Origin of the sequence: Hymenobacter segetis (assembly GCF_038448715.1) — a bacterium.
Classification (GTDB): domain Bacteria; phylum Bacteroidota; class Bacteroidia; order Cytophagales; family Hymenobacteraceae; genus Hymenobacter; species Hymenobacter segetis.
This window is the reverse complement of record NZ_JBCEVZ010000015.1, coordinates 1-57,671: the sequence shown is the minus strand read 5'-3', so window position 1 is coordinate 57,671 and position 57,671 is coordinate 1. Positions and strand designations below refer to the sequence as shown.

Sequence of the window (57,671 nt, the reverse complement as noted above, 5' to 3'; positions counted from 1 at the left end):
TGTTTCAATTTCCACGCCGCCATCCGCGAAACGGTGGTGCCGCTGATTGACGACTTCGACCTGGAGCGCCGCCAGGACCTGAACCTGCCCGCCCTGCGCCCCTGGGACCTCGACGTGGACCCCAGCGGCCAGCCGCCACTGCGCCCCTTCGGCACCGGCGAGGAGCTATTGGAAAAAACCATCACCGTCTTCGAAACCCTCGACAGCTACCTCGGCAACTGCCTGCGCACCATGCGCCAGATGGGCCACCTCGACCTGGAAAGCCGCAAGGGCAAAGCCCCCGGCGGCTACAATTACCCGCTGGACGAAACCGGCGTGCCCTTCATCTTCATGAATGCCACGAGCAGCCTGCGCGACGTGGTGACCATGCTGCACGAAGGCGGCCACGCCGTGCACAGCTTCCTCACGCGCGGCCTGCCGTTGGGTGCCGACAAGCACCCGCCGTCTGAAGTGGCCGAGCTGGCCTCGATGAGCATGGAGCTGATGAGCATGGACCAGTGGCACGTTTTCTTCCCCAACCCGGAAGACCTGCGCCGCGCCAAGAAAACACACTTGGAAAGCGTCCTAGAAACCTTCCCGTGGGTGGCTACCATCGACAAGTTTCAGCATTGGGTGTACGAACACCCCACGCACACCGAAACCGAGCGCCACCAGCGCTGGGTCGAGATTTTCGATGAATTCAACCAGCGCACCGTGGACTGGAACGGCCTCGAAAAATTTAAGCCCTACCTCTGGCAGAAGCAGTTGCACCTCTACGAAGTGCCGTTCTACTACATCGAGTACGCCATGGCGCAGCTTGGGGCCATTGCCGTGTGGCGCAACTTTCGTCAGAACCCTACCGAGGGCCTGGCCGCCTACAAGCGTGCCTTGGCGCTGGGCTACACCGCGCCCATTGGCCAGATTTACGCTGCTGCTGGCATTCGATTCGATTTCAGCACCGAGTACCTGCGTACTCTCGCCGACTTCGTGCGCGAGGAAATGGCCGCGCTGTAAGCAAATTAGCATTCCGTTTAGACACAGAAAAGGCCGGCAATTATGCCGGCCTTTTCTGTTGTGGAGCCACAAGCGGCGCCTATGAATTGCCGCCGGGAGGAGGAGTAGTGGTAGTAGGAGCCGTCGAGCCGCATTTGCCTTTGGGGCGTGGGTCGCGGTCTTTGCAGCCTCCGCACGAAGCCAGGACGAGACTGGTGAGGAGCATAACCGGCAGCAGCCGGCGGAAAAAAGTAGCGGTGTGCATATGTGCGGGGCGTTTGGTGAATGACGTTGAGTAGCTGAGGCTTAAAGATAAGCAATTGCTGCTTTAATACCGAGACTACCCCGCGCAAAATGCCGAGCCCGATTTACTTGTCCCCAATCGTGAAAAATGACAGCGGCTGGAGCGTAGCGTACTTGCCGCCGAGTGATTCCAGTTCGGCGCGGTGCAGCTTCAGGTAGTCGTTGTACTGGTGCACGGCGCGGTCGTACTGCACCCGGAACGCCACTACGCCGGCATCGAGCTGCTGAATGCCCTCCACAAAATTGCGGGCATTTTCGGTGGGGGCGTTGCCGTTGGGGGCGGCCACGGGGTACACGGCTTTCAGCAGCGAGTCCTGGGCCATGTCGTACTGGTCAATCAGGTCCGAGCTGGCCATGGTTTGCTGGGTGTAGCGGCGGGCTTTGAGGCGGGTATTGGCGCGGTCCAGGCCTTGCAGTTGGGTAGCATCAATGCCGGGCCGGCCCTTCAACTCGCGCAGCAGCAGGCGGGTGATGCCGATTTTCTGGTCGTCGCTCTCCGTCATGTTGCGCCATTTGATGTCGACGGAATCGCGCAGCACGTCGAACTGCGCTTTGGCCGCCGCCGCCGAAGCCGGGTTGAAAGCGGCCGTCTTGGCACCGTCGCGCTTGCAGGAAGCCGCGCAGCCCGAGAAAATCAACAGCGAAAGCACGGCGGTTTTGACCGGAGAAGAAAGGAAAGTGCGCATAGATTCAAGAAGTAGCCAGAAGGAAAAAGTCCCGGCATAGCAAAGCTACGGGGCCAGGTGAAAAAAAATGCGCGAACCGGCCGGGCACGTATAGTCCCGGCTCAAGCTGGGCAATATGGGCTGCAACGCCCGAATAAGGCGATTCGGTATGTGCGCCGCACCCATCGGCCCGACCAGGAGCATTATCTATAGAAAAAGGGATTTTCAGGTACGCATAAACGTAATGAACCTAGCCGCGAAAAGCGCGTATCTTTGCCGTTGCACTGACAATACACATTTCAAAAATTATGAAAAAGAACTACTTGATGCTCTCGGCAGCGCTGCTGCTGGCCGGAGCCGCCCATGCTCAAGGCACCGAGCTGTTTTTCTCGGAATACAACGAGGGAGCCCACCAGTCGGGCGTAAACTACGGCGGAACGGCCAACTCAAGCGGCAATGAGCGTGCCCTCGAAATTTACAACCCTACCAATAATACCGTCAACCTGAACCCGTATTCGGTACGGCGCTACTCCAACGGCAACACCCCCATCTTTCAGGAGGAGCGGGTATTCCGTAGCAACGCGGCCCACGTAGCTGTCGGCAACAACAGCATGAGCGCCCGCACGACTTTCGTGATTGCCTGCGGGCAGGCAACGTTGCCGGCCATCGTGAACGCGGCCAACCAGTTTTGCTCTGATTATGCGCTGGCTCCGGCCGCCAACAACACGGTGATTGTGGGCGGCGGCCCCATCTACTTCAGCGGCGACGATGCCATGGCCCTGGTACGCTACCCCAGCGGCACGGCCGGCGTGGGCAATGGCGTGATTGTGGACCTGATTGGCGTGATTGGCGAAGGCCCCGTGTTGCAAACCACCTGCGCAGCGGGCGGCAACTGGAGCGGCACCAACCCCCTCGACGGTACCGGCACCAACGCAATTTTTGTGGCCTCGGCCAACCAGTCCATCATTCGCCGGGCTACGGTATCGCACGGCACTACGGTGAACCCATCTCCGCAAAACGTGCCCGGTTCGTGCCCGCCCGTGCGGGCTGTCGGTGGCTACAACATTGCCGACGAGTGGTACATGTACTCCACGGCCTTCAACGGCCCCATTGTGCCGCCCGCAACTACCCCCAGCAGCAACCCGGCCGGCCAGCTTTACAACCAGCTCGGCAACCACAACGACTACACGGGGCCTTTCGGCACCTACCAGGCCGTGCTGAGCACGCTGGGCAAGTTCGATAGCAACATCAGCGTGTACCCCAACCCGGCCCACGGCAAGGCCACGGTTGAAATCAAAGATGCCAAAGTGGGCAGCGTTATCGTCCTGAACAACCTCGGCCAGAGCATTAGTGCCCAAGCCAAAGGCCAGGGCCAGGAGAAGCTCGAGCTCAACATCTCGGCTCTGAAGCCCGGCCTGTACTTCGTACAGATTCTGAGCGCCGACGGCCAGACCAAAATCTACAAAGAGCTGACTGTTGAATAAGCAGCCGGTTGGTTGAAATCGAAAAAGGAGGGAAGCAATTCCCTCCTTTTTTTGTGGGCGTACTTTTGTGCCTTAGCGGTTAGTTGGCCGTTGTTTGTTGTCAGTTGTCATACTGTTCATCAAGCAGGGATGTGCTGACAACTGACAACGAATAACTGACAACTCAAACCATGTCTGAACTCACGCCCCTCTCCGCCATTGGCGAATTTGCTCTCATCCGCCGCTTGCAGGCCAACATCACCGCGCGCCAGCCCGGCACCGTGCTCGGCATTGGCGACGATGCGGCCATCATCCGGCCCACGGCCGGCACTGATATCGTGATGACCACCGATTTGCTGGTCGAAGGCATTCATTTCGACCTCTCATTCTGCCCGTTGCGGCACCTGGGCTACAAGGCCGTGGCCGTGAACGTGTCGGACGTGGCCGCCATGAATGCCCTGCCCACGCAGCTGGTGGTAGCCCTTTCGGCCGGCCCGCGCTTCACCGTGGAGGCCATTGAGGAGCTGTATGCCGGCATGCGCCTGGCCTGCGAGGCCTACAACGTGGACCTGGTGGGCGGCGACACCACCGCCAGCCGCGGCGGCCTCACGCTGGCCATCACCGTGCTGGGCGAAGTACCAACCGGCGAGGCTGTGCGCCGCAGCGGCGGCAAGCCCACCGACCTGCTCTGCGTGACCGGCGACCTGGGCGGCGCTTTCCTGGGCCTGCAAGTGCTGGAGCGCGAAAAGCAAGCCTACCTGGCCGACCCCGAAACCCAGCCTGAGCTGGCCAACTACGAGTACATCGTGCAACGCCAGCTGCGCCCCGAAGCCCGCCTCGACATCGTGCACGAACTGCGCGAGCGCGGCATCCGGCCCACCAGCATGATTGATGTTTCCGATGGACTGGCTTCGGAGGTGCTGCACCTGTGCGCGGCCAGCGGCACGGGGGCGCGGGTGTTCACCGAATTTATCCCCCTGGCTAACCCCACGCTGGAAGCGGCGGCCGAGTTCAACCTCGACCCGCTCACCTGCGCCCTCAACGGCGGCGAGGACTACGAGCTGCTGTTCACGGTGCCCGTCACGGACCACGAAAAAATCAAGAATCACCCCGACATCACCATCATCGGCCATCTCACCGATAAGGCCGACGGGGCCAACCTGGTGACCAAGGCGGGCCAGGCCATACCCCTCCAGGCGCAGGGCTGGACGAGCTTTTAGCCCGTTTTCTATATAGGATTCCAACCTTCTTTAAGCGCTGCCGTTAGGGAGGGGGAATCAGCCGGTGGCGGGAATGGCACGCTAATTGTCTTCCTATCCATTATCCGGGCGGATTTCTTTTCTCCTTTATTCTTTAAGCCATGAAAAAGCTTCCTTATCTCTTCGCTTTGCTGGTGCTGTTGAGCACGTCTTTTAGCACTCGTTCGGCCCAAGCCCAAATCCTCAAAAACTGGAGCCCGCAGGCGAAGGGCACCGCAATCGGCGGCCTGGGTGGTGCCGCTGCCGGGGCGCTCATCAACAAGCGCAACCGCGTGGTGGGTGGCGTGGTAGGCGGTGTGGCCGGTGGGGCCATCGGCTACGGCGTGGGCAAGCACATTGATAACAAGAATAAGCAGCGCGCCGCCGCTGCCGCTGAGCGCCGTGCCGTAGCTGCCCGCGAAGCCGAGTATCGCCGCGAGCTGGCCCTGGCCCGCAACCGCCAGACCACGACTACCCGCACCACCCAAACTGCGCTGGTGCCAGCCAATAGCTTGACGGCTTCCAACGCCATGGTGGGTAACGCTATTGTGCCCGCCACCTCGAACGCCGCCTACTTGCCCAACGAGGCGTATGGCGATGCTTCGCACCCCTACGGCACCTCGGAGTACCGTCGTAAGAGCTGGTAATGTCCGTTCTTGCTTAACCTTGCAACCCCTGGGCGTCCGCGCCCGGGGGTTGACTTTTTTAGCGTAATGCCACGGTGGGCGATGCGGCCCACCACTATTTCTTTCACCAACCCTCTGGATGTATGAAATCCCTTGTTTGTAGCCTGTTCTTGGCTGCCGCCGCCCTCACTTCCTCGTGCTCGAAAGCGCCGGCTGATTCGGCCAACGTGCAGAACCTGAACCGCGACTTTATCAACGCCTGGAACAGCCGCGACTCCGGCAAAATCACCGGCATGATGGCCGACGACATCACCTTCGTGCAGGGCAACGCCCACTGGAAGGGCAAGGACGAAGTGGGCCAGAAGTGGGTGAGCGCCACGCTGCCGACCATTGCCAACCTGAAAACCAGCGTGAGCAGCAGCAACACCGACGACAACAGCGCCTACGAAGCCGGCACATTCTCGGTGGATGTGCAGCCGGCTGGCCCTGGCCAGCCCGCCGGTTTTGGCGAGGGAAACTACATTTTCTACTGGAAAAAAGCGGCTGATAATACCTGGAAGTTGAGCTACGCGCAGCTAGAGGATTTGCCAGTGCAGCGCCGGAATTAATTCATTGCGCCATCGTGCCGGTTTAGCCCCAGCGGGGCGACATATCGGTAGAAACAGAAGGCGCTAAAGTTTCAAAAGCCCCAGCGGGGTGACATTCGTTGAACGAGTGTCGCCCCGCTGGGGCTTTGGTGTTCCCGATTATCTGGTATTGCTACCGATATGTCGCCCCTCCGGGGCTTTGAATTAATCTTCGGGGTAGGGGACGAATACGAAATTCGTGAACTCCTCATCGAGCACGAAGAGGCAGCAGAATTCGTCGGCGTCCTTGTAGGTGGCTTTGAAGGCTTCGATGCCGCCTTCGTCGATGATGCCTTGCTGCACGAAGAGCTCGAGGTAGCTGGCGAAGACGTGCCACTCCAGATTCAGCTCGTCGGCGTTGACGAGGAGGCCGCCGAGGGGCACTTCCTGCTTGGCAAAGACGAAAATGGGGTATTGGCTGAAGTCGCCCTTGCGAATCTGGGAAGAGGCTTCGGCAAGGGTGTCGCACACCTTCACAAAATCCTTGGTGATGGTGCCGAGGTATTTGCCATTGAGTTCGGGGTCGTTGAAATAGTCCATTTATTTAATTATTGAAATCGTCTGTCATCCTGAGCGCAGCGAAGGACCTTATCACAGCCGCGCCGGTTTCAGGTTTGAATAAACTGCCATTCAGGATTATCAATAGCAATTAACGCGTCTTTTTTAGCCCGCGTCCAGCCCTTCAATTCCTTTTCGCGGGCAATGGCGGCATTGACATCCGGGTATTCTTCGATGTGAACCAGATTGTAGCAGAAGTAGCGACCAGCGAAGGTTTCGGCGGAACCGCGGTTGGCGTAGTGCTGGGCGAGGCGGTCCGCGATGTTATTGGTTATGCCGATGTACAACACCTTTTTGGCGGGGTTAGTGGTGATGTACACGTAGTAGGGCATGGCAGGGTTATTTTAATCGTTTGTCATCCTGAGCGCAGCGAAGGACCTTATCACGGCCGCACGGTTTGAAATTACTGCAAACTGTTCGTGCGTGATAAGGTCCTTCGCTGCGCTCAGGATGACAGACGTTACTTCAACTCCAGCGCCACTACATTTTCCACATGGTGAGTATGCGGGAACATATCCACCGGCTGCACGCGCGTTACTTTATACGCGGCATCTAGTAGTTCCAAATCGCGGGCTTGGGTGGCGGGGTTGCAGCTGATGTAGACAATGCGGGGGGCGCGCAGCTCCAGGAGGCGGGCCACCACGTCGGGGTGCATGCCGGCGCGGGGCGGGTCGGTGATGAGGACGTCGGGGCGGCCGTGGTGGGCGGTGAAGTCGGCGGTGAGGATGTCCTTCATGTCGCCGGCGTAGAACTCGGTGTTGGTGATGTTGTTGATTTCGGCGTTGACGTGGGCGTCGGCCACGGCCTGCTCCACGTACTCGACGCCGATGACTTTGCGGGCTTGGTGGGCCACGAAGCTGGCGATGGTGCCGGCCCCGGTGTAGAGGTCATACACGAGCTCATCGCCCTTGAGGTCGGCGAAGTCGCGGGCTACTTTGTAGAGCTGATGGGCGCCTTCAGAGTTGGTTTGGTAGAAGGACTTGGGGCCGATGCGGAAGCGCAGGCCTTCCATTTCTTCCTCGATGTAGGGCTTGCCTTTGTAGGTCACCACTTCGAGGTCGTGGAAGGTTTCGTTGCCCTTGCTGTTGAGGACGTAGTTGAGGGAAGTGATGCCGGGGAACTTGGCGTAGAGGGCATCCAGCAGGGGCTCGATGGACTCGTGGGGGCGGTAGCACTGCAGAATCACCATGATTTCGCCGGTGCTTTGGGCGGTGCGGATGATGAGGTTGCGCAGGTTGCCGGTCTGGCGCACCATGTTGCCGAATTCGAGGCCGTGCTCGCGGCCGTAGTCGCGAATGAAGAGGCGGATTTCGTTGCTGGGCTCGGCCTGGAGGTGGCAGTGCTGCACGTCGATAATCTTATCGAAGCGGGCGGGGGTATGGAAGCCCAGCACGTTGCGGTCGAAGGTCTGGGTGTCGTCGTTGATTTGCTCGGTGGTGAGCCAGCCGTTGTCCGAGAAGGTGTATTCGAGCTTGTTGCGGTAATAGGTTCGCTGGGGCGAGGAGAGGATGAACGGAATCTCGGGCAGGGCCACTTTGCCGATGCGGGTGAGCTGGTCGACCACCTGCTGCTGCTTGAAGTGCAGCTGGGTGTCGTAGCCGATGTGCTGCCACTTGCAGCCGCCGCAGGTGCCGAAGTGCTGGCAAAACGGCGCGACGCGCAGCTCGGAATACTGGTGGAACTTCACCGGCACGGCTTCCAGGAAGCTCTTCTTGGCTTTGGTGATGTACAAATCCACGACATCGCCGGGGGCGACTTGGGACACGAAAATGACGAGGTTCTCGACGCGAACGAGGCATTTGCCTTCGGCGACCATGTCCTGGATGGTGACGTTGCGGAGTAACTCGGGGGCTATTTTTTTGGCTCGGCTCATAAGAAGACAAAACTACTGCCCGGGCCACGGATTCGCGCGGATTTATCGGATTTCACGGATTTTGTGGGCGGTAGTTGGGGCATGGCTCGCAAGTGGCAGCAAGCATCTTGCGGGTATTAGGGGATAAATAGAAAAGGCCTCCCGATTTCGGGAGGCCTTTTCGGTGGAAAGATGTCGGCTACAAAATCCGTGGAATTCGAAAAATCTGAGCGAATCCGTGGTCTATTTAATCACCTCGAACCAGTTCTTCACGCTCGTGCCGTTGGGCAGGGTGAGGATGTAGAAGTAGTTGCCGGCGGGCGTGCTGTCGTCGCCACCCCAGTTGTTCTGGTAGTTGGTGGTTTTGTACACCTCGCGGCCCCAGCGGTTGAAGATGGTGAAGGTGTTGCCGGGGTAGAGCGAGATGTTGTCGATGACGAGCACATCGTTGAGGCCGTCGCGGTTCGGGGTGATGACGTTGTAGGTCTTCACGGCGTTGGCGAAGCTCACGCTGGTTTCGTTCGAGTTGGAGAGCAGCGGGGTGGCGTCGGTGCTGACGGCCACCACCCGGAAGTTCTGGCTAAAGCCCAGGCCGGTGGCGGTGGCGTTCGGGTCGTTGTTGGTGGCGGTGTATTGCAGCGTGCCCGCGTTCACCGTGGCAATGAGCACTGGCGCACCGGCATCGGAGCGGCGGTAGATGCGGTACTCCTTCACCGTGAAGCCCACGAAGGCATTCCAGGTGAGGGCCGTGCTGCCCTGGTTGCGGCCGCCAGCCGTGGCGGTAGCGGTGGCCTGCAGGCGGATGGTCTGGGCGATGCCGGTTGTGTTAGTCGTGCCGCAACCGTTGGTGAGGCCGAGCTGGTACTCGTAGGAATTGGCGTTGGCATCCACCGCACTGTTGTCGGTGAAGGTGGTAGCCGAAGCCGCTACCTGACCTACTACCGCGAAGGTGCTGGAACCCGCTACGCGGCGCGTGATTTGCACCTGATTGGGGGTGTTGCCACTGTTGGGCACGCTCAGGCTGATGATGACGCGGTTGTTGCTGGTAATGTCCACCGAGGCGTTGGTCAGCACCACCGTCGGGCTATCGAAGAGGATGGTGCGGGTGGTAGCCGGGCCGGTGCAGGAAGCCGGAGCGGCGCTAATTTCAGCAGCGCTCACCGTGTACGGCCCGGTGGCGTTGAAGCGCACCGTAATCTGGCTGCCGGTGCCGCCCGCCGTGATGGTGCCGCCTACGACGGTCCACTGGTAGCTGGCGCCGGCCGTGGGGTTGGCAATGGCGTACGGCTGGGTCTGGGCCACGTTACACACGAAGCCCGAGCCCGAAATGGTAGGGGCCGTGGGCGTGGGAGCCACCGTGAACGGCGTGGAATACAGTGGGCCAACGCAGCCGGCCACCGTGGTTTCCTGCACCGTGAGGGTGTAGGTGCCGGGGATGGGTAGGGTGTTCAACACGCGGGTGTTGCCGGTGCCGGCCAGAGTGGTGGTGCCCAGCTGGAACACATAAGTCGAGCCGGTGAAGCCGCCGGGCAGGCCGAAGGTCACCGGGCCATTGGTCTGGCACACGCGCACCGGGGCGGTGATGGCCAGGGTGGGGCGGGGCGAAGGATTGATGAGCACCTTCAGTGTATCGGAAGTGCCCAGGCAGCGCACGCCGCTGGCGGGGTTGCTGGTTTCCGTCACCACTATTTTGCCGATGGTGGGCACCGCCACGGGCGTCCAGTTCACGGTCACCGTATTCTGGAAGGTGCTCACCTGCGTGCCGCCCACGATGGTCCAGGCGTAGCTGGAGCCGTTGGCGTACGCGCCGCTCACGTAGCGGTAGGGGCCATCGGCCTGGCACACGCCCCGAATTGGGGGCTGTCCCACGCCAATGTCGCCAGGGCCGGTGGGCCGTACCGTCTGCAGACGTGGGTTGATAACGATGGGCAGCGTAGTGGTATCGGAGGAACAGCCCTGGGTATTCAGGCTGAATACTTTCAGGTAGCCGCCGGTGCTGGCCACGCCCCAGTCCACGGTGATGGCCGGGGTGCCCTGGCCGGCCGTGATAGTGCCGCCGTTAATCTGCCAGGTGAAGGGCGTGCCGGGCGGGAAAGCCGTGCCCGTGCCCGTGGGCACCGAGTAGGCAATGCCCGTGACGGTGGGGCACACCGAAGCCGGCCCCACAATAGTCGCCGCCGCCGGACGCGGGTTGATGGTGATGACCACGTCATCGGTGCTCACGCAGCCGTTGGCGGTGGTGGCCGTCACGGTGTAGGTGCGGGTGATGGGCGCGGTCGTGGTGTTCGAGGCCGCGAAGACAGGCCGGGCGACGGTGGTGCTGCTCAGGCCCGTGGCCGGAGCCCAGCTATAGGTATAGCCGGTGCGGGCCGGGGTGCCCAGGGTAATGGTTTTGAGGTCGCAAACGGCTACGTCGGGGCCGGCATCGGCCACGGCGGCGGGGTTCACGGTCACGGTCACGGTGCTGGTGGCGGTGCAGCCGTTGGCGGTGGTGGCGGTCAGGGTGAAGGTGATGGGGTTCGGGGTGGTCGTGGTGTTGGCCAGCGTGAACGTGGGGTTGGCCACGGTGGCGCTGCTCAGGCCGGTGGTGGGGCTCCAGCTATAGGTGGTGCCCGCAATGGGGGCCGCGCCCAGGGTAATGGTTGCGCCCGAGCAAATGGCCTGGCTGGTGCCCGCCACGGCCACAGCGGCCGGGTTGATGGTTACCACGACCGTATTGGTGGCGGTGCAGCCGTTGACGGTAGTGGCCGTCAGCGTGTAGGTCTGGGTGATGGGGGTGCCGGTCAGGTTGGGCAGCGTCACGGTCGGGTTCAGCACCGAGGCGCTGCTGAGGCCGGTGGCCGGGCTCCAGGCGTAGGTGGTACCGGCCACGGCCGTGCCGTTGCCGATGGCCACGGGCACGTTGGAGCAGGTAGCGCGGGCTGGGCCGGCATCGGCCACGGCGGCGGGGTTGATGGTCACGGCCACGGTGCTGGTGGCGGTGCAGCCCTGGGCCGTGGTGGCGGTCAGGGTGTAGGTTGCCACGATGGGCGCGGCCGTCAGGTTGGGCAGCGTCAGGGTGGGGGTGAGGGCGGTGGCGCTGCTCAAGCCCGTGGCGGGCGTCCAGGCGTAGGTGGTGCCGGTCACGGCCGTGCCGGTACCGATAACCACGCCCACGTTGGAGCAGGTAGCCTTAGCCGGTCCAGCCTGGGCCACGGCGGCCTGGTTCACGGTCACGGCCACGGTGCTGGTGGCGGTGCAGCCCTGGGCCGTGGTGGCCGTCAGGGTATAAGTGGTGGTGATGGGCGCGCCGGTGGTGTTGGTCAGCGTGATGGTCGGGGTCAGCGCGGTGGCGCTGCTCAGGCCGGTGGTGGGGCTCCAGGCGTAGGTGGTTCCAGTCACGGCGGTGCCGGTGCCCAGCGTGCGGGTTTCGCCCGAGCAGAACGTGACAGCCGGTCCGGCCTGGGCCACGGCGGCCTGGTTCACGGTCACGGCCACGGTGCTGGTGGCGGTGCAGCCCTGGGCCGTGGTGGCCGTCAGGGTATAAGTGGTGGTGATGGGCGCGCCGGTGGTGTTGGTCAGCGTGATGGTCGGGGTCAGCGCGGTGGCGCTGCTCAGGCCGGTGGTGGGGCTCCAGGCGTAGGTGGTTCCAGTCACGGCGGTGCCGGTGCCCAGCGTGCGGGTTTCGCCCGAGCAGAACGTGACAGCCGGTCCGGCCTGGGCCACGGCGGCCTGGTTCACGGTCACGGCCACGGTGCTGGTGGCGGTGCAGCCGTTAGCGGTGGTAGCGGTCAGGGTGTAAGTCGTGGTGATAGGGGCACCGGTCGTGTTGGTCAACGTCACCGTTGGGCTAAGTGCGGTTGGGTCGCTCAGGCCGGTGGCGGGGCTCCAGGCGTAGGTGGTACCGGTTACGGCGGTGCCGGTGCCCAGCGTGCGGGTTTCGCCCGAGCAGAAGGCTACGGCCGGTCCGGCCTGGGCCACGGCAGCCGGGAAGACGGTTACGACGACCGTGCCGGTGCTCACGCAGCCGTTGGCGGTGGTAGCCGTCAGGGTGTAGGTCTGGGTGATGTTAGCACCGGTCAGATTGGGCAGGGTCACCGTCGGGTTCAGCACCGAAGCGCTGCTCAGGCCGGTAGCCGGGCTCCAGGCATACGTGGTACCAGCTACGGCCGTGCCATTGCCAATGGCCACGGGCACGTTGGAACAGGTGCTGCGGGCCGGACCGGCATCAGCCACGGCGGCGGGGTTGATGGTCACGGCCACGGTGCTGGTGGCCGAGCAGCCGTTGGCCGTGGTGGCCGTCAGCGTGTAGGTCGTGGTGATGGGCGCGCCGGTGGTGTTGGTGCCGGTCACGGTTGGGTTGAGGATGTTCGGGTTGCTGAGGCCGGTGGTGGGCGTATAGCTATAAGTGGTGCCAGCTACGGGCGTCACCGCACCGCCCAGCGGGGCCGAAACCGTACCCGAGCAGAAGCTGATAGGCGGGCTGGGCGTAATCACGGCGGCGGGGTTGATGGTAACAATGACCGACGAAGTGGCGGTGCAGCCGGCGGCGTTGGTGGCCGTCACGGTGTAGGTCTGGGTGATGGGTGCGCCGGTGGTGTTAGGCAGCATCACCGTCGGCTGGGCGGCCGTAGCGCTGCTGAGGCCGGTAGCGGGGCTCCAGCTATAGGTGTAGCCAGCCAGCGCCGGGGTGCCAATGGCCGCCGAAGCCACGCCCGAGCAGGTGTTGCGGGCCGGGCCGGCATCGGCCACGGCGGCGGGGCTCACCGTCACCACCACCGATGAGGTGCTGGAGCAGTTCGGGCCGGAAGACACGGTGAGCGTGTAGGTCTGGGTGATGGGCGCGCTGGTGGTATTGGGCAGCGTCACGGTGGGCTGGGCCACGGTGGCACTGCTCAGGCCGGTGGCCGGGCTCCAGGCGTAGGTGAGCCCAGTGATGGCCGCCACGCCCAGCGGCGTGGAGGCCACGTTGGGGCAGATGGTGCGGTCGGGGCCGGCATTGGCGGTGGGCGGGGCCGTCACGGTCACCGTCACGGTGGTCGTGGTGGTGCAGGTGCCGTCGGTGCCGGTCACGGTATAGGTGGTGGTAGCGGTGGGCGTTACCGTAATGCTGGTGCCGGTCAGGTTGATGCCGCCGCCGGTCCAGGCATAGGTCAGGCCCGTTTGGCCGGTCACCGTCAGCGTAGTCGACGTGCCCTGGCAGAGGCTGGGCGCGAGGGCCGTGGCCGTGATGGCCGGCAAGGGCCGGATGTCCACGGTTTTAACCACCGAATCAGAAAGGCAGCCGTAGGTCGAAACGCCCTTCAGCGACAGCCGGCCGGTGGTGTTGGCGCTGGCCCAGGTCACCTGCACCGTGTTGGTGCCCTGGCCGCTGGTGATGGTGCCTCCGTAGATGCGCCAGCGGTAAGAAGCTGGCACCGGGCCGGCGGCCGTGTAGGAGCGCACCGTGGCCGGGTCGCACACCGTGCTCGGGCCATTGATAACGTTGGGGCCGGCGGCGCGGGTCACCGTCACCCGGAAAATATCCGAAGCCAGCTTGCCGCCGCAGCCGTTGTCCTTCACGGTCACGCCCAGGTCGTAGGGCGTGGTGCGCGACTGGCCGCAGGTGGAGTTATAAACAAAGGTGCCCGATACCGAGCCGGTGCCGGAGGCCGTGGCCGTACCGGTCAGGTTGCCGGCCTGCACTACGCCCGTGCTGCCGTTGAAGGTGGTGTTGAACGGCCCGCTGCCATCGAGTAGGGCACTGTTCACGGTGAGCACCAGCGGGTGGTTGCCGCTGGCCTGGGTGGCCGTAATCGGGATGCTCAGCGACTGGCCTTCTTCAATAGTGTAGTTACGGGGCGTGAGCGCCGGGGCCGGTAGCAGCGGCGGCGTAGTAGGCGGGCATACCGAAACGACGAGCTGTAAGTCTCGTCGGGTAGTCCCAATCAGCACTTCCACACCGTTGATGGAGCGGTATTCTGCCACGTCCACCGCCACTACGTAGAGGCCGGTGGACGTGGCCCCGTACTTGGCAATACCCGTACTGGCGTTAATCTTGGCAAAGTTACCCGCGCCCGTCCCAAACGGGTTGGCCGCGCTGTAAGCCGGATAGTAAGGCACCGACTGGGGCAGGGGTGGGAAAGTGGGCGGGTTGGTGGTGCCGGCCAGGAAGCCGTAGGGCGTGCCAAAGGAGTACACTAGGCGGTCGCCGTCGGGGTCGAAAGCGTTGTTGAGCGAGATGGTGGTATCGTTCTGGCACACGATGGCCACGGCCGTGTCCGAAAATACGGGCGAGCGGTTGTAAATCAGCGGTGGGGCCATGCTCACGTAGAGCGTCAGGGGCACGTTGCCGCCCGTGCCCCCGCTGGGGTTGTTGATGTTGGTGAGGGTGTTGTTGCGGGCGCTCACCGAATACACAGCGTAGTAGCCATCGAAGGAAACCGGCAGGTTCACTACCTGCACGTATTTGCACAGGTAGAATGGCTGACTGGGTCCGCTCACCGTGCAGCCCGCAGGTACGGACGGGGAAATCGGTGGCGGCAGGTTGTTGTTACTCGCCGTGGGCGACGTGCGGGCGAAGTTGTAAGAGCCAATGCGCAACGTGGTGGCCTTGTTGAAGATGTCAATGGTTGCATTCGCCGGCGGAGCCGCAATGCCGGTGGGGTTGGTATAATACAGGCCGTTGCTGTACACCGTAAGGGTGATTTCGTAGCGGAACGGGGTAGCCGTCGGGCCAGTCGCGTCGAGGTAGCGGTAGCTCATCTCGCCACCCAAAAGGTGCGAGGCCTGCGCCGGGCGCGCGCCCACCACCAGCAGCGCCAGTAGTAGCATCGACCCAAAAAAACGCCGTAGTAAGGTTGTAGGCATACAATAAAATGAAGGGTAGGAAAACTGAAAAACTGCCCCAGCCGTCAAAAGGCGGCCGGGGCGGTTAGGGGTTGAGCTCGGGCCTCATCGCCCGAAGAAATGGTTTTGCTATTCGCGCACCAGGCGGCGCAGGGCGGTCTGGCCCTGCGCGTCGCGCAGGCGCAGCACGTACACGCCGGCCGGCAGGGCGCTCAGGTCCAGCTGGGCATCGGCGGCCGGGCCCAGGCGCAGGGCCGTGCGCAGCACCGTAGCGCCCAGCAGGTTCTGCACCTCGGTGGTGTAGAGGCCGGCGGCGCTGGCATCGGGCAGGCGCAGGCTCACCCGCCCATCCAGGGTAGGGTTGGGGAAGAGGCTGAGCGTGGGCAGGGCCTGGGCCTCGCGGGTGGCCAGGGGCAGGATGCGCAGCTGGTAGTCTTCCACCTCGGCGTTGAGGACGTTGGTGGCGCAGGCGCTGGGCGTGCCGCCGGTGGCATTGGCAACCACTATCACCCGCATGCGGGGATTGCTGCCGGCCGTGCCGGCGGGCACCGTGAAGGGAGCCGTGAACGAGTTGGCCGTGGCCGTGCCGTTCACCACCAACTCGGAGGCGTCAAACGTGCCGTTCATGTTCCAGTCTACCCAGGCCGAGGTGCGGTGGTTGGCGGCCAGGTTCGTGGCCACGGTCAGGCTGAGCGAGTTGCCCACGTTGGCCGACAGCGACAGGCTGGTGTAGTTGGCGTAGCCGCCCGTGGCCACGCTGGTGCTGTTGGTGAAGGCCGGCGTGGCATTGGCAATGCTCACGGTGCTGATGTAGAAAGGGCTGGGCTGCTGCTGCCCCGTGGGGCCGGTGCCGCCCGTGCCATTCGAAGCGCAGAAGATGAGGCAGGGCACCTGGATGGTCACCGCGTTCAGGCGCGTCACGCTGGCCGTGCCGTTGGTATTGGTGGCCGTGAGCGTGACGTTGTAGGTGCCCGAGGCGGTGTAGGTGTGCGTGGGGTTTTGCAGGGTGCTGGTGGTGCCGTCGCCAAACGCCCACAGCCACGAAGTGGGCAGGTTGGTGGTGAGGTCGGTGAACACGATGGGGTTCACGCAGCCGCCGGCCACGTAGTTGGTGCTGAAGTTGATGGTGGGCGGCAGCGTGTTGGGCCGGGCAATGACGGTATAGTCTTCCACCTGGCCGCTCACCGGGCTCACGCAGGGGCCGGCCGTGTTGCCAATGGCATCGGCAATGATGCGCAGGCGCAGGGGCTGGTTGAGCGTGGTGCCGGTGGGCAGGGTGAGGGTGGTGGTGGCCCCGGGGGTAGGCGTGTTCAGGCCCGTATAAAGCAGTTCGGAAGCGGCAAACACGCCGTTGTTATTCAAATCCAGGTATACCCGGATGTCGTGCGCGTTCACGCCGCCCGTGTTGATAATCATCTGGTTGCTCACGCCCGCAATTAGTTCGGTGCGCTGCGGGCAGGTGAAATCCTGGTAGCCGGCGCTGCCGTCGGCCGAGGTGTTATCAATGGTGCCCAGCCGGAAGCGAGTGATGCCGTAGTTGGCGAAGTAGTTGGTCGTCTGGGGCGAGCAGCTGGCGGCCAGCGGCACCGTGGTGTTATAGATGATGCTGGTAGCGGCGCTGGTGTTGTTGCCGGCCGCGTTGGTGGCGCGCAGCGTCACGGCGTAGGTACCGGCCGTGGCGTAGGTATGCGAGGGGTTTTGCAGGGTGCTGGTGCCACCGTCGCCAAAGGTCCAGAGCCAGGACGTGGGCAGGTTCTGGCTGGCATCGGTGAACTGCACGGTGCCGGAGCAGGTGGTGGTGCCGTTGGTGGTGAAAGCCGCCACCGGCGCGCTCACGTTCGACGAGAGCCGCACGCTGTAGTCTTCCACCTGCGAGTATTGGGGCGTGGAGCACGGCGCGGGCACGGTGGTGGCCAGCGCGTAGTCCGACGATACCCGCATGCGCAGGTTGGTGCTGAGCACGGCCGAGGCCGGCGGCGTGAACGTGCCCGTGTGCAGGATGCTGTTGGGCGCATCAAACACCAGCTCGTTGTTGCCGGTGAAGGCCCCGTCGTTGTTGTAGTCAATCCAGACCTTCACGCTCTCGTTCACGTTCGGGCCGGTGCGCACGCTGATGGCGTAGGGCTGGCCCACGGTCAGGGCCGCGTTGTAGGTGCAGCTATAGTCGCGGTAGCCGTCGATGTAGTTGCCGGTGGTGTTGTTGATGAGGTTGTTCCCAATATTAACGTTGAGAATGCCCATGCCGTAGAGGTTGGCCTGCCCGTTGGTGGCGGTGCCCGGCGTGCACGTGGCCGCAATGGGGCAGCTCTGGGCGACGGCCTCTGAGCTTAAGCCCAGTCCCAGCAAAACAGCAATAAAACCCGGCGTGAACCGGAACCAGGAACGTAGGTGTGGATGCATACGGTACTTTGAAAGAAAGCAATTGAATTCAACGGATAAATGTAAGCAGAAAGCGGGGATGGCCCCGTTGCAATCGTCCATTATCCACTCTGAGTCGGCCACCCCGCACGCGGGTTCGCCAAACGCCCGCCGCCGCGCGGCCAGCAAGTAGCTGACCAGAACCCGCAACGGAGGTTTAATCAGGCGGCGCAAAAATCGCACCAGCCAGCCGTAAGTTTGCCGGTAGTATTCGCCCATCTTTCTCCCCGGCCCGGCTGGGGCACTATTTTTAGTTTATGCCAACTCCCACTGTTCTCATCACCGGCGGCACGTCGGGCATTGGCCGGGCTTGTGCGCTGGCCTTCGGCCGGGCCGGCTACCAGGTGGCCATCACCGGGCGCGACGAACTTAAACTGACCGATACCGCCGCCGCCCTGGCCGCCGCCGGCGTGGCCCACCTCACCATCCGGGCCGATGTGGGCGACGAAGCCGCTGCCGAGCGCGCCGTGGCCGAAACCGTGGCCCGCTTCGGCGGCCTCGACGTGCTGCTCAACAACGCCGGCATCAGCATGCGCGCCCGCTTTCAGGATGCCGACCTTGAAGTCATCAAGCGGTTGATGCAGACCAACTTCTTCGGTACCGTGTTCACCACCAAGTTTGCGCTGCCGCATCTGTTGAAAAGCAAGGGCAGCATCGTGGGCATCAGCAGCATTGCTGGCTATCGGGGGCTGCCGGGGCGCACGGGCTACTCGGCCTCCAAGTTTGCCATGAACGGCTTCCTCGAAGCCCTGCGCACGGAGCTGCTCGACCAGGGCGTGAACGTGCTCACGGCCGCGCCCGGCTTCACGGCCTCCAATATCCGCAACACGGCCCTAGCGGCCGATGGCTCCTCGCAGGGCGAGTCGCCGCGCGACGAAGGCGCCATGATGAGCAGCGAAGCCGTGGCCGACGAGATTCTGAAAGCCGTGCAGCAGCGCAAGCGCACGCTGGTGCTCACGGGCCAGGGCAAACTGGTGGTTTTCCTCAATAAGTGGCTGCCCGGGTTGAGCGATAAGCTCGTGCTGAACCACTTTCGGAAGGAAGAAAAAGGCGTGGACGTGGGGTGAGTTGAGAACCAAATAGCCACCTGTCATCCTGAGCGCAGCGAAGGACCTTACCACGGCAGAACAACGAGTTCAAAAGTGATAAGGTCCTTCGCTGCGCTCAGGATGACAGGTGGCTATTTGGTTCTCAACTCATTTACAGCGACGCTTTCTGCGCCAGCTTCACCGCCTCGTACATATCCACTACGCCGCCGGTCACGGACAGGGTCGAGAAATCGACCTGCTTATCGCTGCCGGGCGTCTGGACTTTGGTGTGGTGCACCTGGGCCGACTGCATGATGATGCGCTTCAAATCGGTAGCGGTGAGCTTGGGGAAGTACGATTTCAGCACCGCCGCTACGCCGGCCGTCACGGGCGAGGCCATGCTGGTGCCGCTTTCGTTGCCGTAGGTGCTGCCGGGCAAGGTGCTGTAGATGCCCACGCCGGGCGCGAATACGTCCACGCCCTTCTTGCTGTAGTTCGAGAAATCGGCGGTCAGGTTCACGTTGTCCTTCGGGCCGGACGCGCCTACGGTGAGCAGGTTCGGGATGGTGGTGTTGTTGATGTAGAATGAAGCCGGGTAGTTGTCGGCCACGTCGAGGTTGTGGTTTTCGTTGCCGGCGGCGTGTACCAGCAGCACGCCTTTCTGGGCGGCATACTTGTAGGCGGCTTCCACGGCGGGGCGTTGGGGCGAAAATTCCTTGCCGAAGCTCATGTTGATAATCTGCGCGCCGTTGTCCACGGCGTAGCGAATAGCATTGGCGATGTCCTTGTCGCGCTCGTCGCCGTCGGGCACGGCGCGCACCATCATGATGCGCACGGGGTCCGGGGCGAGGCCCTGGATGCCGAGGTTATTGGTCCGCACCGCCGCGATGATGCCCGAGACGTGGGTGCCGTGCATGGGGTCGGGGCCGTGGAGGTCGTTGTTGCCGTAGAAGCGCTGGCTCACATCCTCGGGGTTGTCCTTGATGATGTCGGCCCGGGGGTTGAAGTTCAGGTTCAGTGAATTATCCAGCATGCTGCGCTCCTGCTTCACGCCTTCGTTCAACTCTTTTAGCAACGCGTCGGCGTCGCCGGCCCCGGTCTGGCGCATCATGTCGAGCATGCCGGCCACGGCGCGTTTCAGGTTGGGGTCGTCGGGGTTGGCGTTTTTGAGGGCCGTGGTGTCGAGCTTCTCGGTGCCGAGGGCCTGCTTCATGTTGGTCACCATCTGGGTGAGGGGGCCGCTCATTTCCTCCACCTGCTTGCTGCGCTCGGTTTCCTCCTTGAGGCGACCCGAATAGGCTTTTTCGGCCTTCTGATACAGCACATAGGCGGCTTTATCGGCCGGCTTCACGGTCTTAGCCGTGATGCCTTTGAAGCGCTTGCGGCCGGCGGCCACGATGCGCGTCATCTCTAGGGTTTCGGCGTTCACGTTGCGGCCGTCGGGCGCACCGAGGAAATTCCAGCCGTGCACGTCGTCGATGTAGCCGTTCTTGTCGTCGTCGATGCCATTGCCGGGGATTTCGCCCCGGTTCACCCACAGCACGGGCTTGAGGTCGACGTGGGCCGTATCGATACCCGAATCAATCACGGCCACAATGACCGGGGTCGGAATCAGGTTTTTCAGAATCTCATTGTAGGCGCGGTTGGCCCCCACGCCGGGCACGTTGTCGAGCTGCGGGTCTTTGAGGTACCATTGGGCGGCGCTCATATCGCCGGCCGCCGGGGTGGCGGGGGCGGGGGAGAGGGCATTCACCGATTGGGCCTGGGCCAGAACCGGCAGGGCCAGCAAGGCCAGCGAAAGCGACCAGCGGCGGAAAGGATGAATCGTCATAAACAAAGGTTGGGGCCGCGATGGGCGGCCGGTGTAGGGGATAAACCGATTTTCACACAAATGAAGTTCAGCCGGGGCAAAGACGGGCCCGGGTGGCCCCGCGTTGCGTCGGCTAGGCGGCCGGCGGCCCCACTACCACCAGCAGCAGGGCATCTTCGGCGGCAGGGGTGAGGCGCCAGTAGCGGTAGAGGCCGCGCTCTTCCGGGGTAGCAAGGCCGAACTCGCCCAGCCGCACGGCCACGCGGGCAGCGGCCCGGATGGGCAGGCCCGCCGCTTCGGCCAGCTGCATGGTGTGCCGCTCAGGGTGCTGCATCAGGGCCAGCAGCATGAGGCTCTGGCGCAGGCGGCCCCGCTTGTTGCGCACCTGGTGGCGCTGCAACAGCCATTCCTCGATGCGGGCCTGCACGGCGGCGGGCTCCTGGCTCAGGGGCGGCGGTGGGGGCGGGTTATCGCGCTCAAACACGCGGCGGGCAAAGGCGGCAGGCAGGCTATCGGGCATCTTCATGGGGCTTGCAAACCAGCCAAATCCAACAGCTGGCTGATTTAAGGTAATAGGAGGCAAATTTATTTCATCTTCTATCCAAAATTTTGCATCTCATGTCCGAACCTTTGCGTCCTCTGTCCAAAAATTTGCATTCCCTGTCCGAACCTTTGCATCCCCTGGCTAAACCCACGATGGCGCGGGCCTGCGGCCCGTGCCGACTATTAGCGGGCCTCCAGGCCCGCCGGCATCCGCGCCGTATGGGCAGCCGTAGCGCAGCCATCCAGGCATCACCCAACGATTGCAGGCCGGAGGCCTGCGAATAATCGGCCCGGGCCGCAGGCCCGCGCGATCGGCGGGCATCGGCTGGTAACTTCACGGCCTCAATCTGGTTTCCTGCGCATGATTCGTTCCTTACGCCCGTTGCTCGCGGCGCTGCTGCTGCCCCTCACGGCCCTGGCCCAAACGCCGAAGTCCTACACTTCCTCCGAAATATTGCTGGGGCTGAAGAAGCTCAACGTCCTCGGCTCGGTGATGTACCTGGCCGCCCACCCCGACGACGAAAACACCCGCCTCATCGCCTATATGGCCAACGAGCGCCTGCTCGAAACCAGCTACCTGAGCTGCACCCGCGGCGACGGCGGCCAGAACCTCATCGGCCCCGAGCTGCGCGAAGGCCTCGGCGTGATTCGCACGCAGGAGCTGCTGGCGGCCCGGCGGCTCGACGGCGGCCGGCAGTTCTTTACCCGCGCCAACGACTTCGGCTTCTCCAAAACCTCCGACGAAACCTTTCGCATCTGGGACAAGGAGCAGGTGCTCGCCGACATGGTGTGGGTCATCCGCCAGCGCCGGCCCGATGTGCTCATCACCCGCTTCCCGCCCGATGCCCGCGCCGGCCACGGCCACCACCAGGCCAGCGCCATCCTCGCCGCCGAAGCCTTCGACGCCGCCGGCGACCCCAAGCGCTTCCCCGAACAGCTCCAGTACGTGCAAGCCTGGCAGCCCAAGCGCCTGCTCTGGAACACCGGCAGCTTCTTCGTGAAGCCCGGCGAAAACATGGACGGCTACCTCCGGCTCGACGCCGGCGGCTACAACCCCCTGCTGGGCCAGAGCTACGGCGAAATCGCGGCCCGCAGCCGCAGCAACCACCGCAGCCAGGGCTTCGGCTCGGCCGCCCAGCGGGGCGAGGCGCTGGAGTATTTCCAGCCCGTGAAAGGCTCCACAGCCTCCAAAGACCTGTTCGAAGGCGTGGACCAGACCTGGAATCGGGTGCCCGGCGGCGCGGCCGTGGGCAAGCTCATCGAGGAGGTCATTCGCAAGTATGACGCGAGCAACCCCAGCGCCAGCGTGGCGGGGCTGCTAAAATCGAATGAGTTGATAATGCAGCTTCTCTCAGCGAAGCAAGCTCCTTATAAGATACCATATGTTGGGGCAGGAAGGGAGCAGAGATTAATTCTAGTTGAGAAGTCGCGCGAGGTGCAAAAGCTGATTGCTGCTTGCCTCGGCCTTAGCCTAACCGCGACTGCTAGTGAACCTTCGGTGGTAGCAGGTCAAAAAATGACTGTTGCCATCGCAATACTGAACCGCTCGCCGAAAGAAATTACCCTCAAACGGGTAACTGGTTTTCTGACAATGTTTGATACTGTGATGCAGAAGCCACTTCTTACTGGGAAAGCAGTAAGCTTTAACGCAGCACTTACAATTGATAAAAAAGTGGGTACCTCCCAGCCATATTGGTTGAGGCTACCGAGCAGCGTGGGTATGTATCAGGTGCCAGATTCTATTCTTGTTGCAGAAATGACTAGCAAGATTACTGACTTTATGGGTTCTACAAATGGCGAGCCACTCAAACCAGGTAAAGGATTTACCAAGAATTTTATTAAACCGACTAGGCAAGAAGTAATAGGGATGCCGGAGAATGAGCCTAACGCTTCGGTTATCGCAAACATGGAAGTGGATGGCCAGCCATATTCACTTACTGTCCCCGTCCAATACAAGCACACCGACCCCGTGCTGGGCGAATTATACCAGCCGCTGGCCGTGGTGCCGCCCGTGCTGGTGAACCTGCCGCCCGCCCGTTCCTACGTCTTCGCCGATGCCCAGCCCAAGACCGTGCCCGTCACGCTGCGGGCCGGGCGCGCCGGGGTGAGCGGCAGCCTGGCCCTGGCCCTGCCCGCCGGCTGGAAGTGCGAGCCCGCCACCGTCCCCTTCGCCCTCGCCGCCAAAGACGAGGAGCTGACCGTGAACTTCCAGGTGCAGCCCCTGGCCGGCGCCGCGCCCGGCCGCGCCGAGCTGCGCGCCACCGCCACCGTGGCCGGCCAGGCCTACGCCCGCGGCATCCAGAAGATTGAGTACCCGCACATCCCCACGCAGTTCCTCTTCCCCGAAGCCGTGGCCCCGCTGGTGAAGCTCGACCTGAAGCGGCGCGGCCAAAACGTGGCCTACCTCATGGGCGCCGGCGACGAAGTGCCCGACGCCCTGCGCCAAATCGGCTACAACGTGACCCTGCTCGAACCCAAGGACCTCAGCGCCGCCCGCCTCAAAGAATTCGACGCCCTGGTCGTGGGCATCCGCGCCTACAACACGGTAGATGCCCTGAAAACCAAGCAGCCCGAAATCCTCAAATACATCGAGCAGGGCGGCAACGTAGTGGTGCAATACGTAGTGAACCGCGGCACCGTGATGCCCGAAATCGGTCCCTACCCAATGACGCTTTCCTCCGACCGCGTGACCGTGGAAGATGCCCCCGTGACCCTCACGAAGCACCAGCTACTGGCCGCCCCGAATAAGATTACGGCGGAAGATTTCAAAGGCTGGGTGCAGGAGCAAGGCCTCTACTACCCCTCGAAATGGGACCCGAAATACCAGACCGTCATTTCCAGCAGTGACCCTGGCGAAGCGCCGAAAGAGAGTGCGATTCTGGTCACGGACTATGGCAAGGGGCACTACATCTACACGGGCCTTTCGCTGTTTCGGGAGCTGCCGGCGGGCGTACCGGGGGCGTATCGGATTATTACGAACATGATTTCCTACGGGAAGGAAGTGGCGCAGTAGTGGGCTGTAGCGTGGACTCTGCGAGTCCGCGCGGACTCGCAGAGTCCACGCTACATTGTCCGTCATGCCGAGCGCAGCCGAGGCATCTTGCGTGTGGTAGTAACTCAATCGATTGGTTTACTTCGCCACGCGAGATGCCTCGGCTGCGCTCGGCATGACGTTCTTTTGTGTTCTGATTACCATTTTCAGGCTTACCGGCCTATTGTAAATACCCGTGCTAACAGTAGAAAAAATCGGCGGCACCTCGATGACCGCCTTCGCCGACGTCCTCGACAACATCATCTTCCACGGCCGCGAGGGCGCGAAGCTGTACAACCGCGTGTTCGTGGTATCAGCCTACGCCAACGTCACCAACTGGCTGCTCGAAAATAAGAAAACCGGCGCGCCCGGCGTGTATCACCACATCACCCAGGGCCAGGAGTTCAGCCAGCCGCTGCAGGACGTGGCCACCCAGCTCAAGGAGCTAAACAAGCAATACGAGCCGCTGGGGCTGGATTTGGCCGTGGCCGATGCGTTCATTCAGCAGCGCATCGACCAGGCCCAGACCTACCTCGAAAGCCTCGTGAACGTGCTGGCCTCCGGCTACGTGAATAGCGTGAACATCCTGCAGGCCGCCCGCGAAATCCTGGCCTCGATAGGGGAGGCCCACTCCGCCTTCAACTCCGTGAACATCCTGCAAAACCGGGGCGTGCACGCCACCCTGGTCGACCTCAGCGGATTCGACGACGCCCAGCCGCTGACCATTGACGAGCGCATCCGGCAGGCCTTTACCGACATTGATTTTCCGCGCACCATCTGCATTGCCACCGGCTACACCAAGGGCACCGAGGGCATCATGCGGGAGTTCGACCGGGGCTATTCGGAAGTCACCTTCAGTAAGATTGCCGTGGCCGTGCGGCCCCAGGAGGCCATTATTCACAAGGAATACCACCTCAGCTCGGCCGACCCCAACCTGGTGGGCGTGGACCAGTGCCACCCCATCGGCTTCACCAACTACGACGTGGCCGACCAGCTTGCCGACGTGGGCATGGAGGCCATCCACCCCAAAGCCTCGAAGCCGCTGGAGATAAACGCCATCGACCTGCGCATCAAAAACACCTTCGAGCCCGAGCACCCCGGCACGCTCATCACCCGCGACTACATCTCGCCCACCAAGCGCATCGAAGTCATCACCGGCACCGAAAAAGTCACCATTATCGACATCCACGACCCCCTGATGGTAGGTGCCGCCGGCTTCGATTTGAACCTGATGCAGGTATTCTTCGACCTCGGGGTGAGCTACATTTTCAAGGCCACCAGCGCCAACAGCATCTCGCTCCTAATCTGGGAAAAGGACCTCAAGCCCCAGCTCGTGGCCGCCCTCGAAGCCAAGTACGAGAACGTGACCGTGCAGCCAGCCGCCCTAGTCTGCCTCATCGGCTCCAACATCGACGAGCCCGGCCTGCTGGCCCGCGCCGCTGGTGCCCTAGCCGATGCGGGCATCAATATTCGCAGCGCGGGCTTCGCGCTGCGCAAGGTAAATATCCAGTTCATCGTAGGCCGCGAGGATTACAAAACGGCCATCATCGCCCTGAATCAGGCGCTGGGGTAGCCGTGTAGCGTGGACTCTGCGAGTCCGCGCCCAGGCGAACGACTTACTGACCAACGACACGCGGACTCGCAGAGTCCACGCTACTTTCGCTCTATGACGCTCCGCCAGTTCCTCGTTTTTACGGCCCTCACGCTGCCGGCCTGCGCCCTACTCATTCTGTTTTTCGACCAGCCGCTGGCCCGGTTCATCCACGGGCATTTTGGCGGAGCCGCGCCGTTCTTCGCCACCCTCACCGCCACCGCCGATAAGGTTCACGATGCACTGATGGTCCATTTGCTGGGTCTGCCCATCATTTTCCTGGCGTTGGGGCTGGCCTTCGCCATCGGCCGCTACGCCCTCAAAAAAAAGGCCGCTACCATCTTCCTCATCATACTGCTCACCCACGAATTCAGCATGGTGCTGGCCAATGTGCTGAAAGGCACGGTGCACCGCCTGCGGCCGGAGGTGCTGTTCGGCACAGGCTACGAGGGCACGGGCCTCTGGGCCACCGGCCCTCACAACGACTCATTTCCATCTACCCACACTGCCACTTATTTCAGCCTGTTCTGGCCGCTGGCGGTGGCGTTTCCGAAGTATAGGGGGCCGCTGCTGGTGCTGCCGGGGCTTATCGCGCTGGGCCGGCTGGTGCTGGGCATGCATTATCTGAGCGACGTGTGGTTTTCCATTTGGCTGGTGGTGGCGTTGACATTCCTGTTCGGGCTGCTGGATAAGCCGCAGAAGATGCAGACGGTGTAGAGACGCAATATTTTGCGTCTCGTCGTTGCTGATGTTGTTATGACTGCGCAACTGGCGTGGTTCCAACCGTTCAACGACGAGACGCAAAATATTGCGTCTCTACAACCCACCAGCCCCTTTGCCGTTCAGGCCCCAACCGGCGCATGCCGGCTTTCGCTTTTGCATGAGAAAATACCGCTTACTCCCCGCCGCTTCGCTGGCGCTTTTCTTGGTGTTGACGCTGGCGGCCTGCACCGCCACCAAGCCCGTGGCCAACCCCAAACTACTGGTGCTGGGCCACGCCGGTTCCGGCTTCTACACGCCCATCAGCCCGTTCAATTTCCGGCCACCGAGCAGCTGGCGCGGCGTCCGTCGCGCCCTGCTGCGCGGGGCCGATGGCGTGGAAATCGACCTGCAAATGAGCCGCGACAGCGTGGTGATGCTCTACCACGACCAGCACTTGCAGGACGGCAGCACCGGCACCGGCTGCGTGAGCCAGCGCACCGCCGCCGAGCTCACCCAGCTGCGCTACAAAGGCGGCTTCCCCTACGACCTCCTCCAAAAGGAGCACCCCATCACCTTCGACACGCTGCTGGCCCGCCTCAACCGTCGGCCCACGTTCCCCTTCATCCACCTCGATTTGCATGAGGACGACCAGTGCCTGCCCCCCGGCCGTCAGAACGAGCAGGTGCCGCAACTGGTGCGCCAGATTGCCCGTAGCCTGGCCCGCTACCACGTGCCGCCGGCCAAAGTCCTGTTCATTACCATGGACGGGGCCACCGTCCGGCTGGCCCGCGCCGCCATGCCGGGCGTGCGTGTCGGCCTCGAAATCGCCTCCGATGACTTTGCTGCCGGCCTGAAAACGGCCAAAACCGAGAATGTCCACACCGTGGTGCTCGATGCCGACCGTGTGACGCCTGAGCAAAGCGCCCAGGCCCACGCCGCCGGCTTCAAGGTGGTGGTATTCGGCGGCCGCTCGCCCAAGGACCTGCGCCGCGTGCTCAGAACCCAGCCCGATGAGATTGAGGTCGACAACGTGAAGCGGCTGCTCATTATGCAGGGCCGGGGCCAGAAGTAGGAGAGGAGCCAGGAATTATTGACGAAAAAGCCCGATTCTGCATTGAATCGGGCTTTTTGCTGTCTGTTGCTGCGGCTAATTTCGGTCAGTTCCTTCTGCTTTTGTGGGAGCTGCGCGGCTTTCAAGTGCGTGCAGGAATCAATAGTAACGTGAGCTTTCTGGGGCAAGGGAGGTTACACGGTGCAACTTTGAATTAAATTACTAATCTATATATTATAATAATATATGATTCACCTTAAATCCATCAGCTATGAACGACCAAACCGCCCTCATAACCGGTGCTTCGAGCGGCATCGGTTTCGAACTGGCCCGTTGTTTCGCCCGCGATGATTACCGGGTAGTACTCGTGGCCCGCCACCTGGATGAACTCCACGAAGCCGCCCGGCTGCTGCATCAGGAGTTTGAAACTGTTGATATCGTGCTGCTGCCCTTCGACCTGAGCCACCCCGATACACCCGCCCAGCTCTACGCCGAAACCACGGCGCGGGGCCTGCAAATCGACGCGCTGGTGAACGACGCCGGCTTCGGCGAAACCGGCTACTTCACCGATACCGACCTAGCCACGGAGCTCGCCATCATTCAGGTAAACGTGGCGGCGCTCGTGCAGCTCACCAAGCTCTACCTGCGCGATATGGTGGCTCGCAATACCGGGCGCATTCTGCAGGTCGGCTCGCTGGCCTCCTTCACACCCAGCCCCTGCCAGGCCGTGTACGCCGCCACCAAGGCCTTCGTGCTCAGCTTCACCGAAGCCGTGCAGCACGAGCTCAAGCAGCAGAAATCGGCCGTGACCATGACCGTACTCTGCCCGCCGCCCACCGATACCAACTTCTTCCGCACCGCGCACGCCGAAAATACCCGCGCTGCCAGCCACACCGTATCGGCCCGCGCCGTGGCCGAAGAAGGTTACGACGTGCTCATGGACGGCGGAGCCCGCAGCCTGCCCACCATGAGCGCCAAAATGAACTTCTTCACCAGCCTCGTGCTCCCCGATTCCATGCTGGCCACCATCATGAACAGCCAGCTGCACCCAGTCGAGCACAAGTAATTTCCTCACCACCTGCAACCGACCTTTGCATAGGGATAGTAAAATCAAAAAGGCCGCGACACCAGTGTCGCGGCCTTTTTAACTTCAGAGGACAGGCGTTTTTATTTGCCCATTTTCTTGGCCTCGGCCATCAGGTCCTCGTTCATTTTCACGTATTCGCCGTTCGGCGGCGTGGCGGCCAGTGCGGCTTTCTTCGAGGCTTCGGCGGCTTTGGTGGCACCGGCGTAGTCCTTCATTTTGAGGCGGATTTTGGCTTCCGTGTTCAGGTTCCAGAACTTGGTGGGCTCGGCGGCGTTGGCTTTTTCCATCCAGGCCAGGGCCTGCTTCAGGTCCTTGTTGTTGTCGAAGTAGTACACTGCCGCCGAGGCGAGGTCGGCGGGGGCGGGAGTGGCGGCTTTGGTGATTTTCTCGTCAATTTGGGCCATTACCTTGGTTTCCACGTCGGCGGTTACCTTGAACTTGGCCCCGGTCATTTCCCATTCCATGGCCACGTTGGCGGTGGCGGGGGTGAGGTCGGTGAAGTTGATGGTGAAGGTTTCGACCTTGCTGGCCAGCTTGTAGGGCTTGATGGTGAAGCGGGCCACGTCCTGGTCGTCCTTGAAACCGTCCACATCCGCGCCCTGCTTGAGGCTCTTATTGAGCACCACCAGCCACTCCGTCTTGTTCGGGATGGTGTAGAGGCCGTACTCGCCGGCAGCCACTTTCTTGCCCTCAATCATCACATCATCCGAGAACTTGATGCTGGTGGTGGCATTGGCACCCGTGCGCCAGCGCTTGCCAAACGGCACCACCGTGCCGAAAATATTACGTGCCTTCACGCCCGGCCGCGAGTACACGATGGTAATATCCGTGAGGCCCACGCGCTGGGTCACGGTGCTCTGGGGGCTGGCCGCGGGCGTTTTGATTTGGGCCTGGGCAGCCGGCGCGGCCAGCAGGGTAGCAGCCGCTGCAACAGCGACGGAGAAACTTGCGAAGTGCTTGCTCATCAGTAAGGAGAGAGTGAGGGGGAGTTGTTGAGGGGCTAAAAATACGAAACCCGCGCTTGGGGCGCGGGTTTTGGGTATACTATTCGCGAAAATCATTTATACTGAGTATGCAAGCGAAGGTGGTGAAAACCGCTAGTTTCCAACCGTTCCAACAGACGACTAACATGACCAGTTGTTACTTCAGCATCTATTCTCAGAGATAAGTAGATGGGCTTGTGATATAAGGTCTGGACCGCAGATTTGGCAGATGAAACGCATTCGACAAGTTGCTGTTCACTAAGCGGAGGAAAAGCTTGGCTTTGGTGTGAGAAGTGGTTTGGGTCGGATGCTAGCGACAAAAGCCGGGGAAGGTTTTCAATATTGGTCGCCAAATAGGGAAGGTCTGCCAGTCGATTTAATTGATTGACTGTAAAGCTGATTTTGTGTTGTTGGGCAACTTTCTGGATTGCCAGCGTCTGCGCTTCTCGGGAATCGACCGCAAATGCTAATTGGTTTTCCCGGGTTAGGCTTACAATCGCTTCATTGTTTTCTGGAAAACAAGCACGCGTTGTTGAAAATGGTAAACTTTCAATTCGCACATTGCTGGCTACATGTTGCCTGAACTGATTAGTGAGCAGGTAGAAGCAGACAAGTAGAAAAATGAGCCCCGCAAATGGGGCCATTTCCGGCAGCAAAATTCCGCGGTGTTTTCGGCCTGGGCCGTTGCTTTCATACACTGCTTTCATGCTCATAAATAATTACGGTCCATACTTCGTCAAATCTAACGAAGCATGGACCGTAATCGTGTGTCTCTAAACCGAACGCTACGTCAGCTCAAACTGTAGACGCAGCAGGTTTGCATACAGCCCGCCTTCGCGGTCGCTCAGTTCCTCGTGGGTGCCGGCCTCCACGATGCGACCGCCGTCAATCACCAGGATTTTATCGACTTTGCGGATGGTGCTCAGACGATGGGCGATGATGAGGCTGGTGCGGTGCTCCATCAACTCATCCAAGGCACCCTGCACCAGCTTTTCGCTTTCGCTGTCGAGCGAGGACGTGGCTTCGTCGAGGATGAGGATGGCGGGGTTTTTCAGGATGGCGCGGGCAATGGCCACGCGCTGGCGCTGCCCGCCCGAGAGCTTGATGCCGCGGTCGCCCACCACCGTATCGAGCGCCTCGGGGAAGGCTTGGATGAACTGCCAGGCGTTGGCGCGCTGGGCGGCTTCGATGATTTCGGCGTCGCTGGCGCCGGGCTTGCCGTAGGCGATGTTCTCGCGGATGGTGCCGCCGAAGAGCAGCGTTTCCTGCGGCACGATGCCGATGTGGCGGCGCAGGCCGGTGAGGTCGTAGTCCTGCACGTCGTGCCCATCCACGATGATTCGGCCGCCGCTGAGCGGGTAAAACTGCATCAGCAGGCCGGCGATGGTGCTTTTGCCCGCGCCGCTGGGGCCGACGAGGGCAATTTTTTCGCCCGCCGCAATGTGGAAATCAATGTCGGAAAGCACCGGCACATCGGGCCGGGTGGGGTAGCGGAAAGCCACGTGCTCGTAGCGGATGTCACCGTGCAGGCGTGCCGGCACCAGCCCTACGGCCGGCTCGATGTGCGTGGGCTCGGGGGCTTCGTCGAGGATTTCGAGGATGCGCTCCGACGCGCCCAACGTGCTCTGCACCTTGCCGTAGATTTCGCCCAGGCCCGCCACCGAGGCCCCGATGAAGGCCGTGTAGATGATGAAGGCCGTGAGGTCGCCAATCTGGAGGTGGTTGGGGTCAGTTACTGGCGTGTGCACCAGCGTGGCCCCGCGCCAGAGGATGAGGATGATGCCGCCAAACAGGCCGATAATCACGAAGGACACGAAGGCCCCGCGATACAAATTGCTTTGCAGCGCGGCTTTCACCACTTTGCCCAGCGAGGAGTTGTAGCGCCCGGTTTCAAACTTCTCATTCGTGAAGGCCTTCACCGAATTGATGGCTTGCAGGGTTTCCTCTACGATGGTGTTGGTGTGAGCTAACTCCTGCTGCACGGTGCGCGACAGGGTACGGATTTTGCGCCCAAACAGCCCGGCCGCCAGCACGATGGGCGGGAACGTGAGCAGCATAAACAGCGACAGTTTCCACGACACCACCATGATGAAGCCGATGCCGCCCAGCAGCGTAAATACCTGCCGGAACAGCTCGGCCAGCGTCAGCGAAAATGAGTCCTGAATCTGAGCCACGTCCGAGGTAATGCGCGAGGTAATGGCCCCCACGCGGTTTTTCTCATAAAACGGGATGGGCAGCTGCACGAACTTGGCGTAGAGCGCCTGCCGGATATCGCGTACCGTGAACTCGCTCACCTGCGTGAAAAACCAGATGCGGCCGAACGAGAAAAAACCCTGCATCACCGTCACCACAAACAGCCCGATGGCCACGCGGTTGATGTCGAGCACCAGGCCGCCGGGCAGCACAAGCGGCTGGCCGGTGGCCACGTTCACCAGCTTGCCGGCAATCCACGGAAACGACATGGTGCTTAAGCTGCTGAGCACCAGCAGCACCATGCCCACGGTAAACTTGCTGCGGTAGGGCAGCACGTAGCGGAATATCCGCAGGCCGCGCCGCAGCGATTCCTTGTTGACTTTGGGTTTGGGTAAGTCGGCGGCAACATCGTTGCCGCTGGTATTGAGTCCACTACGGGCCATCGGGTCTTATCTAATTCTGCTAATTATAACGCGGCAATTTCGGCCGCCGGGCATGAGGCGCGGGTGAAGCGGTAGAGACGCATACTTGCGTCTCGGCGTTGAACGCTACCAGCCACGTGGCGAGAACGCCGAGACGCAAGTATGCGTCTCTACTGGTGCCTTCCGCGCGCGGGTTGGCGGCGCACCTGCTCCACGTGCATTACGCCGGCCGCACCGAAGGGCACGGGCAGCTGCACCATCACGGGCAGCGGGTGGCCGCGGCGCATGCCCGGCTGCCAGCCCGAAAGCAGGCTCACCACGCGCAGGGCCTCGGCGTCGCACTCGGGCGAGAGCGACTGGGCGACTACGGGGTTGCTGATGCTGCCGTCCTCGTTCACGGTGGCATTCACCAGCACTTTGCCGTTGATGCCGGCGGCTTTGGCGGCGGCGGGGTAGTTGATGTGTTCGAGGAAGAAGAGGCCCATGGCCTGCTCGCCGCCGGGATACACGGGGGCGCGGTCGGGGCGGTTGGCGGCAGGGTTGCGCTGCACCTGCATCTGGCCGGGCTTCAGAATGATGGTCTGGCCGGTAGCGGGGGCGGGCTGCTGGGCGTGGGCAGCGCCGGCGAGGAACAGCAGGCCGAGGGCCGGGAGAAAGTTTTTCATAGGCAGAATAACAGCCGGGACAGCGCCCGCGCCATTTATAAATCGCATAATAGAGAAGACGAACAAACGGCTCAAATACCTCAAACCCCGGACTACGCCGACAGGTTCGCGGGTGCTACGGCTGCATCGGCAGGGCGCGAAATCAGCAGCAGGCCGAGGTACACCAGTGCGCCGTTTAGCAGTAGGATTTCGAAGCCGAACTTGTAGCCGTTCAGCCACTCCACGGAGTGCGACACGATGAGCAGCGTGAGTAGCACGGCGGCGGTGCAGGTGGGCAATACGAGCTTGTCGCGCAGCTGGCGGTGGGTGAGAATGCCGAAGGCGAACAGGCCCAAAAGCGGCCCGTAAGTGAAGCCAGCGGCCTTGTAAACAGCATCAATCAAACTCTGCTCGTTGAGGACACGGAAAATGAGGATAATGACGATGAGTACCACCGACCAGCCCAGGTGGGTGAGCTGGCGCAGGGTGGTTTGCCGGGCCTCGGGGTATTTTTTGATGTCGAGAAAGTCGACGCAGAAGGACGTGGTGAGGGCCGTCAGGGCCGAGTCGGCAGAGGCGTAGGTTACGGCGATGATGCCCAGGATGAAGATGATGCCGGCCGCCAGCGAGAACTGCGTGGTGGCCAGGAAGGGGAAAACTTTGTCGGTATCGAGGGTGCCTTTGAGGTTGAGGAGCTGGGGCAGCTCGGTCAGCTTGAGGCCGCGAGCGGCGGCGTACTGGTACATGAGCACGCCCAAGGTGAGGAACAGGATGTTGACGCACACGATGACGGGCGTGAACCAGAACAGGTTCTTCTGGGCCTCGCCGAGGCTGCGGCAGCTCAGGTTTTTCTGCATCAAATCCTGGTCGAGGCCGGTCATCACGATGGTGATGAACATGCCCGAGGCGAACTGCTTCCAGAAGAATTTATCGTCCCGGAAATCGGAGAAATAGACCTGCGACATCGGGCTTTCGCGCACCGACGTGACGAGTTGCTTGAAGGAATAATTCAGCGCATCCGACATGAAGTAGATGCTCAGGGCCACGCAGCTCAGCATGGCTAGGGTCTGGAAAGTATCGGTCCAGAGAATGGTTTTCAGCCCGCCCTTGAAGGTGTAGAGGTAGATGAACAGGATGCTGACCACCACCGTGACAGCAAACGGCACGCCCATGGCATCGAAAACAGCCAATTGCAGCACACCCGCCACCAAATACAGCCGCAGGGCCGAGCCCAGCGAGCGCGAAATGAGGAAGAACAGCGCCCCGGTTTTATAGCTCCAGTAGCCGAAGCGCTGCTCCAGATACGAGTAGATGCTGACCAGCCGCAGCCGGTAATAGAGCGGCATCAGGACGGTGCCGATGACCACGTAGCCGGCCACGAAGCCCGAAGCCACGGCCAGGTAGCTCCAGCTTTTGCCGTACACGTTGCCCGGCACCGAGATGAAGGTGACGCCCGAGAGTGAGGTGCCAATCATGGCAAACGCCACCATGTACCACGGCGCGTTGCGGTTGGCCACGAAGAAGCTTTCGCTGGTAGCGCCCCGCGACGTGAGCAGGGCAATGATGATGAGGACGACGAAGTAGCCCGCAACCAGGCTCAATACTAAAGTTGGCGACATAGGGGGCAAAGGTAAGGCCGCCCGGCGGGGTTCGGTAGCGGGGCTGGCGGAGCCTCCGAAGTCGTGGCGGAGCACCCCTACATCGGTCTGCTATTCCCAATCCTGCCAGCGCAGGATTTCGCCCACGGCGGGGACGTGCAGCTCGCCGCGCAGCATGCCGCCGGCCGCCACTTCCTTAATTTGGCGCAGGGGTTCGGAGGCGGGCTCGTCGGCCAGAGCGAATGTGCCGTAGTGCATGGGCACCACGTGGCCGGCGCGCAGTACGTTGGCGGCTTTGGCGGCTTCGTGGGGGTTGACGTGGCTTTTGGCCATCATATAGGCCGGCTTGTAGGCCCCGATGGGCATCAGGGCAATATCGATGGGGCCGAAGCGGGCTTCGATGGTCTCGAAATGCTCGGCGTAGGCCGTGTCGCCGGCGAAGTAAATGAGCCGGTCATTCACCCGAATCATGAAGCTGCCCCAGAGCACCTGGTTCAGGTCGGCCAGGCCGCGGCGGTGCCAGTGGGCGGCGGGCAGATAGGTGATTTCGAAGGGTGAATCGGGGCCGAGGTCGTACTGCTGCCACCAGCCGGCTTCCTGCACGGGCAGGGCGGGGGCCATGCCGCGCAGCAGCGGGGCCATGCGCAACGATGACAGCACTTGCATCTGCGGATTCTGGGCCGCCAGCAGCTTGATGGATTTCTCGTCGAGATGGTCGCGGTGGCCGTGCGAGAGCAGCAGGTAATCGATGCTGCGGATGGCCTCGGGCGCGCAGGGCATGGGGTGTCGGTGCCGCAGCCCGAGCGAGCTGAATAACACCGGGTCAAACAGCAGTGATACGCCCGCCGCGCGCAACAGAAAGCTGGAGTGGCCCAGCCACACCAGCATGTCCTCCGTCGAGGAAAATGCGGCCGCGCAGTCCACCACTTCCGGGGCCCAGGTGTCGCGCTTCTTTTCCTCTTTCTGCGGGTTGGTCGAGAGTTGCCACTTCAGCACCGTGGCGAAGCTGGGCTCGAATAGTTCCTCGCCGTTGGCGAATTCATTGCCGAACAGCTTGTTGCCGGGGTAGCCGGGCCGCACGGTGGGCAGCGCTTCGTTGCGGAGGTATGAAATGCGTTGGGGCATGAGAATAAGAAGAAGCTTCGGGAGCCAAAGAAACGGGCGGGCGATGGAAGTGTTTTGTAGGGGCGGGGGCAAGCCCTACCGGGTACGACCCCGCGCCTACGAAAACGCCCCACCGGCAACCGATGGGGCGTTTTCAATCTGAATAACCAGCCGCTGCTACTTCGGCAGCGTCAGCAGGTAGCCGATGGTGAAATTCGCGTCCCAGTCGAACACAAACTGCTTGCAGCCAGTAGCTTCGGCAATTGATTTATAAATGTTCAGGCCAGCTTTCGATTTGGCGTTGTCGAGCTGGTAGGCGCTGGGCGCGTCGAGCACGGTGTAGCGCTCCTTGCCCTTGCGCACCTTTTTGGCCATCTCAAACGGCACGCCGCCGATGATGAAGCAGGTACCGCGCAAATTGGCTGGCACCTGGCTGGCTTTCTCTTTTACTTCAGCGGCCACGGTGGCGTCGGCGGTGCCTTTCTCGAAATATTTGGCCCCGAAGGTTTCCACCGATTTCGGCTGGTTGCCATCGAGCCACGAAATCTTGGTGTTGCCCGAGCCAATGTCGGCCACGAAAGCGCGGTCGGCAAACGAGGCCGGCAGCACCGAGCGCAGGCCCAGAATTCCTTCTTTTTCGGGCGTCACGGTGTTTACCACGTAGCCCATTGCCTTCAACACTTTCACGATTTTGCCGGTTACTTCGGCCTTCAATGCGCCCGAGCTCACCACGAAATGAATATCACGGCCGCTCACACCAAAGTCCAGCATCTGGCCGATGTATGCCTTAAGGCCCTTGCGGATGTCGTCATCGGTGGCCATGTTTTCCATCACCAGGCTGTTGCCGAAATCGGCTTTTTCCAGCTTCCAGGTGCGGTTTTGGTCGATGCGAACGATGAAGGAGTTGAAGCCGCTGGCCCCCAGTTCCACCACGCCTTTCAGCTTGCCGTCGACGGGCGCGGGCGCTTCGTAGGAGAAAGCCGGCTTGGCCCCCCCGGCCTGGGCCGGCGTATCGTAAGACCCCGACCCGCCCTGGTCACCGGAGCGGCTGGTGGTGTCGGCCACCGGGTCGATGGCCGAGCGGCCGGTTTTGGCTAGTTCCGGGTTGGTGGCCGTGAAGCGACGGATACCGAAGTAAAGGCCGATGAGGATGATGGCCGCGATAATGGCCTTGCTGGCGAAGGTGAGCCGCATGGTGGTTGCAGTTAGAAGGTGATGAAAGGGGAGAGTTTGCTGGGGCAATGTTACGCGGCGGGAGATTAGTAGCTAACCAGATTGGGCTTTGTCATTCCGACGTAGGAGGAATCTGAGGGAACTTGTCCAACGGTTTCCCCAGATTCCTCCTGCGTCGGAATGACAAGTATTAGTCAAGCAGCTTGCCGTAGGCGTCGTCGGTGGCCTGGCGGGTGGTGGCAGCCGTCATCGGCACGGGCGGCTCGTTGTTCATAATGGCGCTGAATTCACCCTTCTGGTACTGGTCGAGCAGGTGCTGGCCCTTCTCGCTCATCACCCCGTTCTGGATGTCCATCTCCTTCACGAACTCCTGCGAGTAGCGCATAGCTTGCTTGATTTGACCGAGTTGCTGGGCCATGTCCTCGGCCACGCGGTCGGTGGCCAGGTCGAAGAAGTATTTCTTGTCGGGGTCGCCGCGCAGGATGTTCATGGCGGCGCGCATGCCGGAGCTGGTGCGTTTCACCAAGGCGTATTCGTCTTTCAGCAGGTTGACTTTGAACTTGCTGTTATCAATCTGACGCAGGGCGGCTTTCAGAATCTGGCGCATCACTAGGCTCACGTTGGCCGTGGTGGTGGCCATGGGCTGCAGGCGGCGGTTGTAGTCTTCGAGCTGGGCGGCGCGGCTGGCGTAACTGTCGGCGCTGTCCTTTTCGCCCTGGCGCTGAGCCGAGGCGGCCAAGGCCAAGTATTCTTTCATCTGGGCGGTATTGGCAGCCATCTTGCGTTTCACCAGCTCGTTGGCCCCCTCGATGTGGCCTACTTCGGCGTCCATATTTCGGGCTTCCTTCTCGGTGTTCGAGATGTAGTCTTCCATGATGCCGATGGGGTCGGTGTTAACGAAAATGCTGGCGGCCGTGCGGAAAATGCGCTGCCCCAAATACCACAGCCCGGTCTGAATACGCTTGTTCGTAACCAGCAAAATCAGCACAAACAACACGCCCAGCCCAATGCCCAGCTTCACTGTATTGAAAACAATATCAATGAGAAAGGGCAGAATCTTGCCCCAGTAATACACGCCCAAACCGACCAGTCCGGCTACGAAAATCCAGGCGGCGGCTTTCTCCGGTTTTTGCCAGGACGGCAGGCCATCGGCGGGCGAGGGCGGACCTAATAACGGAGTATTCATTTCGCAGAAAAAGTGAAGAGTGGAAATCGGAAAAACCTACTTCGCCGCGTTCAAAAACGTTTCGGCGGCTTTGTGGTGGGTGTGCAGGTCGGCCATTGCAGCGGCATTGGCCAGCTCGTAGGAGGCCAGCGCGCTCTGGGTTTTCTGGCGTTCCTCGCCCAGCTGCTGCTGGGTTTGCTGAAGCTGCTGCTGCTTGGCCTGTAGCTGTTGGGTGAGCTCGGCCAGGTCGGCGGCCAGCTTTTTTTCCTGGGCCATGAGCAGGGCTACCGGGCCGGGCGCGGCCCCAGGAGCCGCGCCTTCGCCCATTTTCTCGCGGTGGCGGGCTAGGACTTTCGCGCGGTCATCGGCCAGGGTTTGCTCAAACTGCGTGGCCGAGGCCAGTAGTGCAGGCACGGTGCTGCCGTTCACGGCCGTGAAGGCGTTGAAGGCCGTTTGGTAGAGCATGGGGCCGCTCAGGCCGGCGGCAGCCATACTCTTCACCATCTTCATATAGGCCGCGAAATCCTTGCCATCGCCGGCCAGCAGGCCCGCGATGTGGTCGAGGTGGCGCTGCTCGGCCTGGCCGGGAGCCGGGGCGGCATTGGGTGTTGCGTTAGGGGCGGTGGGTGCGGCGGCGGGCTGGGCAGCGGCCCCGTACTGCGTGGTAGGTGGGGTGGTCGGAGCAACCGCGCCTTCCTCGGGCTCAATGAAAAAGTCCTTGGCAGCGTGGGCGAGCTTATCGAAGATTGCCATGACAGAACGGAAAAAGGAGGTGATAGAAAGGAGACGGCGGGTAAGCGAAAATTGCCGCAACAGTGTAAAAACCGCTGCCAACCGTTCAAAGGTAAAGATTTTACCCAATCAACCGGCCCCAACCACCGCGCAGCAAAAAGCCCCGGCCAACCGGGCCGCTTCACGCGGCACCGGCCCGCCGGGGCCATTCTTATATCAGTTTGTTTTTAGTTGGAAGCTTGGCTGGCTAACCACGCCTCACGCAATACTTTTTGTGCGGGCGAAAGCACCATTTTCTCCACCGATTCCACGGGTTTCACCTGCACGTTGGGGTCTTCGGCGAGGATGAGCTGGGTGGTGCGTTCCACGCCGCCCCGCGTCTTCACTTTTACAAATACCACGTCGCTGGGCGAGTGCTTGTGCAGCACGCCGTCGAGGTCGCCGGAGCTTTTGATGGTCTGGCCATCAAGCACCACAATCTGGTCGCCCCGGTCGATGCCGGCCTTGTACAGGCCCGAGCCAATCTGGGTATTATAAGCTACCAGGCAGCGGCCTTCTTCGTCAAACTCAACCTGGCTGGGCAGGGCCGCGCCTAGGGCACGGGTCGGAATCACGGCCAGACCGGCCACCAGCAGGTTTTCGCTGAAGCGCGGCTGCTCGCGGCCGTACACGTACTGCCGGAAAAAACGGCTGGCAAAAACCGTGTCCTTGCTCACCTCGCCCAGCACGCGCTGCAAGTCGCGGGTGGTGTAGGGATTGGTAGGGGCGTAGCCCGCCTGCTTTTTGCCGTACTGCAGCCACATGGCCTGCATAAACTTGTCGAGCGAGGAGCGGTGGTGCTGGCGCAGTTGCAAATCGAGCACTAGCGCGATGCCCGCGCCCTGGTCGTAGTACGACAAGTTGGTGTTTACCAGGTTCATCGGCGCGCCGGTACCGGCCCCGTCGGTGTAGGCCGCCTGGCGGCTCATGTCGATGGCCGAGGCGTAGCGGGCACCGGGGCTGTTCTGGCGCAGGTTCACCCAGCGGCTGATGTCGTCGTAAAAATCCTCGTCCTCAATCAGCTTGGCGCGGCGCAAGGCCAGGCGGCCGTAATACTGCGTAAAGCCTTCGGCAAACCAGAGGTTGTCGCTCATGTTCACGCGCTGGAAATCAAAGGGCTCCAGGTCTTTTGGGCGCAGGCGCTCCACGTTCCAGGCGTGGAAAAACTCGTGGGCCACGGTGCCCAGGTTTTTGGTGGCATCCTCGTCCTTCAGGGTGCGGGGGCTGGTCACGGACGTGGAGTTGCGGTGCTCCATGCCGTCGCCCTTGGCCTGGCTGAGGTAGTCGGCCACGAAGGTATAGCGGGCGAAATCGAACGTAGGCAGCTCACCAAAAACGGCCTTTTCCTCCTTTACCACCTTCTGAATTTTCTTGGCGTAGGCATCAACTTCGGACGCCGGGCCCATGTACAGCGTGGCCAGCTCAATGGTCTGGTCGCCTTCCTGCCACGACAGCACCTGCTGCGGCCCCAACGATACCGGGCTATCCATCATGTACTGCATGTTGGGAGCCGTGAACACGGACTTATCGGAGCCTTGGCGCAGCTGCGAGGCCACTTTCCAGGTAGCGGGCAGGTCGAACTTGATTTCGGTGGCGCGGCCCTCCAGCCCGGTGGCGTAGCAGAGGGCGGCCGGCAGGTTGAGGTGGGCGTGCTGCTGGTCGATGCCCACGTTAGTGCCGTCCGTCTGGTCGCCGTACAGCGTGTAGCTGAAAACGACGGTACCATCGGCAGCGGGCATCACGTCCCAGCCATAAGGGTCGGGGCGGTTCAGGGGGAGGGGGTGGTTGGCCCCATCAGTGGCCACCACGTAATACACGTTTTTGGCAAAATCATGGATGGCGTAGCGGCCGGGCGAGCTGCGCGCCATACGCACATGCAGCGGTCCGCCACCGGTCAGTCCCGCAAACGTGGCCGTCACCTTAGCCTCGTGGTGCACCGCGTTCGGAAACGCCATGGTATAGCGCACAGCCGGGCCGGTATCGGCCTTGGCCGGGGTTGGCGCAGGAGCCGGAGCAGCTACCGGAGCGGCGGCTGGTGCTGGCACTACTGGCGCGGCACTTACGGGTGCGGGTTTAGGAGCTGCGGGTTTGGCAGGTACTGGTTTACCAGGAGCGGGTTTAACAGGAGCCGGCTTGGCAATTCCCGGTTTAACAGCAAATGGCTTGGCCGGGGCAGGTTTAACTGCGGCAGGCGCGGCCTTCGCCGGCAAGGGCTTGCCCGGAGCGGGTTTTACCTGTGCCTGCGCCTGGAAAGCGCCCAGTCCCAATGAAAATAAAATAGCAGTTGTGACCGTGTGTTTCATGGGCAGAAATAATAAGGAAACAAGTAATGCAATAGAAAGCCGTGAGCGGTGTGGAATACAAAGTTGCAGAAAATTTACAATAAAATAAGGGTAATCATTGTAAAAAAGGGTGTGGATAATGATAAAATCATGTTTCAACTTGGTGAAACAGTGTTAGTAAATATCAAGGTTGGGCCATAGCCGGGTTTTCTGTAAAAATCAGTGCTTCCATAGCTCCGCCAAAAAAAAGCTGCGGGTGCCCGGCCGCCAGCCCCAGCCGGCCCAGGGCCGCGCGCAGGTCGGGCATCTCCCGGGCGCGCAAGCCGGTAGTGAGACGAAAAAACAGGTACATCAGCCGGAGCAGCCAGCGCCGCCAGCCGCGCCGTGCCGGCCGGAAATCAGCCACCAGCCACGGTGCCCCGGGGCGTTGGGCTGCCCGCAGCTGCGCCAGCGCCGCCCCGAGGTCCGCCGAGGGAATGCAGTCCAACACGAAGAAGGTGATGATGGCCCCGAACCGTTCGGCCGGTTGCAGGGCCGCCTGGGTGCCGTGCCGGAACTCAACCTGACCCACCGCCTGCGGAAACTCACGTGCCAGCCGGGCCCGGGCGCGGCCCAGCATTTTGGGCGATGCCTCCAAGTACAGCACCGTAGCGGCTGGCACCCGCCGCAATACTTCGTCCAGCACCCAGCCCGTGCCTCCGCCCAAAATGAGAATGTGCGGCGCACCGCCCGGCAGGCCACGCAGCGCCGCCAACTGGGCCGCCTGCTGCGACGACCCGAACACCAGGCCAGCCAGCGCATCATAAAACCACACCGCCTGGTCGAAGCCAACCAGCTTTTCGGGAGCTGCGGGGGTAGAAAGAGGGGCTGTTGGGGGCAAAGCCATCAGAAAATAACGATTGCAGGAAAAATAATTGGGCCGGCAAGTAACTGAAAAACAATTGCCGGTGCCGTTCAGTAGCCCCGTTCAACTGAAAAAAATGGCCTATGTGTTGCGTGGCGATAAAACAGCACTGTATCTTTGCAGCATCAAAAAGCCACTCCTCCTTCGGGATGAGCGGTTTTTTAGCCCAGCTTGCGCTTGTGGCGAAATTGGTAGACGCGCTGTCTTCAGGCGGCAGTTCCGCAAGGTGTGGGAGTTCGAGTCTCCCCGAGCGCACGTTTTAAAAGGCCAGCCCCACCGGGCTGGCTTTTTTTATTTTCCGTACTGAAAGCAATTGCTGGCATTTTTATTTCCCGGCATTTTTGCCCGCTATGAATCGGTTTACCTCCCGCTTGCTGGCCCTGGCCGGCTTGCTCACTGTCGAAGTGCTGTTTGGACTGGTGCTGTTCATCGTGGCCTTCGCGGTGTTCTTTTACCTGGCGCGGGTAGTGTTCGTGCATCACTCGGTGGCACTCGACAACTGGGCCTCGGGCATTGTGGATGGCTGGCGGCTGGCCAACCCGGGCCTGACCGGTCCGGTGCGGGTGGTCACGTTTTTCGCGGCGCTGCCGTTTCTGCTGCCTGCCAGCGTCATCGCACCGTTGCTGATACGCCGGGCCGGCCACCCGCGCGGGGCCTGGGAAATGCTGCTGGCCATGGCCGGCAGCGTGCTGCTCAATCAGCTCTTAAAGTGGTATTTCAACCGCCCCCGGCCCACCAACGCCCTGCTCCAAACCTTCGGCCTGAGCTTTCCCAGCGGCCACGCCATGCTGGGTATCACGTTCTACGGGTGTCTGGCGTGGCTGCTGGCGCGGCATTTCAAGCGGCCGGTTTGGGTGGTGCCGCTGCTGCTGTGGGCGGGGCTGATTGGCCTCACGCGGGTGTATTTGCACGCGCACTACGCCACCGATGTGCTGGCCGGCTTCGCGGGCGGCGCGGCGTGGCTGGTGGCTTTCCGGGCCGGCCTGAAGCTGTTCTGGCGCGAGGAAGAGGCCGTGATGGAGGAGGAAAGCGCGTCGTTGTGACGCGCTTTCTTGCTACTTAAAAAGACGTTTGGCAAGCGTTATTCGGCCAACCGGACCCGTACCCGCAGGGCCAGCAGGCCTTTCACGCCCTGCAACTCTTCCAGTTCAAGCTCTTCAACCCCCGCCTCCAGCAGGCCCCGGTCCTGGAGGTAGTCGATGTACTCGTAGTATTCCACGGCCTCCCGGGTTTGCGCGTACACCAGGGCTAGGGTGCCGGGCTGGGTCAGGCGTTCGCCCGTGCCCAGCACGGTGGCTTTATCAATCCGCTTCTTGATTATTTCGTAGCGGATGTTGTAGGCGCCGTCCACGTCGAACTGCCGCTCATCCTGCCGGAACCGAATGCTTAGCGGCTGCCCGTGAATGAGAATAAGCTGCGTCGTATCCAGCGGCACGGGCAGGGTGGCCTTCAGCACATGGGTGCGGCGTGTGATTTCCACCATCGTCAGCAGCTGCCACAGGCGCAGGTTTTTCAGGAAAACCAAGTCGAACGGCTTATCCTGTACCAGCGTGCTGCCCACGTAGATATTGAACTCCACGCCATCGGTTTTGTAGCGCTGGAAGTAATGCGGGAACATGGATTGCGCCTTTTCTTCCTCCTCGTCGAGGTAGTCGCTCACGGCATCGTTGAGCGTAGTCACGCTGATTTCAAAGTCCTGGCGGCGCTTGTAGAGAATGCCCAGCTTGGGGTCAATATTATTCCAGTAGCTGGTGATGACGGGCCGCAGCTCGGGCGTGTGCGTAGCCAGATACTCGAATAGCGGCTCCACTTCGCGCTTCAGCGAGTCGTAAATATTGGCCTCATCGCCGGAAAGCAGGCCGTCGCGCAGCCGCTTCAGGTTCTTGGTAACGTAGAATTTCAACTCGTCCAGAATGGGCAGCTGCTGGCATTCCGAAGCCTTTTTCAGGACCTTATTAGCCAGCGTGAGGTGTTCGATGAGGTCACCCTGAATGGCCTCGTTGCGCACCGTGCTGCTGCCGCGAATGTCGCAGGAGCCGTGCAGCGGGTACACGTCCTCAAACACGATGGCCTCCATTTCGGCCGTGCGGTTTCCGGCATCGAGTTGCGTCAGCAGGTTGCGGGCCGCGTCGGCAAAGCGCCACTCCATGGTGGGGTGAATGGCGGTGAATTTCTCCTGAATCACGGCCTGAATGCGGGACTGCAGGTCTTCAGCGTTGCGCTTCACCGCCACCGCAAACAGCGGCACAAACTGCGCTACCTTGTCCATGTCAAACTCATCGAGGCCGTTCACGTCGGGCGTGCCCAGCTCCAGCAGGCCCACCGTGTCGTTGCCGTAGGGCAGCAGCGCCAGAATAGCCGACTTGATGCCCAGCGTAATAATCTGATGGCGTAGGTCGTGCGGAATGTCGGCCGTGGCTACATCCTTGAGCACCAACGGCTCCCGCTCGCGCAGCAGGCGCTCATAAATCTGCCGGAAGCTGCCGTCGGCCGACTGGTGCTGAACCTGCTTGGTGAGAAAGCTGTGGTTGATTTTGCGCCCAAAGTCCACGAAAGCACGCTTTTTCTCGTCATAAGCCGCAATACCCAGCTGCAAGGCCGGCTGCGCAAACAGTACCCGCAGCTTCTCCTGAATCTGCTCGAAGCGGGCGGGGGTTTGCAGCACGTCGCGCTCCAGCAGGTCGTACTTCAGCTCCGACAGGATTTCCTGGTCGGTAATATCCACCAGCTGCAACAGGTTGAAGCCCTCCAGCTCGAAATGCTCGGGCGGCAGCAGCTCATTCCAGAACTCCGGCCGGTGGCGGTTATGAATCAGAAATTCAATCTGTTCGGGTGTGAGTGCGGGCAATTCGCCCACCACCTTCACCATCACAAAATCGGAGTTAAAATCGACCCCGTAGTGTCGGTACAACCCGATTTTGTAGTCGGGTACAGTAAAAACGATGGTGCCCAGGCTCGGCATTTCGGCCCCGTACAGGCGGTGCAGTATCAGGTGGTAGGCCATCAGGCCCATCTGCCGCTCCATGGCCGCCATGTCGATGTTGAGCGGCTGCTTCACGGTGCGGTCCTTGTTCAGCATTATCTCCTCGAACAAGTGCGTGGAGTAGAAGCTGCGCCGCTGAAACGGGGCCACCACGCCGCTGATGTCGGTGGCAAAGGAGGCCGGCGGGAACACGGCCAGCATCAGGGTTTCCACCAGGTCGCAGTTGCATTCCAGCACCGAATAATCGGTGAGCAGGCCCCGGCACCAGCCCGCCTCGGCCACCTGCTGGCCAATGGCCTTGGCCAACAGGGCCACGCCGGCATTGCTGGCGCTTTCGCGCGCATGCCAATAGGCAATCAGCGGCTCCAGGCTGAGCGTGGATTTAAATGGAAAAACAGAAGCAGGAGCGGGCGGGCGCGGTGCAGCGGGCACCGTCGGAGCCACCGTAAGAGTAGGTTCAGCAGCCATAGGAACGAAAACAGGAATGCCCGGCCAAACGTTGCAGCGCGGCGGTAGCTATACGTAGGCAAGCGCCTGGCGGGCTACTTGGTGATGGTGAAGGCGGGGAAGGCCGGGAGTCCTTTGTCCTTGAGGTTAACAGTCAGAGCCGTGGAGGCGCTGGCCGTGATGTCCTTGCGCGTGGTAATGTCCTTTTGCGTGTTGGTGTAGCACGTGCAGCAGCCGTTGCCATCCAGATTTCCCTTCAACGCTACCTTATCAATAACCAAGGCGAAGGCCGGGCTCTTCCGGTGTGGGGCCGGATAATAGCACACGTAGTACTGGTATTGGTCGAGCTTAGCCGTGCTCACCTGGCCAAACGGCGTGCTGTTGTTGATAACAATCGTGTCGTAGGCCTGGGCTACCGAGCGAATCAGGGTCACGGTTTCGGGCTTGGTGCCGGGGTTGGAGCCGCTGGCCGGCACGATTACCAACGGATAGCGCTGAAGCACAATCGTATCGAGGTCAGCTCTAATGGGAAAGTCGGTCTGTGAGAAAACTAGCTTGATGGCATCCGCCTGGGCTTCGCCGGGGCAGTCGCACACGTTATTGGCGCAGCAGCCGGGCAGCAGCCCGAGGCCCAAAAGCAGAATGGCAGAAAACCGGAAGGGCAGGAGGTGGGTCATGGTAATCCCAAAGATAAGGCCCGTCGCGCCCACTGCCCGGAACCGGGAGGCAGGGCACGACGGGCCTTTTAATGCTAACTCAGAAGAGGAAAAAAACGAGCGTTAACCCAAGGGTTAGCGGCTGCCCGTCACCACCGACGAGGCCGGCAGGGTGGGGTTTTCCACGGTGCCGCCGGCCATCAGCAGGGGGCGCAGGCGGGTGGTGGCAGTATCGAGCTGGGGCCGAATCTGGGCCATGGCGCTGCGCAGGGCAATAACGTCGGCCAGGCGGGGCGCGGCCGTCTGCGAGTAGCCGTGGTACATGGCCACTTTCACTTCCGAGGTGCCCGTGCCGAGGTAGGAGCCCAGCAGGTTGCCGGCCGCGTCGCTCACCTGTACTTCAGCTTGCAGCGTGGTTTTATACCATTCCAGTGGCACGCCCACCACAGCGGGAATCATGAAGGTGAGTACCTGCAGGCCCTGCACGGCGCGGCCGGTGCGCAGGGTGCGTACCTTCTTCACTATCAGCTTGGCGTAGCCGTACGTGGCCGAGTCGGTGGGTTCCGTCAAATTCACCCGGCACTCCTGCTGAAATAATTTCAGCGGGTCTTCGGGCAGAGCTCCGTCGTTCATCGCCAGCGGGCCCTGGTCGGCCAGAATTTCCAGCGGCGGCAGGCGTTTGGAGATGGCCGCCGATGGCGTGCCTTTCATCATAGTCTTGACCGACACGCAAGCCGGAGCCAGCAGTAGCATCGGCGAAAGAGCCAGTAATGCGAGAGGACGGACGATTTTCATAGGCGGAAGGTAGAAAATTATATCGTAAAAATCAAATATTACAACAAAAAAATGCCTTTGCCAAACCTCTTGCAATTACTTCAAAGGCATGGTGTAAAATTAGATGATTTACATCAACCAGTTGGCATCTGCTCGGTAAAAGGCTCAAAATACCCCTTAAAAAGAGGAATTCAACCGGCCAAGCCACTTGTTTAACTTGGCTATTATTGAAAAAGTTCTATTGCGAAACGGCTGCCGGGTCGGGGCCATGGTAGCCGTCTACAAATTCTCCTTCCCAACGGGCTACGACGGCCGAAGCTAAACAGTTGCCGAGCACGTTCACGGCCGTGCGGGCCATATCCATCAGGGCATCAATGCCCAGGATGATGAACACCGGCCAGGCCGGCAGGTTGAACGATGCTACCGTGGCCAGCAGGATAACCAGCGAGGCCCGGGGCACGCCCGCCACGCCCTTGCTGGTGAGCATCAGCGTGAATACCATGAGCAATTGCTGGCCGAAAGTGAGCGGCACCCCGGCAGCCTGCGCTACGAAAACGGCTGCCAGCGAAAGGTATAGCGTCGTGCCGTCGAGGTTAAACGAATAGCCCGTCGGCATCACAAAGGCCACGATGCGGCGTGGCACGCCGATGCTTTCCATCGCTTCCATGGCCCGGGGCAGGGCCGCTTCCGAGGACGTGGTGGCGAAGGCGATGCTGACCGGCTCGGCCACGGCCGCGATGAAGCGGCGCAGCGGCAGGCGGGCAAATAATGCTACCGGCAGCAGCACCAGCAGCACGAAGGCAATGAGCGCCCCGTAGAGCGTGAGCAGCAGCTGCAAGGCATTGAGCAGCGGGGCGAAACCCATTTTGCCCACCGTGTAGGCCAGGGCTCCGCCCACGCCCAGCGGTGCGAAATACATCACCACGTTGGTGAACTTGAACATGACTTCCGACAGGCTTTCGCAGAATTCCAGCATCACGCGGCGCGGGCGCTCCGGGGTGAGGGCCAGGCCGATAGCGAAGATGATGGCGAAAATAACCACCTGGAGCACCTGCCCTTCGGCCACCGATTTGGCAATGTTCTCGGGGAAGATGTGCAGGATGATGTCGGCGGCGGTCTGGGGGGCGGCGGCGGTCAGGGCTTCTTCCTTCACGCCAACCTGACTGATGCCCACGCCGGCCTTGGTTAAGTTGATGGCAGCCAGGCCAATGAAGAGGGCAAACGTGGTGACGACTTCAAAGTAAACCAGCGCTTTGAGGCCCATGCGGCCCACCTGCTTCAGGTCGGCGTGGCCGGCAATGCCGACTACCAGCGTAGCGAAAACCAGCGGCGCGATGATGGTTTTTACGAGGCGTAAGAAGGCGTCGCTCAGTACTTTGAGGTTCATGGCTACGCCGGGTGCATCATGCCCAAGCTCGATGCCGATGAGCATACTCACCACAATCCAGAGGGTGAGGGAGCGCCGGGGGGCCACGGCGGCGGCAATGGCCAGCAGGGCCAGCCAGCGGGCCGCTACGGGCACCACGGGCGGCAGGGCCAGCATCTGGTTGGCGGCGAGCACGGTGAGCACACCAGCCAGCAGCACCATAAAAGCAACGAGGAGTAAACGGGATTTTGCCATGCAATTGAAAAAGGCCGTGAATACGGAATGAGGCCTCAAAGAACGGCATTATCCCGCCACCAAGCCCGACCGTGCCCGTTGGGCACTACCGGAAGCCGGCTGCGGGATTTGTTTTAAGGAAGCAATAGGGCCTATTGATTTCTTCCCATCGGTCTAATTCTGCCGTTGGTTGGCACCGAAATAAAATTCTGCTTCTTTCGAGCAGTTTCCAGCAGCTTTTTAAGCTGATGAAGCAAAAATTTCGTTTAATGCCCCGAATTCTCCGTGGTTGTTGCGTTACCCGTCGGTAGCGCTTGCTGCTCAAGCCCCGGTGATGCTGCTTCCCTCTCGCTCATGCCTATCTGGACCCTCACTCCGCACCTGCTTCCGCTTCGCTACGTTTGGAAAATATCCCGCAATGCCTCGGCCACCAAAACCAATCTGGTGCTGCGCGTGGCCGGCCACGGCCAGCAGGGTACCGGCGAGGCCGCGCCCAATGTCCGCTACGGCGAGTCGCCGGAGTTGCTCCAGGAACAGTTCGCCATCCTGCTGGCCAATGGCTTAGCCGAAGTCACCGCCTTGTCGGAGCTTGATGCCCTGCTGGCTACCAACCCTGTAGCGCATGCCCTGAGCTTTGCCCTCGAATCCGCGCTGGTTCAGTGGCTGGCCGCTTGCGCCGGGCAGCCGGTGTGGCAATGGCTGGGTGTGCCGCCGCCCGCTGCCGCCGTGCCCACGGCGTTTTCCCTCCCCATTATGGAGCCGGACGAAGTGGCCGGTTTCCTGCGTGAGCAGGATGCCGCCCGCTTTCAGCTATTAAAAATCAAAGTAAACCAGGCTGGTGGCCTCGACCTGCTGCGCGAAGTGGCCCGCGCTCTGCCCGGCCACGCCCTGCTGGTAGACGGCAACGAAGCCTGGCCCGATGCCGACAGCGTACTACGCTTCCAGGAAGCCGCCGCTGCGGTGCCCGGGCTGTATATAAAACTACTGGAGCAGCCCCTGCCCGCCGCCCTGGCCGACGACTACCGCTACCTATGTCCCCGCAGCAGCGTGCCGCTCATCGCCGATGAGTCGGTGACCGATGCGGCCGACTTTGCCGAAATTGCTCAGCAATTCCATGGCGTGAACGTGAAGCTGATGAAAGCCGGCGGCTTCCGGCGCGGCATCGACCTGCTGCGCCGTACCCGCGCCCACGGCCTGCTGCCCATGCTGGGCTGCATGGTGGAAACCAGCGTGGGCATCGCGGCCGCCCTCGAAATCAGTGCCCTGGCCGAAGTGCTGGACCTGGATGGCTTTCTGATTGTGAAGGATGAGCCGTTTGGGCTGGTGCGGGAAGAAGCTGGGCTGCTGCGGCGGGCTTAGGCCCGGCCTGTCAAGTTGCTGCCATAATAAAGAAGCCCTGGCGGGGCGACATATTGGTAGCAACGGCCGATGCTAGCGTAACAAAGCCCCAGCGGGGCGACACTCGGTTGGTGAGTGTCATCCCGCCGGGGCTTTCAGGTTTTTAGCTATTCGGGCTTACTACCGACCTGCTAGAAGTCGGTGCGCTGCTATTTGGGTTACTTAGGCCCGTTCAGTTGCGCGTCAAGCTGCTTGAGCTGGTCGTCGATGGCCTTGGTATCAGGCTTGGTGGGCTGGCCCTGGCTGAGCACCTGGATTTTCTGGTTGAGCAGCTCAATCTTTTTATTGAGCAACGACACTTGCATGGCGGGGTCGGAGAAGCCGGGGCCGTGCTGCACGTAGGGCTCGAACTTGGTGCCGGGGGGCGTGGTGGGCGGCGTGCCCTCGCCCCGGGCGGCGGCGGCGCTGGCGGGGGTGGCAAATACCACGCCGCCGTCGGGCTTCACGTAGTCGCCTTCGTGCAGAGTGATTTTCTTGCCCTGAGGGTTGATTTTGTCGGCGGGCATTTCTACGATGCCGTTTTTGTAGTTGATTTTCACGCCGCCGGCCAGCTTCACGTTTTGGGTGAGGGGCGTGGTCTGGGTGCCCTCGCGGCGCACTACTTCGCCGTCAAGCATTACAAACTGGGTGCGGCTGGTGGTTTGCACCGGGAAGCCGCCAGCCTGGGCAGCGGCCAGGTGTGGGGCAGTGGCCAGGCAGCCAGCGGCGAATACGAGCAGGAAGAAACGATTCATAGCAATACAGGGAATGGTGAATGTGCGGGGATACGGATTTTAGGCCCCGGCGGTAGGGCAGGAGGAGCAGAAGGCTAAACTTTTTAAAATAATTGGGAACGATGTTGTGACATTAAATGTATGTACATTATATTTGCATCCGATTCCACTGCCTACTATGCGCATCGAAGACGAAATCAAACAGCCCATTTTCCGCGACGAGCACCAAAAGGCCTTTATCAATCTGATATATACGGCTGGCTGGTTGCAGCTACGGCAGGCGGCGGCGTTCAAGCCGTTTGGCCTCACTTCGCCGCAGTTCAATATTCTGCGCATTCTGCGCGGGCAGCACCCGCTGCCGGCCACGGTGGCCCTGCTCATCGACCGGATGCTGGACAAAACCAGCAACGCCTCGCGCATCGTGGACCGCCTCGAAGAAAAAAAATTAGTGACCCGCACCGTGTGCCCAGCCAACCGTCGGGCCGTCGACATCCGAATTACCAAAGCTGGCCTCGATTTGCTCGACCAGGTGGAGCAAACCGGGGTGCTGTACACCAAAGAAAACATGGCGCTGAACGAGGACGAGATGCGCCAGCTGAACGCCCTGCTCGACAAAATGCGAACGGTGGAATAAGCCGTTTTTCAACAACCTAAATCGCCGGAATTCCGGCACGCTTTTTCGTTGCGGCCCGGCCGTGATGCTTACTTCAACTCACACTTCTTACCTTTTTTCAAATCCTTGTTTAAGATGAAAAAATTCCTCTTGCCCGCTCTGTTTGCCGTTGCCACCATCGGCGCAACTTCCGCTGCTTCGGCTCCCAAAGTAGCCACCGCAGCTCCGGCCCCCGCTTACAAGCTGCAGCCGCAGCTGAGCACCCTGGGTTGGGAAGGCAAAGCCGTAACCCACGGCCACGTGGGCACCATGCAGTTCTCCGACGGCGACCTGCTCGTGAAAGGCAACAACATCGTGGGCGGCACCGTGACCGTGAACATGAAAACCATGGTGGCCACCGACATCAAAGATGCCGAAAGCCAGGGCAAATTTGTGGGCCACATGAGCAGCGACGACTTCTTCGGCGTGGCTACTTACCCCACTTCGACTTTCAAAATTGCCAGCGTAACGCCCATCAAAGGTGCCGCCGCCAATGCCGATAACGTGACCATCGCCGGCGACCTGACCATCAAGGGCGTGACGCAGCGCATCAGCTTCCCCGCCAAAGCCGGCGTGAAAGACGGCGTGGCCGCCGCCAGCGGTAAGGTTACCATCGACCGCACCAAATTCGGCCTGAAATACGGCTCGAAGTCGTTCTTCGAAAGCATCGGCGACAAAGCCATCTACGACACGTTCGATTTGACTTTCAACGTAATCGCCAAGAAAGCATAATTGCGGTTTTCACAGCGAATAAAAAAGGCCTGCCGGATTCGGCAGGCCTTTTTTTGTGCGTTTTATTCCGGGATTTCGAATTTTCGGGGCAAGTCGAATTTTAGGTTGTGGCTTTTCTTGCGGCTGTGCAGCTCGCGCAGCACGTCGTCCAGCTCCGACTGGTATTCGACCCAGAGGTCTTCGTGCAGGCTTTTGAGGATGAGGGCGGGCAGGCGGGCAGCCAGGCGGGCGGTGGCGTTGTAGAAACCGTCCCACACGCTGTCGAACTGGCCCGAGTAATTATCGATGCACTGGCGCAGGATGTAAAGCAGCAGGTCGATTTCGAGCTGCTTGTTTTTGGTGATGCGGCGGGCGCGGGCCGCTTCCTGCACGCCGGCGCGCACGGCCTTCACGAGGCTGCGGTTGAGCAGGCGGCCGGTGACGGCTACGGCAAATAGCTCGTGGATGCGGTCGGCGGTTTCTTCCTGAATCTGGCCCAGGGTCACGTCGGCCAGTAATTCGAAGCGGAAGGTTTCGTAGAGTTCGGCGTCGCGGCGCACGGCGCGGAGCAGGAGGGCTTCCTTTTCGGGCTCGGAGAGGCGCTTGAGGGCTTTTTTGAAATCGGCGGAGGGAACGGGCATGGCAAGCGGATGCGGAAAAGGAGCGGGCCGGCGAAAGCTGACGCGGCGAAACGGAAAACTACGCCCGAAAACGGCGGGGCGCGGGACAAATCTCCGGGAACCAACGAAACGAATAAGACGGATTGGGGGTTATTACTGGCTATCTCACGCGGCCTTTCCTGCGTAAATTTGCCCTATGAATACCCGTCCGCAAATTGATTACGAAGATGACGTTCTACTGCTGGAAGAAGCCGTAGAGCTGCGCAACCTGGTGGTGTACAACGACGACATCAACACCTTCGACCACGTCATCAAAACCCTGATGGACGTGTGCGGCCACCAGCCCGAGCAGGCCGAGCAGTGCACCCTGCTCATCCATTACAAGGGCAAGTGCGCCGTCAAAATCGGCACCTACGAGGAGCTGGAGCCTCTTTGCACCGCCATTCACGACCGCGGCATCTCGGCCGATGTCGTTTAGCCATCCATCCCATTTAACTGAATGGAGTTCCCCTCAAAACTGATTGAAAACGCCGTCGGCGAGCTGTCGCGCCTGCCCGGCATCGGCCGCAAAACGGCCCTGCGCCTGGCCCTGCACCTGCTGAAGGCCGAAATGGACACCACGGCCACCCTGGCCGAGGCCCTGGCCAAGATGCGGTTCGAAATCACCTACTGCAAAACCTGCCACAGCATTTCCGATGCCGAGGAGTGCGGCATCTGTGCCAACAAATTGCGCGACCACAGCCTGGTCTGCGTGGTGTCGGACGTGCGCGACGTCATCGCCATCGAAAACACCGGCCAGTATAAGGGCGTGTATCATGTATTGGGTGGCGTGATTTCGCCAATTGAAGGAATTGGCCCTTCCGATTTGCACATTGATTCGCTGGTAGAGCGGGCTGCGGGCGAAGACTCGGAAGTGCGCGAGGTTATCCTCGCCATTTCGCCCACGATGGAGGGCGACACCACGGCCTTCTACCTCTCGCGCCGCCTGCGCGACCTGCCCAACGTCCACATCAGCACCATTGCCCGGGGCATTCCGATGGGCGGCGAGCTGGAATACGCCGACGAAATCACCCTCGGCCGCAGCATCGTGGACCGCCTGCGACAGGCGCGGTAGGTGCGTAAGATATTTGCAGGCAACTACCTACCCACTCCTGAATAAGGCAGCAAGCCCCGGCTCTTACCAGAGTCGGGGCTTGCTGTATAAATAACCTGGAGGAAGAAGATGGCAAAGCACGGTGGGCCGATACCAGCGCCAGCAGGTACTTCCTTGCGTTGTAATCACTTCGTGGCCATTGCTTTGCCGCCTATCCGCACCGACTGGCTGTCCACCACAACCCATTGGCCGTTGCGGCGCACAAATACGTGCATCCGGCGGTAGTCCCCGCTGGTGTCTTTGCCTTTGTCCATGCCGGCGACATTGATGTCGTGCCGAATAATTGCCACGTCGGGGCCGAAAAAACGCACCGAATAGTTGGAGGTTTCATTAGCCGTGGTCTTGGATGCCCCTGATTCCATATCTTTTAGCATCTCAGCCTTGGTGGCTACGGTGCCATCGGCCTCCGTGAATAGGCAGTCATCAGCCACGAATTTCTTCATGAAAGCCATATCGTTATGCAAAGTGGCGGCAGCCCAGTCTTTGTCGAGCTGGATAATCATGGCTTTCATTTTGTCGTTGCTGGCGGACGTGCCGGTCCCTTTCTGCGCGAAGGCGGTTGAAAAGCTGAAACCGATGAGTAAAAGGGCGATGATGATTTTCATGGTTCGGTTATTTTAAGGATTAAACGGCCCGGACACATCATAACCCCATGTCACGATGACAAAGCTTAGATGAATATACAAATTATTGTATATAGACATATTTAATCAATAAAAAGATAAAGCCGAAATCAAGCGGTTACGTCTCCGCTGCATAAATCGGTTGGCTTAGGCGATGCTTCGTGCTCGCAGCGGTAGCGGGCGGCACAATGCGCGTTCTACACGTAATTTCGCGCCCCGTGGTCAAGCTCTCCGTCGTCATTGTCAATTATAACGTCTGCTATTTCCTGGAGCAGGCGCTGCTCTCAGTGCGGCGGGCCGTGGAGAAGCTGGGCCAGCCGGTGGAGGTGTTCGTGGTCGATAACAACTCGGCCGATGGCTCGGTGGCCATGGTGCGGGCGCGTTTCCCGGAGGTCATCCTCATTGCCAACCGCGACAACCCCGGCTTCTCGAAAGGCAACAACCAGGCCCTGCGCCGCGCCACCGGCCAATACCAGCTGCTGCTGAACCCCGATACCGTAGTAGAAGAGGACACTTTCCGCGCCTGCTGCGATTTCATGGACGCGCACCCCAACTGCGGCGGCCTGGGCATCAAAATGCTCGATGGCCAGGGCAAATTCCTGCCCGAAAGCAAACGCGCCCTGCCCACGCCGGCCGTGGCTTTTTACAAGATGTTCGGGCTGGCGGGTGTTTTTCCGAAGTCGCGCACCTTCGGGCGCTACCACCTGGGCTTTCTGGATAAGGATGAAACCCACGAGATTGAGGTGTTGAGCGGGGCCTTCATGCTACTGCGCAAGGCCGCGCTCGACCAGGTGGGGCTGCTCGACGAAGACTATTTCATGTACGGCGAGGACATCGACCTCTCGTACCGCCTCACTCAGGGTGGCTGGAAAAACTATTATTTCCCCGGCACCCGCATCATCCACTACAAGGGCGAAAGCACGAAGCGCACCAGCGTGAACTACGTATTTGTGTTCTACCGGGCGATGGTGATTTTTGCCCAGAAGCACTTCGCGCCGGGCCGAGCGGGCCTGTTTTCGCTGCTCATCAACGCCGCCATCTGGCTGCGGGCCGGGGCGGCCGTGGCCGAGCGTCTGGCCGTCCGCGCCGCCCCGCTGTTGCTCGATGCCGGCCTGATTTGGGGCGGCATGTACTTCCTGAAAACCTACTGGGAGCACAACCACAAGTTTGTACCCGGCGCATATCCGCCGCAGTACATGACGATGGCTGTGCCGGCCTACATCGCGGTCTGGCTCACGTCGGCCTACCTCAGCGGGGGCTACGACCAGCCGGTGCGCACCTCGCGGGTGGTGCGCGGCATCTTCATCGGCACGCTGCTGATTTCGGCGGCCTCGAATTTTCTGGATGCTTGGCGATTTTCGAAGGCGCTCATTATTTTGGGCGGGGCCTGGGCCGTGGCGGCGCTGGTGGGCCGGCAATTGGTAGCCCACTTCATCAAGTATAAAAATCTGCATCTGAGCGAGCGGCGACAGAAAAATATTGCCATCGTGGGCTCCGGCCCCGAGAGCCGCCGCGTGCGCCAGCTGCTGGATGCCGCCCAGGTATCGGCCCGCGTGATTGGCTACGTGAGCGTGGGGGAGGAGGCTGAGCCCTCGGCCGCGCCGGCCGGGGACCATTCGCTCCGTCACTCCGTCACGCAGTCGCTCTTGGAGCCGCTGGGCGAGCTGCGCCAGCTGGACGACATTATCCGCCTCTACGCGTTGAATGAGTTGATTTTTTGCGGGAAGGACCTGGCCGCGAGCCAGATTATCGCCCTCATGCTGGGCCTGCCCGCCGAGCCGCCCGTGGCCTACAAAATCCTGCCTGAGGACAGCCAGTACATCATCGGCAGCAGCAGCAAAGACTCGCCCGGCGACTATTACACCCTCGACATCGCCCTGAACCTTTACCAGCCCCAGCAGGCCCGCGCCAAGCGTCTACTCGACCTGCTGAGCAGCGCCAGTTTGCTGGTGCTGAGCCCGGTGCTGGTCTGGTTTCAGCCGAGAAAAGTGGGGTTCCTGCGCAACTGCGCATCGGTCTTGCTCGGCCGGCGCACCTGGGTGGGCCTGCGCCATCTCGAAGGCCCGGCCCGCGCCGTGCCCGCCGTGCTCTCGCCCGCCGATGCCGCCAACTCCGCAACGCCCCTCAATGAGGTAACGCGCCGGCGGTTGGAGTTGCTCTACGCCAAAGATTACGAGCCCGGCACGGATTTGAGCGTGCTCTGGCGCTGCTGGCGCCGTCTAGGGCAGTAGTGCCGTAGCGCGGACTTTTAGTCCGCGAGTCCATCGGTTCCACTCGCGGACTAAAAGTCCGCGCTACTGCGCTGCTGCCGTACCTTTGCCGTCCCATTCACCGTTGCTCAATATGCCCGATACCACCACGCTCGCGCCCGTTTCGCCGCTCTCGCACCGCCTGCTGGCGATGAACGAATCGGCCACCATCGCCATGGTCAAAAAAGCCCGCGAGCTGATGGCCAAAGGCATCGACATCATCAACCTGAGCTTCGGCGAGCCCGATTTCCAGACCCCGCAGTACATCAAGGACGCCGCCAAGCAGGCCCTCGACGACGGCTACACCTTCTACACGCCCGTGCCCGGTATCCCGGAGTTGCGGCAGGCCATCTGCGATAAATTCAAGCGCGACAACCAGCTCGATTTCCAGCCCAACCAGATTGTGGTGAGCACCGGGGCCAAGCAGGCGCTGGCCAACGCCGTGCTTAGCCTGGTCAATCCGGGCGAGGAAGTCATCGTATTCGCGCCCTACTGGGTGAGCTACGAGGAGATGGTGAAGCTGGCCGAAGGTGTGCCCGTGACGCTGGTGGGTACCCTCGAAAACGAGTACAAGGTGACCGCCGCGCAGCTCGAAGCCGCCATCACCCCGCGCACCAAGCTCATCATGTATTCCTCGCCCTGCAACCCCACGGGCGCAGTTTTCAGCCGCGAGGAACTGGGCGAAATCGCCGAAGTGCTGGCCCGCCACCCGCAGGTCTACGCCTTGGCCGATGAGATTTACGAGTACATCAACTTCGTGGGCGAGCACGCCAGCCTGGCCCATTTCGAGGCCATCAAAGACCGGGTTATCACCGTCAACGGCTTCTCGAAAGGCTACGCCATGACGGGCTGGCGGCTGGGCTACCTCGCCGCCCGGCAGGACATTGCCGCCGCCTGCGAGAAGATGCAGAGCCAGATTACCTCCGGCACCTGCTCCATTGCCCAGCGGGCTGGGCTGGCCGCCCTGCGCGGCGGCCGGTCTTCGGCCGATGAGATGGTGGCCGCCTACCGCCGCCGCCGCGATTTGGTGCTCGACATCGTGAAGGACATCCCCGGTTTCAACACGCCCACGCCCAGCGGCGCGTTCTACATCTTCCCCGAAGTCTCGGCTTATTTCAACCGCCTCGCGCCGGATGGCAGCACCATCGCCACATCTATGGATTTGGCGCTGTACCTGCTGAATGACGCGCACGTTTCGGCCGTGTCGGGTGACGCTTTTGGGGCACCGGAGTGCATGCGTTTTAGCACCGCCGCCGCCGATGACAAGCTGGTGGAAGCCTTCCGCCGTATCAAAGCCAGCCTGGCAAAGCTGGGTTAATTATAAACGTCATGCAGAGCGCAGCGAAGCATCTCGCGTGCTCAAGTAAATCCAATCGATTGAGTTAGTTAAAGCACGCGAGATGCTTCGCTGCGCTCTGCATGACGTTCTTTCGGGCGTCGCAAATTCAGCGAAACCTTGCGCGAAACTTCCCTCACCGACCT

Annotated in this window: 46 protein-coding genes and 1 tRNA gene (1 of these 47 running past the window's edge); 20 read left to right on the top strand and 27 right to left on the bottom strand. The window is 61.3% G+C overall.

Annotated elements, in window-relative coordinates:
- Positions 1–993: the 3' portion of a M3 family oligoendopeptidase gene (locus AAFH49_RS08515; RefSeq protein ID WP_342297311.1), read on the top strand. 750 nt of this gene lie to the left of the window's left edge; only the last 993 of its 1,743 coding nucleotides appear in the window; the start codon falls outside the window, past its left edge; the stop codon is at positions 991–993.
- 79 nt (positions 994–1,072) lie between these two features.
- Here AAFH49_RS08515 and AAFH49_RS08510 read toward each other — a convergent pair whose 3' ends face one another.
- Together AAFH49_RS08510 and AAFH49_RS08505 are read right to left on the bottom strand one after the other, a co-directional pair.
- The gene (locus AAFH49_RS08510) at positions 1,073–1,237 is read right to left on the bottom strand and encodes a hypothetical protein (protein ID WP_342297310.1); all 165 of its coding nucleotides are present in this window, start codon (positions 1,235–1,237) and stop codon (positions 1,073–1,075) included.
- Positions 1,238–1,340: 103 nt separating this feature from the next.
- Positions 1,341–1,961 carry a hypothetical protein gene (locus AAFH49_RS08505; RefSeq protein ID WP_342297309.1) on the bottom strand — a complete coding sequence of 207 codons (621 nt, stop codon included), beginning with the start codon at positions 1,959–1,961 and terminating at the stop codon, positions 1,341–1,343.
- A gap of 287 nt (positions 1,962–2,248) precedes the next feature.
- Here AAFH49_RS08505 and AAFH49_RS08500 point away from each other — a divergent pair, with 287 nt between their 5' ends.
- The 4 genes from AAFH49_RS08500 to AAFH49_RS08485 all read left to right on the top strand — a co-directional run bounded on the left by AAFH49_RS08500 (position 2,249) and on the right by AAFH49_RS08485 (position 5,875).
- Positions 2,249–3,424 carry a T9SS type A sorting domain-containing protein gene (locus AAFH49_RS08500; protein WP_342297308.1) on the top strand — a complete coding sequence of 392 codons (1,176 nt, stop codon included), beginning with the start codon at positions 2,249–2,251 and terminating at the stop codon, positions 3,422–3,424.
- Between the two features lie 170 nt (positions 3,425–3,594).
- Positions 3,595–4,623, top strand: coding sequence for a thiamine-phosphate kinase (gene thiL / locus AAFH49_RS08495; protein WP_342297307.1), 1,029 nt, complete (start codon positions 3,595–3,597; stop codon positions 4,621–4,623).
- Between the two features lie 140 nt (positions 4,624–4,763).
- Positions 4,764–5,288, top strand: coding sequence for a hypothetical protein (locus AAFH49_RS08490; RefSeq protein ID WP_342297306.1), 525 nt, complete (start codon positions 4,764–4,766; stop codon positions 5,286–5,288).
- Between the two features lie 122 nt (positions 5,289–5,410).
- Complete coding sequence (locus AAFH49_RS08485) at positions 5,411–5,875, top strand: YybH family protein (protein ID WP_342297304.1); 465 nt, start codon at positions 5,411–5,413, stop codon at positions 5,873–5,875.
- A 183-nt stretch (positions 5,876–6,058) separates the two neighbouring features.
- Here the strand turns inward: AAFH49_RS08485 and AAFH49_RS08480 are convergent, their stop codons facing one another.
- The 5 genes from AAFH49_RS08480 to AAFH49_RS08460 all read right to left on the bottom strand — a co-directional run bounded on the left by AAFH49_RS08480 (position 6,059) and on the right by AAFH49_RS08460 (position 17,510).
- Positions 6,059–6,433 carry a hypothetical protein gene (locus tag AAFH49_RS08480; RefSeq protein WP_305010311.1) on the bottom strand — a complete coding sequence of 125 codons (375 nt, stop codon included), beginning with the start codon at positions 6,431–6,433 and terminating at the stop codon, positions 6,059–6,061.
- 68 nt (positions 6,434–6,501) lie between these two features.
- Positions 6,502–6,783, bottom strand: coding sequence for a GIY-YIG nuclease family protein (locus tag AAFH49_RS08475; protein ID WP_342297301.1), 282 nt, complete (start codon positions 6,781–6,783; stop codon positions 6,502–6,504).
- Positions 6,784–6,911: 128 nt separating this feature from the next.
- On the bottom strand, positions 6,912–8,324 hold the full coding sequence (gene rlmD, locus AAFH49_RS08470) for a 23S rRNA (uracil(1939)-C(5))-methyltransferase RlmD (protein ID WP_342297300.1): 1,413 nt from the start codon (positions 8,322–8,324) through the stop codon (positions 6,912–6,914).
- A 222-nt stretch (positions 8,325–8,546) separates the two neighbouring features.
- Positions 8,547–15,131 carry a T9SS type B sorting domain-containing protein gene (locus tag AAFH49_RS08465; RefSeq protein ID WP_342297299.1) on the bottom strand — a complete coding sequence of 2,195 codons (6,585 nt, stop codon included), beginning with the start codon at positions 15,129–15,131 and terminating at the stop codon, positions 8,547–8,549.
- Positions 15,132–15,239: 108 nt separating this feature from the next.
- Positions 15,240–17,510: a GEVED domain-containing protein gene (locus AAFH49_RS08460; RefSeq protein WP_342297298.1), complete on the bottom strand. Its 2,271-nt coding sequence runs from the start codon at positions 17,508–17,510 to the stop codon at positions 15,240–15,242.
- Positions 17,511–17,785: 275 nt separating this feature from the next.
- Between AAFH49_RS08460 and AAFH49_RS08455 the strand changes: the two genes are divergently transcribed.
- On the top strand, positions 17,786–18,595 hold the full coding sequence (locus AAFH49_RS08455; RefSeq protein ID WP_342297297.1) for an SDR family oxidoreductase: 810 nt from the start codon (positions 17,786–17,788) through the stop codon (positions 18,593–18,595).
- A 133-nt stretch (positions 18,596–18,728) separates the two neighbouring features.
- Here AAFH49_RS08455 and AAFH49_RS08450 read toward each other — a convergent pair whose 3' ends face one another.
- On the bottom strand, positions 18,729–20,387 hold the full coding sequence (locus AAFH49_RS08450) for a S8 family peptidase (protein ID WP_342297295.1): 1,659 nt from the start codon (positions 20,385–20,387) through the stop codon (positions 18,729–18,731).
- A 112-nt stretch (positions 20,388–20,499) separates the two neighbouring features.
- Entirely contained in the window at positions 20,500–20,892 is a 393-nt protein-coding gene (locus AAFH49_RS08445; RefSeq protein WP_342297293.1) for a hypothetical protein, read from the bottom strand.
- A gap of 378 nt (positions 20,893–21,270) precedes the next feature.
- On the opposite strand from AAFH49_RS08445, the gene AAFH49_RS08440 reads away from it, so the two are divergent.
- From AAFH49_RS08440 to AAFH49_RS08420, 5 genes are all read left to right on the top strand, one after another.
- A complete protein-coding gene (locus AAFH49_RS08440) occupies positions 21,271–23,922 on the top strand; it encodes a PIG-L family deacetylase (protein WP_342297292.1) in 2,652 nt (883 codons plus the stop codon).
- A gap of 214 nt (positions 23,923–24,136) precedes the next feature.
- Positions 24,137–25,513 carry an aspartate kinase gene (locus AAFH49_RS08435; protein ID WP_342297290.1) on the top strand — a complete coding sequence of 459 codons (1,377 nt, stop codon included), beginning with the start codon at positions 24,137–24,139 and terminating at the stop codon, positions 25,511–25,513.
- A gap of 93 nt (positions 25,514–25,606) precedes the next feature.
- Positions 25,607–26,248, top strand: a complete 642-nt coding sequence (locus AAFH49_RS08430) for a phosphatase PAP2 family protein (RefSeq protein WP_342297289.1) — start codon at positions 25,607–25,609, stop codon at positions 26,246–26,248.
- A gap of 163 nt (positions 26,249–26,411) precedes the next feature.
- Positions 26,412–27,305 (top strand): glycerophosphodiester phosphodiesterase, encoded by an 894-nt coding sequence (locus AAFH49_RS08425; RefSeq protein ID WP_342297287.1) that lies wholly within the window; start codon positions 26,412–26,414, stop codon positions 27,303–27,305.
- A gap of 250 nt (positions 27,306–27,555) precedes the next feature.
- Entirely contained in the window at positions 27,556–28,350 is a 795-nt protein-coding gene (locus AAFH49_RS08420) for an SDR family NAD(P)-dependent oxidoreductase (RefSeq protein ID WP_342297286.1), read from the top strand.
- A gap of 101 nt (positions 28,351–28,451) precedes the next feature.
- Here AAFH49_RS08420 and AAFH49_RS08415 read toward each other — a convergent pair whose 3' ends face one another.
- The 11 genes from AAFH49_RS08415 to AAFH49_RS08365 form a co-directional block, all read right to left on the bottom strand.
- On the bottom strand, positions 28,452–29,336 hold the full coding sequence (locus AAFH49_RS08415) for a DUF2911 domain-containing protein (protein ID WP_342297285.1): 885 nt from the start codon (positions 29,334–29,336) through the stop codon (positions 28,452–28,454).
- Between the two features lie 92 nt (positions 29,337–29,428).
- On the bottom strand, positions 29,429–30,061 hold the full coding sequence (locus tag AAFH49_RS08410; RefSeq protein WP_342297283.1) for a biopolymer transporter ExbD: 633 nt from the start codon (positions 30,059–30,061) through the stop codon (positions 29,429–29,431).
- Between the two features lie 78 nt (positions 30,062–30,139).
- Positions 30,140–31,990, bottom strand: coding sequence for an ABC transporter ATP-binding protein (locus AAFH49_RS08405; protein ID WP_342297281.1), 1,851 nt, complete (start codon positions 31,988–31,990; stop codon positions 30,140–30,142).
- A 149-nt stretch (positions 31,991–32,139) separates the two neighbouring features.
- On the bottom strand, positions 32,140–32,634 hold the full coding sequence (locus tag AAFH49_RS08400) for an energy transducer TonB (RefSeq protein ID WP_342297280.1): 495 nt from the start codon (positions 32,632–32,634) through the stop codon (positions 32,140–32,142).
- 92 nt (positions 32,635–32,726) lie between these two features.
- Complete coding sequence (locus AAFH49_RS08395) at positions 32,727–34,232, bottom strand: sodium:solute symporter (protein WP_342297278.1); 1,506 nt, start codon at positions 34,230–34,232, stop codon at positions 32,727–32,729.
- Positions 34,233–34,322: 90 nt separating this feature from the next.
- A complete protein-coding gene (locus tag AAFH49_RS08390; protein ID WP_342297277.1) occupies positions 34,323–35,336 on the bottom strand; it encodes an MBL fold metallo-hydrolase in 1,014 nt (337 codons plus the stop codon).
- 156 nt (positions 35,337–35,492) lie between these two features.
- The gene (locus tag AAFH49_RS08385) at positions 35,493–36,509 is read right to left on the bottom strand and encodes a hypothetical protein (protein WP_342297276.1); all 1,017 of its coding nucleotides are present in this window, start codon (positions 36,507–36,509) and stop codon (positions 35,493–35,495) included.
- A gap of 169 nt (positions 36,510–36,678) precedes the next feature.
- A complete protein-coding gene (locus AAFH49_RS08380) occupies positions 36,679–37,674 on the bottom strand; it encodes a hypothetical protein (RefSeq protein WP_342297274.1) in 996 nt (331 codons plus the stop codon).
- Positions 37,675–37,710: 36 nt separating this feature from the next.
- A complete protein-coding gene (locus AAFH49_RS08375; RefSeq protein WP_342297273.1) occupies positions 37,711–38,406 on the bottom strand; it encodes a hypothetical protein in 696 nt (231 codons plus the stop codon).
- Between the two features lie 206 nt (positions 38,407–38,612).
- Positions 38,613–40,727 (bottom strand): M61 family metallopeptidase, encoded by a 2,115-nt coding sequence (locus AAFH49_RS08370; protein WP_342297272.1) that lies wholly within the window; start codon positions 40,725–40,727, stop codon positions 38,613–38,615.
- A 163-nt stretch (positions 40,728–40,890) separates the two neighbouring features.
- Entirely contained in the window at positions 40,891–41,592 is a 702-nt protein-coding gene (locus tag AAFH49_RS08365) for a class I SAM-dependent methyltransferase (RefSeq protein WP_342297271.1), read from the bottom strand.
- 191 nt (positions 41,593–41,783) lie between these two features.
- Between AAFH49_RS08365 and AAFH49_RS08360 the strand changes: the two genes are divergently transcribed.
- Positions 41,784–41,865: transfer RNA gene (locus AAFH49_RS08360), tRNA-Leu, on the top strand.
- Between the two features lie 95 nt (positions 41,866–41,960).
- Positions 41,961–42,653: a phosphatase PAP2 family protein gene (locus tag AAFH49_RS08355; RefSeq protein WP_342297269.1), complete on the top strand. Its 693-nt coding sequence runs from the start codon at positions 41,961–41,963 to the stop codon at positions 42,651–42,653.
- A 38-nt stretch (positions 42,654–42,691) separates the two neighbouring features.
- Here the strand turns inward: AAFH49_RS08355 and AAFH49_RS08350 are convergent, their stop codons facing one another.
- From AAFH49_RS08350 to AAFH49_RS08335, 4 genes are all read right to left on the bottom strand, one after another.
- A complete protein-coding gene (locus AAFH49_RS08350; protein ID WP_342297268.1) occupies positions 42,692–45,061 on the bottom strand; it encodes a GAF domain-containing protein in 2,370 nt (789 codons plus the stop codon).
- Positions 45,062–45,135: 74 nt separating this feature from the next.
- Positions 45,136–45,717: a hypothetical protein gene (locus AAFH49_RS08345; RefSeq protein ID WP_342297266.1), complete on the bottom strand. Its 582-nt coding sequence runs from the start codon at positions 45,715–45,717 to the stop codon at positions 45,136–45,138.
- 114 nt (positions 45,718–45,831) lie between these two features.
- Positions 45,832–46,491 carry a hypothetical protein gene (locus AAFH49_RS08340; RefSeq protein WP_342297265.1) on the bottom strand — a complete coding sequence of 220 codons (660 nt, stop codon included), beginning with the start codon at positions 46,489–46,491 and terminating at the stop codon, positions 45,832–45,834.
- A 217-nt stretch (positions 46,492–46,708) separates the two neighbouring features.
- A complete protein-coding gene (locus AAFH49_RS08335) occupies positions 46,709–48,091 on the bottom strand; it encodes a dicarboxylate/amino acid:cation symporter (protein ID WP_342297264.1) in 1,383 nt (460 codons plus the stop codon).
- A 333-nt stretch (positions 48,092–48,424) separates the two neighbouring features.
- On the opposite strand from AAFH49_RS08335, the gene AAFH49_RS08330 reads away from it, so the two are divergent.
- Positions 48,425–49,429 carry an enolase C-terminal domain-like protein gene (locus AAFH49_RS08330; RefSeq protein ID WP_342297263.1) on the top strand — a complete coding sequence of 335 codons (1,005 nt, stop codon included), beginning with the start codon at positions 48,425–48,427 and terminating at the stop codon, positions 49,427–49,429.
- Between the two features lie 197 nt (positions 49,430–49,626).
- Here AAFH49_RS08330 and AAFH49_RS08325 read toward each other — a convergent pair whose 3' ends face one another.
- Positions 49,627–50,202 carry a DUF6799 domain-containing protein gene (locus AAFH49_RS08325; protein WP_342297261.1) on the bottom strand — a complete coding sequence of 192 codons (576 nt, stop codon included), beginning with the start codon at positions 50,200–50,202 and terminating at the stop codon, positions 49,627–49,629.
- A gap of 157 nt (positions 50,203–50,359) precedes the next feature.
- Between AAFH49_RS08325 and AAFH49_RS08320 the strand changes: the two genes are divergently transcribed.
- Positions 50,360–50,815, top strand: a complete 456-nt coding sequence (locus AAFH49_RS08320; RefSeq protein WP_342297259.1) for a MarR family winged helix-turn-helix transcriptional regulator — start codon at positions 50,360–50,362, stop codon at positions 50,813–50,815.
- Between the two features lie 114 nt (positions 50,816–50,929).
- The gene (locus AAFH49_RS08315) at positions 50,930–51,565 is read left to right on the top strand and encodes a YceI family protein (RefSeq protein WP_342297257.1); all 636 of its coding nucleotides are present in this window, start codon (positions 50,930–50,932) and stop codon (positions 51,563–51,565) included.
- A 62-nt stretch (positions 51,566–51,627) separates the two neighbouring features.
- On the opposite strand, the gene AAFH49_RS08310 is transcribed toward AAFH49_RS08315, so the two are convergent.
- Positions 51,628–52,185 (bottom strand): hypothetical protein, encoded by a 558-nt coding sequence (locus AAFH49_RS08310; RefSeq protein WP_342297256.1) that lies wholly within the window; start codon positions 52,183–52,185, stop codon positions 51,628–51,630.
- A 175-nt stretch (positions 52,186–52,360) separates the two neighbouring features.
- Between AAFH49_RS08310 and AAFH49_RS08305 the strand changes: the two genes are divergently transcribed.
- Together AAFH49_RS08305 and recR are read left to right on the top strand one after the other, a co-directional pair.
- A complete protein-coding gene (locus AAFH49_RS08305; protein ID WP_342297255.1) occupies positions 52,361–52,642 on the top strand; it encodes an ATP-dependent Clp protease adaptor ClpS in 282 nt (93 codons plus the stop codon).
- 21 nt (positions 52,643–52,663) lie between these two features.
- Positions 52,664–53,278, top strand: coding sequence for a recombination mediator RecR (gene recR, locus AAFH49_RS08300; protein WP_342297253.1), 615 nt, complete (start codon positions 52,664–52,666; stop codon positions 53,276–53,278).
- A gap of 164 nt (positions 53,279–53,442) precedes the next feature.
- Here recR and AAFH49_RS08295 read toward each other — a convergent pair whose 3' ends face one another.
- A complete protein-coding gene (locus AAFH49_RS08295) occupies positions 53,443–53,922 on the bottom strand; it encodes a nuclear transport factor 2 family protein (protein ID WP_342297251.1) in 480 nt (159 codons plus the stop codon).
- Positions 53,923–54,158: 236 nt separating this feature from the next.
- On the opposite strand from AAFH49_RS08295, the gene AAFH49_RS08290 reads away from it, so the two are divergent.
- Entirely contained in the window at positions 54,159–56,171 is a 2,013-nt protein-coding gene (locus AAFH49_RS08290; RefSeq protein WP_342297249.1) for a glycosyltransferase, read from the top strand.
- 112 nt (positions 56,172–56,283) lie between these two features.
- Complete coding sequence (locus tag AAFH49_RS08285) at positions 56,284–57,507, top strand: pyridoxal phosphate-dependent aminotransferase (RefSeq protein ID WP_342297248.1); 1,224 nt, start codon at positions 56,284–56,286, stop codon at positions 57,505–57,507.
- Positions 57,508–57,671 lie beyond the last annotated feature (164 nt).

Bases quoted from the DNA above. Each gene is read 5' to 3' on its own strand.
- AAFH49_RS08500 (WP_342297308.1), top strand. From the start codon at position 2,249: ATGAAAAAGAACTACTTGATGCTCTCGGCAGCGCTGCTGCTGGCCGGA.
- AAFH49_RS08450 (WP_342297295.1), bottom strand. From the start codon at position 20,387: ATGACGATTCATCCTTTCCGCCGCTGGTCGCTTTCGCTGGCCTTGCTG.
- AAFH49_RS08440 (WP_342297292.1), top strand. From the start codon at position 21,271: ATGATTCGTTCCTTACGCCCGTTGCTCGCGGCGCTGCTGCTGCCCCTC.
- AAFH49_RS08475 (WP_342297301.1), bottom strand. From the start codon at position 6,783: ATGCCCTACTACGTGTACATCACCACTAACCCCGCCAAAAAGGTGTTG.
- AAFH49_RS08370 (WP_342297272.1), bottom strand. From the start codon at position 40,727: ATGAAACACACGGTCACAACTGCTATTTTATTTTCATTGGGACTGGGC.
- AAFH49_RS08345 (WP_342297266.1), bottom strand. From the start codon at position 45,717: ATGACCCACCTCCTGCCCTTCCGGTTTTCTGCCATTCTGCTTTTGGGC.
- AAFH49_RS08465 (WP_342297299.1), bottom strand. From the start codon at position 15,131: ATGCCTACAACCTTACTACGGCGTTTTTTTGGGTCGATGCTACTACTG.
- recR (WP_342297253.1), top strand. From the start codon at position 52,664: ATGGAGTTCCCCTCAAAACTGATTGAAAACGCCGTCGGCGAGCTGTCG.
- AAFH49_RS08330 (WP_342297263.1), top strand. From the start codon at position 48,425: ATGCCTATCTGGACCCTCACTCCGCACCTGCTTCCGCTTCGCTACGTT.
- AAFH49_RS08355 (WP_342297269.1), top strand. From the start codon at position 41,961: ATGAATCGGTTTACCTCCCGCTTGCTGGCCCTGGCCGGCTTGCTCACT.
- AAFH49_RS08320 (WP_342297259.1), top strand. From the start codon at position 50,360: ATGCGCATCGAAGACGAAATCAAACAGCCCATTTTCCGCGACGAGCAC.
- AAFH49_RS08485 (WP_342297304.1), top strand. From the start codon at position 5,411: ATGAAATCCCTTGTTTGTAGCCTGTTCTTGGCTGCCGCCGCCCTCACT.
- thiL (WP_342297307.1), top strand. From the start codon at position 3,595: ATGTCTGAACTCACGCCCCTCTCCGCCATTGGCGAATTTGCTCTCATC.
- AAFH49_RS08420 (WP_342297286.1), top strand. From the start codon at position 27,556: ATGAACGACCAAACCGCCCTCATAACCGGTGCTTCGAGCGGCATCGGT.
- AAFH49_RS08460 (WP_342297298.1), bottom strand. From the start codon at position 17,510: ATGCATCCACACCTACGTTCCTGGTTCCGGTTCACGCCGGGTTTTATT.
- AAFH49_RS08285 (WP_342297248.1), top strand. From the start codon at position 56,284: ATGCCCGATACCACCACGCTCGCGCCCGTTTCGCCGCTCTCGCACCGC.
- AAFH49_RS08385 (WP_342297276.1), bottom strand. From the start codon at position 36,509: ATGCGGCTCACCTTCGCCAGCAAGGCCATTATCGCGGCCATCATCCTC.
- AAFH49_RS08445 (WP_342297293.1), bottom strand. From the start codon at position 20,892: ATGAAGATGCCCGATAGCCTGCCTGCCGCCTTTGCCCGCCGCGTGTTT.
- AAFH49_RS08350 (WP_342297268.1), bottom strand. From the start codon at position 45,061: ATGGCTGCTGAACCTACTCTTACGGTGGCTCCGACGGTGCCCGCTGCA.
- AAFH49_RS08335 (WP_342297264.1), bottom strand. From the start codon at position 48,091: ATGGCAAAATCCCGTTTACTCCTCGTTGCTTTTATGGTGCTGCTGGCT.
- AAFH49_RS08380 (WP_342297274.1), bottom strand. From the start codon at position 37,674: ATGAATACTCCGTTATTAGGTCCGCCCTCGCCCGCCGATGGCCTGCCG.
- AAFH49_RS08405 (WP_342297281.1), bottom strand. From the start codon at position 31,990: ATGGCCCGTAGTGGACTCAATACCAGCGGCAACGATGTTGCCGCCGAC.
- AAFH49_RS08315 (WP_342297257.1), top strand. From the start codon at position 50,930: ATGAAAAAATTCCTCTTGCCCGCTCTGTTTGCCGTTGCCACCATCGGC.
- AAFH49_RS08375 (WP_342297273.1), bottom strand. From the start codon at position 38,406: ATGGCAATCTTCGATAAGCTCGCCCACGCTGCCAAGGACTTTTTCATT.
- AAFH49_RS08490 (WP_342297306.1), top strand. From the start codon at position 4,764: ATGAAAAAGCTTCCTTATCTCTTCGCTTTGCTGGTGCTGTTGAGCACG.
- AAFH49_RS08425 (WP_342297287.1), top strand. From the start codon at position 26,412: ATGAGAAAATACCGCTTACTCCCCGCCGCTTCGCTGGCGCTTTTCTTG.
- AAFH49_RS08505 (WP_342297309.1), bottom strand. From the start codon at position 1,961: ATGCGCACTTTCCTTTCTTCTCCGGTCAAAACCGCCGTGCTTTCGCTG.
- rlmD (WP_342297300.1), bottom strand. From the start codon at position 8,324: ATGAGCCGAGCCAAAAAAATAGCCCCCGAGTTACTCCGCAACGTCACC.
- AAFH49_RS08430 (WP_342297289.1), top strand. From the start codon at position 25,607: ATGACGCTCCGCCAGTTCCTCGTTTTTACGGCCCTCACGCTGCCGGCC.
- AAFH49_RS08325 (WP_342297261.1), bottom strand. From the start codon at position 50,202: ATGAATCGTTTCTTCCTGCTCGTATTCGCCGCTGGCTGCCTGGCCACT.
- AAFH49_RS08310 (WP_342297256.1), bottom strand. From the start codon at position 52,185: ATGCCCGTTCCCTCCGCCGATTTCAAAAAAGCCCTCAAGCGCCTCTCC.
- AAFH49_RS08415 (WP_342297285.1), bottom strand. From the start codon at position 29,336: ATGAGCAAGCACTTCGCAAGTTTCTCCGTCGCTGTTGCAGCGGCTGCT.
- AAFH49_RS08510 (WP_342297310.1), bottom strand. From the start codon at position 1,237: ATGCACACCGCTACTTTTTTCCGCCGGCTGCTGCCGGTTATGCTCCTC.
- AAFH49_RS08305 (WP_342297255.1), top strand. From the start codon at position 52,361: ATGAATACCCGTCCGCAAATTGATTACGAAGATGACGTTCTACTGCTG.
- AAFH49_RS08400 (WP_342297280.1), bottom strand. From the start codon at position 32,634: ATGAAAAACTTTCTCCCGGCCCTCGGCCTGCTGTTCCTCGCCGGCGCT.
- AAFH49_RS08395 (WP_342297278.1), bottom strand. From the start codon at position 34,232: ATGTCGCCAACTTTAGTATTGAGCCTGGTTGCGGGCTACTTCGTCGTC.
- AAFH49_RS08365 (WP_342297271.1), bottom strand. From the start codon at position 41,592: ATGGCTTTGCCCCCAACAGCCCCTCTTTCTACCCCCGCAGCTCCCGAA.
- AAFH49_RS08295 (WP_342297251.1), bottom strand. From the start codon at position 53,922: ATGAAAATCATCATCGCCCTTTTACTCATCGGTTTCAGCTTTTCAACC.
- AAFH49_RS08390 (WP_342297277.1), bottom strand. From the start codon at position 35,336: ATGCCCCAACGCATTTCATACCTCCGCAACGAAGCGCTGCCCACCGTG.
- AAFH49_RS08410 (WP_342297283.1), bottom strand. From the start codon at position 30,061: ATGAAAGCAGTGTATGAAAGCAACGGCCCAGGCCGAAAACACCGCGGA.
- AAFH49_RS08480 (WP_305010311.1), bottom strand. From the start codon at position 6,433: ATGGACTATTTCAACGACCCCGAACTCAATGGCAAATACCTCGGCACC.
- AAFH49_RS08340 (WP_342297265.1), bottom strand. From the start codon at position 46,491: ATGAAAATCGTCCGTCCTCTCGCATTACTGGCTCTTTCGCCGATGCTA.
- AAFH49_RS08455 (WP_342297297.1), top strand. From the start codon at position 17,786: ATGCCAACTCCCACTGTTCTCATCACCGGCGGCACGTCGGGCATTGGC.